The sequence below is a fragment of the Microbulbifer sp. MLAF003 genome, assembly GCF_030012965.1.
In the GTDB taxonomy this organism is placed as follows: Bacteria; Pseudomonadota; Gammaproteobacteria; order Pseudomonadales; family Cellvibrionaceae; genus Microbulbifer; species Microbulbifer variabilis.
Genome location: NZ_CP120232.1, coordinates 1,430,172 through 1,487,842, shown reverse-complemented (window position 1 = coordinate 1,487,842; position 57,671 = coordinate 1,430,172). Strand labels below are relative to the sequence as shown.

53 protein-coding genes and 4 pseudogenes (2 of these 57 cut by a window edge) are annotated in these 57,671 nt (G+C 51.8%); 17 read left to right on the top strand and 40 right to left on the bottom strand.

What is annotated here, in order from left to right:
* The 14 genes from P3339_RS07205 to P3339_RS07140 all read right to left on the bottom strand — a co-directional run.
* Positions 1–182, bottom strand: the start of a protein-coding gene (locus tag P3339_RS07205) for a peptidase domain-containing ABC transporter (protein WP_282952862.1). It extends 1,963 nt beyond the left edge of the window; 182 of the gene's 2,145 nt are visible here — the first part of the coding sequence; the start codon lies at positions 180–182; its stop codon lies off the left edge, out of view.
* Entirely contained in the window at positions 182–1,429 is a 1,248-nt protein-coding gene (locus tag P3339_RS07200; protein WP_282952861.1) for an HlyD family secretion protein, read from the bottom strand. The genes P3339_RS07205 and P3339_RS07200 overlap by 1 nt, the downstream gene beginning before the upstream one ends.
* A gap of 498 nt (positions 1,430–1,927) precedes the next feature.
* The gene (locus tag P3339_RS07195) at positions 1,928–2,866 is read right to left on the bottom strand and encodes a hypothetical protein (RefSeq protein WP_282952860.1); all 939 of its coding nucleotides are present in this window, start codon (positions 2,864–2,866) and stop codon (positions 1,928–1,930) included.
* A gap of 233 nt (positions 2,867–3,099) precedes the next feature.
* Positions 3,100–4,584 carry a lysine--tRNA ligase gene (lysS, locus tag P3339_RS07190; protein WP_282952859.1) on the bottom strand — a complete coding sequence of 495 codons (1,485 nt, stop codon included), beginning with the start codon at positions 4,582–4,584 and terminating at the stop codon, positions 3,100–3,102.
* An 84-nt stretch (positions 4,585–4,668) separates the two neighbouring features.
* Positions 4,669–5,764 (bottom strand): peptide chain release factor 2 gene (gene prfB / locus P3339_RS07185; protein WP_157533496.1). Its coding sequence is split into 2 segments (ribosomal slippage): positions 4,669–5,691 and positions 5,693–5,764, totalling 1,095 coding nucleotides; the frame shifts between segments, so codons are not numbered across the junction.
* A 96-nt stretch (positions 5,765–5,860) separates the two neighbouring features.
* Positions 5,861–6,256, bottom strand: a complete 396-nt coding sequence (locus P3339_RS07180; RefSeq protein WP_026305094.1) for a MerR family transcriptional regulator — start codon at positions 6,254–6,256, stop codon at positions 5,861–5,863.
* Between the two features lie 61 nt (positions 6,257–6,317).
* Positions 6,318–6,551, bottom strand: a complete 234-nt coding sequence (locus P3339_RS07175) for a hypothetical protein (protein WP_282952858.1) — start codon at positions 6,549–6,551, stop codon at positions 6,318–6,320.
* Complete coding sequence (locus P3339_RS07170) at positions 6,548–6,769, bottom strand: hypothetical protein (protein WP_282952857.1); 222 nt, start codon at positions 6,767–6,769, stop codon at positions 6,548–6,550. Before P3339_RS07170 ends, P3339_RS07175 begins: the two co-directional genes overlap by 4 nt.
* Positions 6,770–6,802: 33 nt before the next feature.
* Positions 6,803–7,111 carry a LysE family translocator gene (locus tag P3339_RS07165; protein ID WP_282952856.1) on the bottom strand — a complete coding sequence of 103 codons (309 nt, stop codon included), beginning with the start codon at positions 7,109–7,111 and terminating at the stop codon, positions 6,803–6,805.
* Positions 7,081–7,431 (bottom strand): LysE family translocator, encoded by a 351-nt coding sequence (locus tag P3339_RS07160; protein ID WP_282952855.1) that lies wholly within the window; start codon positions 7,429–7,431, stop codon positions 7,081–7,083. The genes P3339_RS07165 and P3339_RS07160 overlap by 31 nt, the downstream gene beginning before the upstream one ends.
* A gap of 8 nt (positions 7,432–7,439) precedes the next feature.
* Positions 7,440–8,351, bottom strand: coding sequence for a DMT family transporter (locus tag P3339_RS07155; protein ID WP_282952854.1), 912 nt, complete (start codon positions 8,349–8,351; stop codon positions 7,440–7,442).
* A gap of 79 nt (positions 8,352–8,430) precedes the next feature.
* On the bottom strand, positions 8,431–10,158 hold the full coding sequence (gene recJ, locus P3339_RS07150; RefSeq protein WP_282952853.1) for a single-stranded-DNA-specific exonuclease RecJ: 1,728 nt from the start codon (positions 10,156–10,158) through the stop codon (positions 8,431–8,433).
* A 49-nt stretch (positions 10,159–10,207) separates the two neighbouring features.
* Entirely contained in the window at positions 10,208–11,620 is a 1,413-nt protein-coding gene (gene thrC, locus P3339_RS07145; protein ID WP_282952852.1) for a threonine synthase, read from the bottom strand.
* A 92-nt stretch (positions 11,621–11,712) separates the two neighbouring features.
* Positions 11,713–13,035 (bottom strand): homoserine dehydrogenase, encoded by a 1,323-nt coding sequence (locus P3339_RS07140; protein ID WP_026305096.1) that lies wholly within the window; start codon positions 13,033–13,035, stop codon positions 11,713–11,715.
* Positions 13,036–13,420: 385 nt separating this feature from the next.
* On the opposite strand from P3339_RS07140, the gene P3339_RS07135 reads away from it, so the two are divergent.
* The 3 genes and pseudogenes from P3339_RS07135 to aspA all read left to right on the top strand — a co-directional run bounded on the left by P3339_RS07135 (position 13,421) and on the right by aspA (position 16,925).
* On the top strand, positions 13,421–14,431 hold the full coding sequence (locus tag P3339_RS07135; RefSeq protein WP_282952851.1) for a type I asparaginase: 1,011 nt from the start codon (positions 13,421–13,423) through the stop codon (positions 14,429–14,431).
* An 88-nt stretch (positions 14,432–14,519) separates the two neighbouring features.
* Entirely contained in the window at positions 14,520–15,335 is an 816-nt protein-coding gene (locus P3339_RS07130) for a helix-turn-helix domain-containing protein (protein WP_282952850.1), read from the top strand.
* Between the two features lie 125 nt (positions 15,336–15,460).
* A pseudogene (gene aspA / locus P3339_RS07125) lies at positions 15,461–16,925 on the top strand (aspartate ammonia-lyase).
* 49 nt (positions 16,926–16,974) lie between these two features.
* Here aspA and P3339_RS07120 read toward each other — a convergent pair.
* The 6 genes from P3339_RS07120 to ffh all read right to left on the bottom strand — a co-directional run bounded on the left by P3339_RS07120 (position 16,975) and on the right by ffh (position 21,703).
* A complete protein-coding gene (locus P3339_RS07120; RefSeq protein ID WP_020413504.1) occupies positions 16,975–17,727 on the bottom strand; it encodes a DsbC family protein in 753 nt (250 codons plus the stop codon).
* A 390-nt stretch (positions 17,728–18,117) separates the two neighbouring features.
* On the bottom strand, positions 18,118–18,474 hold the full coding sequence (rplS, locus tag P3339_RS07115; RefSeq protein ID WP_282953562.1) for a 50S ribosomal protein L19: 357 nt from the start codon (positions 18,472–18,474) through the stop codon (positions 18,118–18,120).
* Positions 18,475–18,556: 82 nt separating this feature from the next.
* Entirely contained in the window at positions 18,557–19,312 is a 756-nt protein-coding gene (gene trmD, locus P3339_RS07110) for a tRNA (guanosine(37)-N1)-methyltransferase TrmD (RefSeq protein ID WP_282952849.1), read from the bottom strand.
* On the bottom strand, positions 19,309–19,863 hold the full coding sequence (rimM, locus tag P3339_RS07105) for a ribosome maturation factor RimM (protein WP_282952848.1): 555 nt from the start codon (positions 19,861–19,863) through the stop codon (positions 19,309–19,311). Before rimM ends, trmD begins: the two co-directional genes overlap by 4 nt.
* A 22-nt stretch (positions 19,864–19,885) precedes the next feature.
* Positions 19,886–20,125: a 30S ribosomal protein S16 gene (gene rpsP, locus P3339_RS07100; protein WP_026305099.1), complete on the bottom strand. Its 240-nt coding sequence runs from the start codon at positions 20,123–20,125 to the stop codon at positions 19,886–19,888.
* A 156-nt stretch (positions 20,126–20,281) separates the two neighbouring features.
* Positions 20,282–21,703: a signal recognition particle protein gene (gene ffh, locus P3339_RS07095; RefSeq protein WP_282952847.1), complete on the bottom strand. Its 1,422-nt coding sequence runs from the start codon at positions 21,701–21,703 to the stop codon at positions 20,282–20,284.
* A gap of 204 nt (positions 21,704–21,907) precedes the next feature.
* On the opposite strand from ffh, the gene P3339_RS07090 reads away from it, so the two are divergent.
* Both P3339_RS07090 and P3339_RS07085 read left to right on the top strand, forming a co-directional pair.
* The gene (locus tag P3339_RS07090; protein ID WP_020413510.1) at positions 21,908–22,708 is read left to right on the top strand and encodes a cytochrome C assembly family protein; all 801 of its coding nucleotides are present in this window, start codon (positions 21,908–21,910) and stop codon (positions 22,706–22,708) included.
* A 96-nt stretch (positions 22,709–22,804) separates the two neighbouring features.
* The gene (locus tag P3339_RS07085) at positions 22,805–24,067 is read left to right on the top strand and encodes an HlyC/CorC family transporter (RefSeq protein WP_026305100.1); all 1,263 of its coding nucleotides are present in this window, start codon (positions 22,805–22,807) and stop codon (positions 24,065–24,067) included.
* Positions 24,068–24,097: 30 nt separating this feature from the next.
* On the opposite strand, the gene rnhB is transcribed toward P3339_RS07085, so the two are convergent.
* From rnhB to rpsB, 16 genes and pseudogenes are all read right to left on the bottom strand, one after another.
* Positions 24,098–24,715, bottom strand: coding sequence for a ribonuclease HII (rnhB, locus tag P3339_RS07080; protein ID WP_282952846.1), 618 nt, complete (start codon positions 24,713–24,715; stop codon positions 24,098–24,100).
* On the bottom strand, positions 24,712–25,878 hold the full coding sequence (lpxB, locus tag P3339_RS07075) for a lipid-A-disaccharide synthase (protein ID WP_282952845.1): 1,167 nt from the start codon (positions 25,876–25,878) through the stop codon (positions 24,712–24,714). Before lpxB ends, rnhB begins: the two co-directional genes overlap by 4 nt.
* Positions 25,879–25,990: 112 nt before the next feature.
* Entirely contained in the window at positions 25,991–26,770 is a 780-nt protein-coding gene (lpxA, locus tag P3339_RS07070; RefSeq protein WP_020413514.1) for an acyl-ACP--UDP-N-acetylglucosamine O-acyltransferase, read from the bottom strand.
* A gap of 122 nt (positions 26,771–26,892) precedes the next feature.
* Positions 26,893–27,330: a 3-hydroxyacyl-ACP dehydratase FabZ gene (gene fabZ, locus P3339_RS07065; RefSeq protein WP_020413515.1), complete on the bottom strand. Its 438-nt coding sequence runs from the start codon at positions 27,328–27,330 to the stop codon at positions 26,893–26,895.
* An 85-nt stretch (positions 27,331–27,415) separates the two neighbouring features.
* Entirely contained in the window at positions 27,416–28,465 is a 1,050-nt protein-coding gene (lpxD, locus tag P3339_RS07060; RefSeq protein WP_282952844.1) for a UDP-3-O-(3-hydroxymyristoyl)glucosamine N-acyltransferase, read from the bottom strand.
* Between the two features lie 25 nt (positions 28,466–28,490).
* On the bottom strand, positions 28,491–29,006 hold the full coding sequence (locus tag P3339_RS07055; RefSeq protein ID WP_282952843.1) for an OmpH/Skp family outer membrane protein: 516 nt from the start codon (positions 29,004–29,006) through the stop codon (positions 28,491–28,493).
* Positions 29,007–29,076: 70 nt separating this feature from the next.
* Positions 29,077–31,662, bottom strand: a complete 2,586-nt coding sequence (gene bamA / locus P3339_RS07050) for an outer membrane protein assembly factor BamA (RefSeq protein WP_282952842.1) — start codon at positions 31,660–31,662, stop codon at positions 29,077–29,079.
* A gap of 112 nt (positions 31,663–31,774) precedes the next feature.
* Positions 31,775–33,001, bottom strand: a pseudogene (bamA, locus tag P3339_RS07045) (outer membrane protein assembly factor BamA); the annotation flags it as partial.
* Positions 33,002–33,115: 114 nt separating this feature from the next.
* Positions 33,116–34,471, bottom strand: a complete 1,356-nt coding sequence (gene rseP, locus P3339_RS07040) for an RIP metalloprotease RseP (RefSeq protein WP_282952841.1) — start codon at positions 34,469–34,471, stop codon at positions 33,116–33,118.
* A 57-nt stretch (positions 34,472–34,528) separates the two neighbouring features.
* Positions 34,529–35,712 (bottom strand): annotated as a pseudogene (gene ispC / locus P3339_RS07035) (1-deoxy-D-xylulose-5-phosphate reductoisomerase).
* A 122-nt stretch (positions 35,713–35,834) separates the two neighbouring features.
* Positions 35,835–36,680 (bottom strand): phosphatidate cytidylyltransferase, encoded by an 846-nt coding sequence (locus tag P3339_RS07030; protein ID WP_020413522.1) that lies wholly within the window; start codon positions 36,678–36,680, stop codon positions 35,835–35,837.
* A 126-nt stretch (positions 36,681–36,806) separates the two neighbouring features.
* A pseudogene (gene uppS, locus P3339_RS07025) lies at positions 36,807–37,555 on the bottom strand (polyprenyl diphosphate synthase).
* Complete coding sequence (gene frr / locus P3339_RS07020; RefSeq protein ID WP_282952840.1) at positions 37,555–38,112, bottom strand: ribosome recycling factor; 558 nt, start codon at positions 38,110–38,112, stop codon at positions 37,555–37,557. The pseudogene uppS and the gene frr overlap by 1 nt, the downstream one beginning before the upstream one ends.
* Positions 38,109–38,846, bottom strand: coding sequence for a UMP kinase (gene pyrH, locus P3339_RS07015; protein WP_020413525.1), 738 nt, complete (start codon positions 38,844–38,846; stop codon positions 38,109–38,111). Before pyrH ends, frr begins: the two co-directional genes overlap by 4 nt.
* A gap of 161 nt (positions 38,847–39,007) precedes the next feature.
* Positions 39,008–39,871 (bottom strand): translation elongation factor Ts, encoded by an 864-nt coding sequence (gene tsf, locus P3339_RS07010; RefSeq protein WP_020413526.1) that lies wholly within the window; start codon positions 39,869–39,871, stop codon positions 39,008–39,010.
* A gap of 113 nt (positions 39,872–39,984) precedes the next feature.
* Positions 39,985–40,731, bottom strand: coding sequence for a 30S ribosomal protein S2 (gene rpsB / locus P3339_RS07005; RefSeq protein WP_020413527.1), 747 nt, complete (start codon positions 40,729–40,731; stop codon positions 39,985–39,987).
* 305 nt (positions 40,732–41,036) lie between these two features.
* On the opposite strand from rpsB, the gene map reads away from it, so the two are divergent.
* The 8 genes from map (at position 41,037) to P3339_RS06965 (ending at position 51,346) form a co-directional block, all read left to right on the top strand.
* On the top strand, positions 41,037–41,807 hold the full coding sequence (map, locus tag P3339_RS07000) for a type I methionyl aminopeptidase (RefSeq protein ID WP_282952839.1): 771 nt from the start codon (positions 41,037–41,039) through the stop codon (positions 41,805–41,807).
* Between the two features lie 83 nt (positions 41,808–41,890).
* Positions 41,891–44,602, top strand: a complete 2,712-nt coding sequence (locus P3339_RS06995; RefSeq protein WP_020413529.1) for a [protein-PII] uridylyltransferase — start codon at positions 41,891–41,893, stop codon at positions 44,600–44,602.
* 29 nt (positions 44,603–44,631) lie between these two features.
* Positions 44,632–45,804: a succinyldiaminopimelate transaminase gene (dapC, locus tag P3339_RS06990; protein WP_020413530.1), complete on the top strand. Its 1,173-nt coding sequence runs from the start codon at positions 44,632–44,634 to the stop codon at positions 45,802–45,804.
* Between the two features lie 53 nt (positions 45,805–45,857).
* On the top strand, positions 45,858–46,526 hold the full coding sequence (nth, locus tag P3339_RS06985) for an endonuclease III (RefSeq protein WP_282952838.1): 669 nt from the start codon (positions 45,858–45,860) through the stop codon (positions 46,524–46,526).
* A gap of 2 nt (positions 46,527–46,528) precedes the next feature.
* Positions 46,529–46,882: an ArsC family reductase gene (locus tag P3339_RS06980; RefSeq protein WP_282952837.1), complete on the top strand. Its 354-nt coding sequence runs from the start codon at positions 46,529–46,531 to the stop codon at positions 46,880–46,882.
* Positions 46,883–46,891: 9 nt separating this feature from the next.
* On the top strand, positions 46,892–47,923 hold the full coding sequence (gene dapD, locus P3339_RS06975) for a 2,3,4,5-tetrahydropyridine-2,6-dicarboxylate N-succinyltransferase (protein ID WP_282952836.1): 1,032 nt from the start codon (positions 46,892–46,894) through the stop codon (positions 47,921–47,923).
* A 90-nt stretch (positions 47,924–48,013) separates the two neighbouring features.
* Positions 48,014–49,147 (top strand): succinyl-diaminopimelate desuccinylase, encoded by a 1,134-nt coding sequence (gene dapE, locus P3339_RS06970; RefSeq protein ID WP_282952835.1) that lies wholly within the window; start codon positions 48,014–48,016, stop codon positions 49,145–49,147.
* Positions 49,148–49,285: 138 nt separating this feature from the next.
* Positions 49,286–51,346: a S9 family peptidase gene (locus tag P3339_RS06965; protein ID WP_282952834.1), complete on the top strand. Its 2,061-nt coding sequence runs from the start codon at positions 49,286–49,288 to the stop codon at positions 51,344–51,346.
* A gap of 84 nt (positions 51,347–51,430) precedes the next feature.
* Here the strand turns inward: P3339_RS06965 and P3339_RS06960 are convergent, their stop codons facing one another.
* The 4 genes from P3339_RS06960 to P3339_RS06945 all read right to left on the bottom strand — a co-directional run bounded on the left by P3339_RS06960 (position 51,431) and on the right by P3339_RS06945 (position 55,233).
* Entirely contained in the window at positions 51,431–53,227 is a 1,797-nt protein-coding gene (locus P3339_RS06960) for a hypothetical protein (RefSeq protein ID WP_282952833.1), read from the bottom strand.
* Between the two features lie 382 nt (positions 53,228–53,609).
* Entirely contained in the window at positions 53,610–53,987 is a 378-nt protein-coding gene (locus tag P3339_RS06955) for a hypothetical protein (protein ID WP_282952832.1), read from the bottom strand.
* A 6-nt stretch (positions 53,988–53,993) separates the two neighbouring features.
* Positions 53,994–54,545 (bottom strand): flavodoxin, encoded by a 552-nt coding sequence (locus P3339_RS06950; RefSeq protein ID WP_020413538.1) that lies wholly within the window; start codon positions 54,543–54,545, stop codon positions 53,994–53,996.
* 217 nt (positions 54,546–54,762) lie between these two features.
* Entirely contained in the window at positions 54,763–55,233 is a 471-nt protein-coding gene (locus tag P3339_RS06945; RefSeq protein WP_020413540.1) for a Spy/CpxP family protein refolding chaperone, read from the bottom strand.
* Between the two features lie 165 nt (positions 55,234–55,398).
* Between P3339_RS06945 and P3339_RS06940 the strand changes: the two genes are divergently transcribed.
* The 4 genes from P3339_RS06940 to P3339_RS06925 form a co-directional block, all read left to right on the top strand.
* On the top strand, positions 55,399–56,103 hold the full coding sequence (locus P3339_RS06940; RefSeq protein WP_282952831.1) for a response regulator transcription factor: 705 nt from the start codon (positions 55,399–55,401) through the stop codon (positions 56,101–56,103).
* Positions 56,104–56,114: 11 nt separating this feature from the next.
* A complete protein-coding gene (locus tag P3339_RS06935) occupies positions 56,115–56,876 on the top strand; it encodes a HAMP domain-containing protein (protein WP_282952830.1) in 762 nt (253 codons plus the stop codon).
* A gap of 2 nt (positions 56,877–56,878) precedes the next feature.
* Complete coding sequence (locus P3339_RS06930) at positions 56,879–57,490, top strand: sensor histidine kinase (RefSeq protein WP_282952829.1); 612 nt, start codon at positions 56,879–56,881, stop codon at positions 57,488–57,490.
* 87 nt (positions 57,491–57,577) lie between these two features.
* Positions 57,578–57,671, top strand: the 5' end (the start) of a protein-coding gene (locus P3339_RS06925; protein WP_282952828.1) for an SRPBCC family protein. It continues 620 nt past the right edge of the window; 94 of the gene's 714 nt are visible here — the first part of the coding sequence; the start codon lies at positions 57,578–57,580; its stop codon lies beyond the right edge, outside the window.

The following is a 57,671-nucleotide window of genomic DNA, read 5'->3' as shown; positions in this document are numbered from 1 at the left end:
CGGTGGCGCAGACTAACAAGGTCAGTATCATAACCATGAAATCCCGCAATCATCGCCAGACATACCAATCCACACTCCGCAGCCTCCGTCTGCAAAATTACCGGCAATTGGCGATGTACAGAGAAATTCAAATGGGTTTCCGCTCGCCCATTATTTACCGATGACCATGCGCTGGTTTCCATTACAACCGCCCCTTTAAACTATAAATTGGTTCCAGCAACCACTCTAATAAGCTTCTCTCCGACAGATTCACATCGGCAGATAAAGTCATACCTGGCTTGAGTTGAAAGCGTCGCCCGTAGGCATTAACCGAAGGATCAGCCAGCTCTACAATGACCTTAAAAACCGGCTCATCCACAGCTACAGGTACACGATGTAACTCATCAGGCAGAAGAACAGTGTCTGACACTTCCAGTACAGTGCCGGCATAGAGACCAAATTTTTGGTAAGGGAAGGCATCATAGCGAATTTTCACTTGCTGGCCCGGACTGAGAAAGCCCGCTGAGCGTACAGATACCAGCAATTGTGCCGTTAGTATATGCCCCTCCGGCAACAGTGATAAAACTGGAATATGGGTTTGCGTCTGTTGCCCCTCAAACGCCTGCAAATTACTAACCACTCCTGATCGGGATGCTTTAACGATATAAGCTCGCTGACCATGCAATTTAGCTATTTGCTGGGCTAGGTCTGAGAGCCTTGTTCGCAATTGATCACTACTATTAGCGTATTCTTCGGGGAGTAGTAATCGATCTCTTTCAAGCCTCTGAATTTGATTGCGTAAATTAACCCGACTCCGCTCAAGCTCCTGTCGATCAACATATAGCTCCAACTCCTGGGCAATGGTGGCATCCAGTTCTGAAGAGGATACATGACCATCTAGCTTTAGAACACGGTAACGTTCTACCTGCTCAGCCACTAACGCAGAATGTCGGGATTGCAATTCTATCTGTTTTTCAAGTAGTGCCAGATCCTCCCTACTAGCATTAATACGCTCATCTACATCATGGAGTTGTTGACGATAAATCTTATCGCCGCGCTCAAGCTGCTCATTGACTAGCTTTTGTTGACTCTCATATTCAGTCAATAATAAGGCCTCGAGGTTCTTTCCGTCAGCTAATATCCGATCTCCATTTACCACTAGCAGTGGTTGGCCTTTAATCACCCTATCACCTTCGCGCACCAGAACCTGTTTAATAATGCCCGAACGCTCAGCATAAACCCGCACCAATCCAGAGGCTGGCTCCAACCAGCCAGTTACGCTCTCCTTGCGAGCATAACTGCTAATAGCTAACCAGATAAAGACAACTGCTATCCAAATTAGTAGCAGCGCGAGAATAGCGGTATGTGAAAAACGCGGCAGGAGTAAAACCCCACCGTGCAAGCGATCCACTTGCCTTTCTACAACTTGCTGGCGAAACAGTCCTGTCACCACAATTACCTTATTCCAGGTTAATTATTTAACGGTCAGATTTTTATCTTCACACAGCAATGCTGTCAACGAAGTAAAACCAAAAACTTTATAACAACCGTCCCAGTAATGTTTCTGATAAACCGGGGCCCTAATCTATTGATAGGCTTTTTAGCGAGGTTAGATCCGCATATTAACACCAGAATTCAACCTTTAAAAATCTCAAAAATTTAAAGCCATTATCAACCCTGGCTCCATAAGAAAATCGCCTTTAAATTTTTATTTTTTTATTGTTTATCTATCAAGCCAGATATAAATACACCCAAAAAACTCAGGCATCTCATTCGAAGATCTATTCCAGGGGGAACGTTTTATAAAAAGAATATTATTGCCAGGTTCGCGATTAAATCACAAACAGAATAGAAGTGAATATACTTCACCAACAAGCATCATAGGAGTACCAGGAAAACGGAGTCTCCAGTCAGTATTTATATATTATCCAAACCTAATAATCAGGGATCACCAACGCCATGTAGCGGCTATATAGGGCCCATGCTGGTCAATATCATAGGCAAATTTTCCATCTGGAAGTCTACTGGAATAGTCGATACTGTAATACTGGTAACCCAAACGTAAGGATGTTGCTTCCCAAGCACGCCAGTCAAGTCCGACCAGTAGATTCCATTGCAATTCGTCACCGCTGGCACCAAAACCTCCGATTTCAGTGCGCGCCCCCAGAGTAAGACAATCATTCAGCCTGAGCCCCACTCTGGTGCCTATAGCTGGTTCCCACCAGCTCTTGCGGCCTCCCAGCCGGTTTCGCACTTCAGGCATCGGGGCAATATCAATTCCTACCCTGGCTTTCACCTCCTGCCGGAGACGGTTCCAGCGTACACCCGCACCGACATCCCAAAAATAACGGTGCTCACCAGTGGCAAAACTCCCATCTAATAAACGAAATGCACCAAATGCAGCAACCCACCCCTGATGTACATCCACATTTACATCAATATTGATGTCTATATCTAACTGTGGATTTCTGGGAGGGCGTATACTAGCCCCCTCTTTTAAATTCAGGTGTACATAATAAAGATCGGTAACTACGCCAAAGCGTCCCTTCCAGGCCTCAAGCCGGGCAGAAAAAGCCACATTTAGAAGTTCCAGGGTTCTCTTCAGGTTGAGATCAACATCCACTGTGGTTCCAGCCACTGTAGACTCACCCTTGGTACGCAAGGGCAGGAATAAGTATGGCGTGACGGCAAAGCGCCAGCCGTTTTGAGTCGAGACTCTAGGAAGGGAAGGCGTATACGGTACAGGAAGGTTTTGGAACTCAATTGGTACCGAGCTAGCATTTAGTTCCTGTGATAGAGGGTATTGTAACTTCGACTGAGCCAGGGCAGTACAGCAGATAAACAAACTCCCCAGCCCACAAATACATTGCGCCGCCTTAGTTGCCAACACTTTCTCCTTCTTTTATTGCTCACTTTCTACAGCTCTGCAATTTCGTCGATGGATTTATTTAGAGTAGATCGCGGCCGTAACATCAGTTACACAGATGCGACAAACGGGAAAAGGCCAATGAAATTCCTGTACAGGAATGCCCGACTTTAGAAGAGGATATCCGGAGAGGGCCGTCGCGCCGAAATATTGACGCGACGGCAGAGCACACTGCTAGTAGCGCGGTGAGCCGTTTAATCGTTCGTTTCAGGACGCATATGCGGGAACAGCAGTACGTCGCGAATCGATGGAGAGTTGGTAAACAGCATTACCAGACGGTCGATACCGATGCCCTCACCAGCGGTGGGCGGCAGACCGTATTCCAGCGCGCGGATATAATCGGCGTCGTAATGCATGGCTTCGTCGTCACCGGCATCTTTCTCCGCAACCTGGGCCTTGAAGCGTTCGGCTTGATCTTCCGCGTCATTCAACTCGGAGAAACCGTTGGCAATCTCGCGGCCGCCAACGAAGAATTCAAAGCGGTCGGTGACAAACGGGTTGTCATCATTACGGCGAGCCAACGGAGACACTTCGGTTGGATACTCAGTGATAAAGGTCGGCTGGTCGAGACGGTGCTCTACAGTTTTCTCGAAGATCTCGATCTGTACCTTACCCAGGCCCCAGCTGTCTTTCAGTGGGATTTGCAGCTTCTCGGCAACGGCGCGGGCGGATTCAATATTGTCGATATCGGCCGCAGTCAGTTCCGGGTTGTAGTGCAGGATGGAATCGAACACAGACAAACGCGCGAACGGCTTGGAGAAGTCGTAGCTGCTGTCCTGGTATTCCACAGTGGTGGAGCCCAGAACATCTTCACAGATACCGCGCAGCATCTTCTCAGTGAGATCCATCAGGTCGTTGTAGTCCGCATACGCCTGGTAGAACTCAAGCATGGTGAATTCGGGGTTGTGGCGCGTGGACAGGCCCTCGTTACGGAAGTTGCGGTTGATCTCGTAAACCCGCTCAAAACCACCCACGACCAGACGCTTCAGATACAGTTCCGGGGCAATACGCAGGTACATATCGATATCCAGCGCATTGTGGTGAGTAACGAACGGGCGCGCACTGGCACCGCCGGGAATAACTTGCAGCATAGGCGTTTCCACTTCCATAAACTGCTGGGCGTTGAGGAAATCGCGGATGTACTCGATCACTTTGGAGCGCACGCGGAACACTTCGCGGGCTTCCGGCGTGGCGATCAGGTCCACATAGCGCTGGCGATAACGCATTTCCTGATCGGCGATGCCGTGGAATTTTTCCGGCAGCGGGCGCAGTGCTTTGGTCAGCAGGCTGTACTCTTCACAGTTGACGTAGAGATCGCCCTTGCCGGATTTGTGCAGTGTGCCTTTTACGCCGACGATATCGCCGATATCCCAGGCACCGAAGCGCTCTTTAATATCTTTCTGTGCCGCTTTATCGGCGTAGAGCTGGATGCGGTCAGACACATCCTGGATCACCATAAAGGGTCCGCGTTTAGCCAGGATTCGCCCCGCTACGCACGCCCGTTTACCCAGTTCTTCCAGCTCCTCTTTCTGTTTATCGCCGAACTCAGCTTGCAGGTCGGCAGCGAGGTTCTCGCGGCGAAAACTATTGGGGAAAGCATTGCCCTTCTCGCGCAGAGCGGAAAGCTTGGTGCGGCGCTCGGCGATCAGTTTGTTTTCGTCTTGCTGGATATCAGTCATGGTGATCTATCAGTTTTGTGAGTGATATTACCCCTCGTCCCATTAGTGAGAGACGAGGGGCGCGGTGAGAGTGGAGTCTTTAAATCAGAGGCCGGCTTTGAGGCTGGCTTCGATAAATTGGTCCAGGTCTCCGTCCAGTACTGCCTGGCAGTTACTGGTCTGGACACTGGTACGCAGGTCCTTGATACGCTGGTCGTCCAACACGTAGGAGCGGATCTGGCTGCCCCAACCGATGTCGGCCTTGCTGTCTTCCATGGCCTGCTTCTCTGCGTTGCGCTTGAGCATTTCCTGCTCGTACATTTTTGCGCGCAGCATTTTCCAGGCTTTATCGCGGTTCTGGTGCTGGGAGCGCTCGCTCTGGCACTGCACGACGATCCCGGATTCTGTGTGGGTCAAACGCACAGCAGAATCGGTTTTGTTGACGTGCTGACCACCGGCGCCTGACGCGCGGTAGGTGTCTTCACGCACCTGGGATTTGTCGATTTCAATCTCGATATTGTCATCGATTTCCGGTGACACAAATACCGAGCTGAAAGAAGTGTGACGGCGATTGCCGGAATCAAACGGCGATTTGCGCACCAGGCGGTGTACACCGGTTTCTGTGCGCAACCAGCCGAAGGCATGGTCGCCGGCAAAGTGCACGGTGGCACTCTTGATACCGGCCACTTCCCCCGCAGAGACCTCTTCCAGGGTGGTCTTGAAGCCGTGGGCTTCACCCCAGCGCAGGTACATACGCAGGATCATTTCCGCCCAGTCCTGGGCCTCGGTACCACCGGAGCCGGCCTGGATATCCAGGTAGGCATTGTTCTCGTCATTCTCGCCGGAGAACATACGGCGGAATTCCAGAATCCCCAGCTGCTGCTGGAGACCTTCGATCTCAGTGGAGACCTCCCCTACGGAGTCCTCATCATTTTCCTCGACTGCCATTTCCAGCAGTTCGCGGCAATCGGCGATACCGGAGTCGAGGTTTTCGATGGTATTAACCACCGTTTCCAGGGAGGAGCGCTCGCGCCCCAGTTCCTGTGCGCGGTTGGGGTCGTCCCAAACGCTCGGCTCGGCCAGCTCCAGCTCTACTTCGGTAAGGCGTTCTTTCTTGCTGGCGTAGTCAAAGATACCCCCTAAGAACGTCAGTGCGCTCTTCGAGGTCTTTTAATTGATTGAGGAGGGGATTGATTTCCATGAACTTTCGGTGTCCGGACAAAATAAAAAGCGGCGCGCATTCTACCGCAGCGCGCGGGGGTCCTGCCAGTCGACAGCTAATGAGATACCCATTGGATTAGCCTGGAAGCTGACCAGATAACCGGTCCAGGATTGCGCACTCGGGTGAGTCGTTGCCGGCACAACTTTTCTCAAATGCCAACAGGGTTGTACGCATTTCGAGCAGGTCTCGGAGTTGCTCTTCCAGGTGGGATAGTTTTTCACTGACCAGCAGCTTGGTTTCCCGGCTGCGCCTGTCGGGGTTCTCGCGCAACTCCAGCAAAGCCCGAACCTCTCCAGTCGAAAAACCGCTGACACGGGCCCTCTGGATAAAGCGCAGGGTTTCTACATCACTTGCAGTGTACTGGCGGTAGCCATTAGCCCCACGACTGGGAACCAACAGGCCAATTTCCTCGTAGTGACGTAAGGCTTTACTACTTAGGCCCGAGCTGCGGGCTGCCTGAGATATATTCACCGATAGCACCTACGGATTCCAAGGCTCACCAAACACCACAGCAAGCACTATTCAACAATTTCTAGGCGCTGTTATCGCGACATGCCGCAAATTGGTATTGCACCTGCTCGGCGGGATCGAAACCCAACTCCAACGCTGCATCTAAAGCATCCATACCAACGAGATGCAGCAATATATCTCCGGTAGGGGCCCCACACACTGCCGGGTACATCCTGTCAGTTCGCACGCCACAGCGGGACTCCTGTACCGCAATGCCATTCTCTCGTAATTTGGCCAGGCTCTGTTGTAGTGTCATACCTCCACCTTCACACTGCTTGCGACCGCTTTTGCGATAGACCCAAACCAACTCCCCGGCCTCGGCGCGGGAGCGCTTGGCGCTACCTCCGGCTGGGTAGGCCCCGGGGTATTTTCAACTTGATTTTCCATTGCCTGCTCCTCCTTGGCACCGCCGCAGGCAGCCACGGCCACCGCCAGGGTCAATGCAATCAATGCAGATAGTGTTGTTTTTACCATCGAACTTCCTCCATAAAACGACGACAGCCCAACTCAGGACAGTGCCAGCCAGACTCCCACCAGTAACATCAATGTACCGGAGATGCGATTGATCAAGCGCACATTCTCAGCACGTTCCAGCAGACGACTGAGTGCCTGACCACCTCCAGCGTAAATCAGCAGACACAGGGTTTCCAGCAACAGTATTGTGGCAAGCAGCACGGAGAGTTGCGGCACCAAAGGTTTACTTTGATTGATAAAGGGTGGCAATAAGGCAATGAAAAAAGCCCATCCTTTAGGGTTGGCCACAGCAGTAACAAACCCTTGGGCCACTAACGCTTTAGGCGAAGGCCGTACACGCATAGCCCCCGGCCTCCGCCATCAATGGCGGCCAATTGCCCTCGCGAGCGCCACATTTGCACGCCCACCCAAGCAAGATAAGCACCGCCACAGTATTTGAAAACCTGAAATACTGTCGGGTACTGCACCATCAGCACTGCAGCCCCAAGCACTGCAGCCAGAGCCACTAGGGCTACTCCCGCCAGCTCACCAACCATCATCCACAAGGTGTGGCGCACCCCCAGTGTAATTCCCAGGCTGAGCGCCAACATCATGCACAATCCCGGCGTTACCGAGGCAAAAAAACTGGCTGGGACAAAAAGCGCGAGTACAGACAGCTCCATTTTACTTCCTAGTGATGGGTACCATTGTGGTTACCGTAATGACTAACAAGCATTCCTGCCAACATAAGGCCGCAACCGATAAGCTCACGGGCATTCAGCACTTCATTGAGGAATAGCCAGCCCGCCGCCAGAGCAAACACCGCCTCCAGACTCATAATTACCGTGGCGTGGGAAGGCGCAGCATAGCGCTGGGCCAGCAATTGGAAAGTAAAGGCCAGTGCCGTGGAAAAAATCATCATATAGGCGATGGGCCAGGCTGCATCCACAGCCGACTGTATTGTTGCTTCTTCAGTGAAGAGGGACGCCAGGGCTGACAACAAGCCGCATACCAGGAACTGAATACAGGCGAGACGCAATGCATCGTAGCGCTTCACCAGATGATCGGCCGACAACACCTGTATAGCGAATACGAAGGCACTCGCGAACACCATTAAGTCACCGATTAATTGCGACTCTTCAGCAAAGTCCGCCAGCCAATAGAGGCCGAAAAGGGCAAGAGCAATGCCCACCCAAGTCCAGCGATTGGTTTTGTGGCCGAGGGACAAACCGATCACTGGCACCAATAGCAGGTAGAAACCGGTAATAAACCCAGCCCGACCAGCGGTTGTATAGAGCAAGCTCACTTGCTGCAGCGCCGCACCAAGAAACAGCCAGAAACCGAGCACAGCACCGCCGGGCAAACAGGCTTTCCAACGATGATTAACATGCTTGCCGCCCACTTCACCGGGCTGGGAATCCCTGCGAGAAGACAACCAATAAACGATCGGCACCAAAATCAGGCCACCGAGAATAAAGCGCCATGCGTTAAATGCCAGCGGCTCAATATCCGCCATAGCGACCTTTTGTGGCACAAAGGCGACACCCCAGAACAGGGCGGCCAATAACAGCAGGACTTCAGCCTGGACTTGTTTCCGTTTCACTTCTTCTACTTCCAACGACGTTTTTAAGCACAGCCGCGAATACGCTCCCCGCACTTCGCGATTTTTGAAAAGGTGACTCTTATACCGCCTCCAGCAGGTTCACCATTAACTGTAGGGATTCCCGCCCGCGAAATTCATTGACATCCAACTTGTAGGCCAAACGCACTCGTTCGGCAGCCTGCGGCCACTGATCTATGTCCACATTAAAGGCGATGGCATCCAGTGCCAGTTGCGGAGCCTGCGGCGGAGCAACCACCATTTTTAGGTGGCGCTCACCAACGATTCGCTGTTGCAGCAGCAGAAACTCCCCATCGAAGACCGGCTCGGGAAACGCCTGGCCCCAAGGGGCGCAGGCGCGCAACAAGGCTGCAGTTTGCAGGGTGTAATCTGCAATATCCAATTCACCATCAGAGTCGATCACTGCCTGTAATTGATTTTCATCCAGGCGGTTGCGCACTGCCCGCTCAAACTCGGTACGAAAGGCACTGAGGTGCTCCGCCGGCAAGCTCAAACCCGCGGCCATGGCGTGACCGCCGAATTTACTGATCAATTCAGGATTGGCTGCAGCCACATCGCTCAGGGCATCGCGGATATGTAACCCAGGAATGGAGCGCGCAGAGCCTTTCACCAGGCCATTATCCCCTTCTGCAAAGGCAATTACCGGGCGGTGGAATTTCTCCTTGATACGGCTGGCGAGGATACCCACTACCCCCTGGTGCCAATTAGTATCGTAGAGGCAAAGACTCCAGGGAATCTCCCCCTCAAGCTGTAGTTCTTCCAACGCCGCCAGGGCTTCCCGCTGCATACTCTGCTCTATTGCCTTGCGGTCCCGGTTGAGCCTATCCAGCTCCCCCGCCAGCTCTCGGGCCTCATTGGGATCGCGGGTCAGGAGGCAGCGGATGCCGGTACCAATATCATCCAGGCGCCCGGCAGCATTGATCCGCGGCCCCAGGGTAAAACCGATATCTGTAGTGGAAAGCCTTCGCTGATCGCGCCCCGCCACTTCCAACAGCGCGGAAATCCCGGGCCGGCAACGGCCGGAGCGGATACGGGCGATACCCTGGTGCACCAGGATGCGATTGTTATGATCCAGAGGCACCAAATCTGCCACAGTGCCTAATGCCACCAGGTCGAGGTACTCAGCCATATTCGGCGGGGCTATGCCACTCTGTTCAAACCAGCCGCACTCCTGCAGAGCACTGCGCAGGCGGCTCAACAGATAGAAAATCACTCCCACACCGGCGAGATTCTTGCTGGGAAAATCACAGCCCGGTTGATTTGGATTGACGATGGCATCAGCCTCTGGCAACTCACTGCCCGGCAGGTGGTGATCGGTTACGATCACCGTCATCCCCGCCGCCTTGGCCGCTGCAACTCCATCGATGCTGCTGATGCCGTTATCTACTGTGACCAGCATATCCGGGGCATAATCTTTGGCCACCTCAACGATTTCCGGGGTCAACCCATAGCCGAAATCGAAGCGGTTCGGCACGAGGAAGTCAACACCCGACGCTCCCATGGCCCCCAACGCCAGTACGGCGAGCGTGCTGCTGGTAGCACCGTCGGCATCGAAGTCACCGACAATCAAGATCTTCTGTTGCGCTCGCACGGTTTCCACCAGCAGTGTCACCGCTGTATCCAGCCCCCGCATCAACTGAGGTTGCTGCAGCTTGGCGAGACTGTGGTTCAGGGCCTCCTCGCTGACGATACCGCGACCAAGCAGTACTCTCTGCAAAATTTTGGGAGTTTCAGAAGCAAAACGGCCAGTGGAAAAATCCACTGGCCGCCGCTGAATTGTTGTATTCATTCTCTCTCAGCTATTTTTAATCCGGCCGCCAAGTCCCTCGCTGCGCCAGCTAGAGCCCTTCGGACAACATGGTCGCCATATAGTCGTGCACTTGGGACAAGTCGTTGGGCAGCACCTTGAATCGCTCTTCGCGCTGCCAGAGGTCCTGCATATGTGCCGGTAAGGGAATTTTAGTTTGTGGCAGTGCCTGCGCCACAGCATCGGGGAATTTTGCCGGGTGTGCAGTGGATAAGCAAACCATTGGCTGCTCAGCAGAGCGGCGCACCCTTCTTGCGGCCTCGACACCAATAGCGGTATGGGGATCGAGCAGATAGCCGGTCGCCTGGTACTGCTCACGAATCACCTCAATAGTACGCGCATCGTCGACCCTATAGCTGGAAAATGTCTTTTGGGCCTGCGCCAGGGCCGATTCGCTCAAGTGCATAGGTACACTGCGATCTGCCAGCAACTCCGCCACTGCGGCACCATCGCGGCCGTAGAGATCAAACAGCAGGCGCTCAAAATTGCTCGACACCATGATATCCATGCTGGGCGACAGGCTGTGTATCAGCGGCTTAGGGGTATGGTCGTTATCGCTGATGCAGCGGTGCAGGATATCGTTGGCATTAGTGGCGATCACCAGTTGATCGATAGGCAGCCCCATCCGCTTCGCCAGGTAACCGGCAAAAATATCGCCAAAGTTGCCAGTGGGCACGGAGAAATTTACCGTTTTATCTGATGCGCCCAGGCGCAAGGCTGCGTAAAAGTAGTAGACAATCTGCGCCATAATACGCGCCCAATTAATGGAGTTCACCGCCACTAAACGGCGCCCATCGGGTAAAAAGGACTGGTTGGCGAAGCTGGCCTTCACCATATTCTGGCAATCGTCGAAATTACCTTCCATGGCGATATTGAACACATTGTCCGACAACACCGTGGTCATCTGCCGACGCTGCACCTCTGAGACCCGGTTATGGGGATGCAAAATAAAAATATCGATATTGTCGCAGTGGCGGCAGCCTTCAATCGCCGCCGAACCGGTATCCCCGGAAGTAGCTCCCATCACCACCACGCGCTCACCACGCTTTTTCAGCAGGTGGTCGAACAACTGACCGAGAAACTGCAGGGCAAAATCTTTAAAGGCCAGAGTTGGGCCGTGGAAAAGCTCCAGAATCCACTCGTTGGTATCGGTCTGCACCAAAGGCGCTACCGCCCTGTGACGAAACTGACCCTGCCCCAAACCATAGGAGCGCTCGATAATATCGCGTAGCTCCCGCTCATTGAGATCCTCTCCCACAAACGGCCGGATAATTTCAAAAGCCAGCTGCTGGTAATCCAGACCCGCCATAGCCGCAATATCCTCTCGGGAAAATTGCGGCAGTGACTCGGGTACATAGAGGCCGCCATCACTGGCAAGCCCGGTGAGAACAGTATCGGCAAAAGAGAGAGACGGCGCGCGGCCGCGAGTGCTGATAAATTTCACGGTGTTAATTGGCTCTCAAACTTAGCGGGATGTACAGAAAACTGGCAACGCTCCTCCCGGGAACAGCACCAAATAAGCGACAAAGGTCAGGATCAGCCAAGGCTTTCCACGCGAATTCGCACCACATCACCCTCAACCGTATCCAGGGCTTCAATCTGAGCGACTGCTTCACGCAGGCAGGCCTCCCTGGCGCGGCTGGTCAGGATCACCACCGGCACCAACTCCTCACCCTCCGAAGGCTCGTGCTGAATCAAGGCCTCAATACTAATACCCTGATCACTGCAAATAGTGGCCACCTTAGACATAACACCGGGCTTATCATGGGCAGATATGCGCAGATAATAGCTGGTAACCACCTCTTCTTCCGGCAGCACCTGAGTATCTCCCTGCTCGGTAAGTGCCACCCCGGCAGCGGGCACTCGCTGATCTGGCCTGGCATCGAGGGTACGCGCCACATCGACAATATCAGCAATCACAGCTGAAGCTGTGGCCTCCGCACCAGCACCAGCGCCGTAATACAGGGTCGGCCCAACCGCATCACCATTCACAAGCACAGCGTTCATAACCCCATTTACATTGGCAATCAGGCGGCGCTGGGGGATCAGTGTCGGATGTACTCGCAGTTCCACCCCTTGATCTGTACGGCGGGCAATACCCAAATGCTTGATTCTATAGCCGAGTTCATCGGCATAGCGGATGTCTTCACTGGAGATGCGGCTGATGCCCTCGGTATACACCTTGTCGAAAGCGAGCGGCATAGTGAATGCCAGAGAAGCCATAATCACCAGCTTGTGCGCTGCATCAATACCTTCCACATCGAAAGTGGGATCGGCCTCCGCATAGCCGAGCGCTTGCGCCTGGGACAGCGCCTCAGCGAAGCTGCGGCCCTTATCGCGCATTTCGGTGAGAATATAGTTACCCGTGCCGTTTATAATACCCGCGAGCCACTGAATCCGGTTGCCGACCAGCCCCTCGCGCAAGGATTTTATAATCGGAATACCCCCAGCCACGGCAGCCTCATAGGCAATAGTGACTCCTTTGCTGGCAGCTAACTCAAACAGTTCATTGCCATGCTCGGCTATCAGCGCTTTGTTAGCAGTAACAACATGCTTGCCATTCTCTATGGCTGCTAATACCAGCTCACGGGCCACAGTAGTGCCACCGATTAACTCCACCAGAATGTCGACATCGGGATTGTTGGCAACATCGAAAATTTCCCGCGTTACATTCAGTCGGCTGGTGTCACAGTCCGGGTTATCCCGGCGCGCCCCAACCTGCTCAATAGCCACCGGGCGCCCACAGCGTGCGGCCACTTCCTCCGCATTGCGTGCCAGGACATTGATCGTCCCACCACCCACTGTGCCCAGGCCGCACACACCAATTCTCACTGCACGCTGCGTTTTTCCTGCAACCACCTGACCAACTGCCCCCGCAGACTCTTCAATTGTTGCGCTCACAAATTCCCTCCGCGCATTTGCTCCCGGCCCAACGTAAACACACTAAAATATCACTCCGGGGCACAGCGCAATAAATATCAACAAAGTCGACAAAAGATCGACAACCTTACCGAGAGATACGCAATAAATCCAATTAAATTGCGCACCAGCTTTAGGCATCCTCAAATAAGGGCATTTGACACTTCTGTCACCATAAAACACTTCTTGAAACAGATACCATCCTCAGTAGATGCTATATAAGCATCTACTAGCATCAGGTGCCAACAGCCTGCGAAATTGCATATACCGCGCCTTTTCCAGAAAAATGGGCGCCCTGAAAACTGACTCAGATAGCGGTCGAGTAATGAAAAAAACTCTTATCCTGTACACTGGCGGAACCCTGGGCATGCGTCGAAGTGAGTCCGGCTACATCCCGGATGCCGATTTGGAAGGCGCTCTAGAACGCCTTTTACAAGATGCCATTGGCCAGCTCCCAAGCTATGACTTTCAGGCTCTCGACCCACTGCTGGATAGCGCTAATATGCAGCCTCGGGACTGGTATCGTATTGCCACCCTGATACGCGACAACTATAGCCAGTACTCCGGCTTTGTCGTGTTGCACGGTACCGACACCATGGCCTATACCGCATCCGCACTCTCTTTTGCGCTTCAGGGCCTGGCCAAACCAGTACTGGTTACCGGCTCGCAGATTCCCCTGAGGGAGATGCGAAGTGATGCTTACAACAACCTGATTGCCGCCCTTTTGCTCAGTGGTTCCGATGAAATCAAGGAGATCTGTCTCTACTTCAACGGCAAACTGTTGCGAGGTAACCGCGCTGTTAAAGTGAGTTCAGGCTCACTGGATGCCTTTACCAGTCCGAACTATCCATGCCTTGGTGAAGTGGGCATTCAGATCAACATTGATCGCAACGCCCTACTGGAGCCCGGTGATGCTACACAATTCCAAATCCCGGAATCCGCTGATGGCGATGTTGTACTAATAAAGCTTTTCCCCGGCATTTCCTCCCTCTTCCTCAGTAAGGTCATTGAACATCGCCCGCGAGGCCTGGTGATAGAGACCTATGGTACCGGTAATGCACCCACCGATGACTGTGCCTTTACCTCACAACTGGAGAAAGCTACGGAGTTGGGCATTATCTGTGTAGCCGTATCCCAGTGCCTCGAAAATGTAGTAGACCTAGGCAAGTATGCAGCGGGCTCTGCCTTATTACGCGCAGGTGTTATTGGTGGATTGGATATGACCAGCGAAGCTTGTTTTGCCAAGTTAAATCACTTATTAGCTATGGGCTATCCAACCGATAAAATCAAAGAACTGATGGAAACTTCACTGTGTGGAGAGTGTACCCCCAGTTAAATAGAGTGGGAAATCGGCATACCCAGGGAGTGGTTAATAAAATATTGGGAAGGATTTTCCGGGCATTGGAACCAGAAGCAGATAATCGATGAGTAACGACTTCTCACAAAACTTGCGCCTTTTGTGCAGTTTCTACCGCTCAATCGCCGAAGTGTGCAGGCGTATGGAGGTTAATCGGGCGCAATTTAATAAATATCTGAATGGTCATACCCAACCTTCGCAGTACACTCTCAATAAAATCTGCCATTTTTTTGGGGTTGAGCCTCACGAAATTATGATGCCTCATGAACAGTTTGATCAGATTGTTCGTGTACGCAGCGCACCCTCAAGTACAAAAGAAGCAATACGCCCATACAGTCCGGATATCGACATTCTCATGCGTGAATCCCAGGGCCGGGCGGATAAGTACCTGGGCTTCTATTTTGAGTATCACTACTCCATGACCTTTCCGGATCATATTGTTCGCAGCCTGCTACATATAGAGTCCGATGGAGATGGCTATTACTTCCAGCGCTTTGAGCGTATGCGCTATCCAAACAGGGAGGAATGGTACAAATCCCGCTATAAGGGAATGCTCTTTTTTCTTTCTGAGCGCATATTCCTGATTGGTTACGAAGCCCTGACACGAAATGAGATAGCACAAACTATTCTCTACCCAACCTATAAGAGCCGCGTCAGTTATTTATCAGGCCTCAAGCTTGGTGCTTCCGCCAATGACAGGCGGGAACCCGTCTGCACCAAAGTGGTTTTGGAGTCCCTTGGACGAAATATCAGTATTAAAAATGCATTGAAGCTTTGCGGCGTTTTTGGTCCGGACTCAGGTGAAATCAACCCGAATATCCGTGAAAACATCCAGACCTCAACTACTGAAGGCCCGCAGAATTTTTTTGCCACCCCACTTTAAACAACAAGGCCCCTTTTCACTTAAGGGGGCAATTTACCACAACAAAAAGGCGAACCTCAGAGCAAAGTAAACCTTGCTCTCTACGCGCTCGCCCACATGCAGATAAAGAGAAAACAGGAATCAATATGACCAATGATTTCCATACACTAAAACCCATGCCCGTATTCAGCGCCGGCAGCGCAACACGAGTTGAGCGCGACCTGCTGGGGGAGCGTGAAGTGCCTGCAGATGTTTATTTTGGCATCCAGACACTGCGCGCCCTGGAAAATTTCCAGATAACGGGAATTACCGTGAATCACTTCCCCAACCTGGTAAAAGCCCTGGCGATGGTCAAAAAGGCTGCGGCACAGGCCAACCGGGAACTGGGCTATCTTGAAAACAACCTGCAAACAGCCATTGCGGGCGCCTGTGATGAAATTATCGACGGCAAACTGCACGACCAGTTTCTTGTGGACATGATTCAGGGGGGCCGGCACCTCCACCAATATGAATGCCAATGAAGTTATAGCTAATCGCGCACTGGAGCTGTTGGGGCATAGTAAAGGCGAATACCAAAAAGCCCACCCTAACAACCACGTAAACCTGTCACAGTCCACTAACGATGTTTACCCAACCTCCATCAACCTGGCCGTACTGCTTAGCTACAACGATTTGGTACAGTCTATGGAGGTTCTCTGTGTCGAATTCGATAAAAAGGCCGAAGAATTCGCTCAGGTTATAAAAATGGGGCGTACCCAGCTGCAAGATGCTGTCCCCATGACTCTGGGGCAAGAGTTTGCTGCCTTCGCCGCAACCGTTCGTGAAGATGTCGCCAGAGTCAAGGAGCTGGTGACACTGTTTACAGAAATCAATATGGGCGGTACCGCGATTGGCACAGGCATCAATACTGACCCCGAGTACCGCCAGTTAGTTGTTTCAGCCCTTTCTGAAATTTCCGGCATAGATTTTGTCTGCGCAGAAAATCTGGTTGAGGCGACTTCCGATATGGGCGCCTTCGTAATGTTTTCCGGCGTGATGAAACGTATCGCGGTAAAAATCTCAAAAATTTGCAGCGACCTGCGCTTATTATCCAGCGGCCCACGCGCCGGCCTCAATGAAATCAACCTCCCACCAATGCAGCCCGGCTCATCGATTATGCCCGGCAAGGTAAATCCCGTAATTCCAGAAGTGGTTAACCAGGTCGCCTACCAGGTAATCGGCAACGATCTGACCATTACCCTGGCAGCAGAGTCCGGCCAGCTACAGTTAAACGTTATGGAACCTGTAATCGCCTTTAACCTGCTGCAGTCTATGCGACTGATGACTCAAGCTATGGATACCCTGGCACAACGCTGTATCAGTGGCGTCACCGCCAATGAGGAGCACTGCCTGCAGATGGTGGAAAACAGCATTGGCCTGATCACTGCGGTAAATCCATTTATCGGCTACGAAAATGCGACCCGTATAGCCAAACAAGCATTGATTACCGGGGCCAGCGTGAAACAGCTAATTTTAGAAGATGGGCTGCTAAGCGAGGAGGAACTCAATGATATTCTTGCTCCGGAAAATATGACCCAACCCAGGAAAGTATCCTTGAAAAGCCCTGCTTAATAGAGAGACGCCGGCAGCTCAGCTGCCGGCTTATCAGGCTCGGAAAGGATTAAATACCCAGCTCCTTAACTAAAGATGCCGGCGGTAGATAACCCGGTACCACTCGACCATCTTCCATTACGATAGTAGGCGTACCACGGACATCAATCGCCTCATTGCCGAGCTTGTATTGAGCCGCCACTGGATTGTTATCGCAAACCTTAAGGGGCACATTCTCCCGGTTTTTCAGAGCGGTCAATGTTTTATTACTGTCGTCAGCACACCATGCGGTAGCGAGCTTGCGGTACCCCAGAGACTGCAAACCACCTCTCGGGAACGCTAGGTAGCGCACCTCAATACCACGTTTATTCAGCTCAGGCACATCCTGGTGCAGCTTGCGGCAATAACCACAATCCACATCGGTAAATACATAGATGCTCGCCTTGGTCTCCCCCTTCGGAGAGAACACAATCATGTCCTTAACATCCTGATTGCCCATCACCTTGGCCCGATGACCGGCCCTACGCGTCTCAGAGAGGTTAGCGAGGCCACCTCCACTCTTCACCTGAAACAAGTCGCCGTAGATAAAATGACCGCCGTCTTCTGAGACAAATAGGGTAGTGTTGCCACCATCTACATCCACCTCATAGAGTCCTCTAATTGGGCTCTTACGCACATCGCCATAAGTGGCCTTGGGGTTACCAGTCTCCAGGCGAGCCTTTATGGCTTTTGCAACATTTGCGTCGACTTCCGCCAGGGCCGCAGATCCAAGCAGGCCGAGCAGTAAACCAGCGAATGCTAGTGGCTTCTTGATAAGCATCATTACCGATTGCTCCTTAAATTCTCAATGGGCTTCGACTCAAACGTCGGCCTTCAGTTCCAGCCAGTATGGCAGCTAATTACCGTAACCGGTCTCAATGGCGCGTTTTAACATATTCAGGCACAGGGAACTACGCCCTAATGCCAAGGTTGTGAGCTGAACAACCGAAACTTACAAATATTTGTTTTTATGTGAGGATTGGGATTTCCGGGCCTCACCAGCCTTTATCCACCACCGGCTGGCCACTCACTTACCCTGCCAGGTTGGCGGTCACTCCCACAAGAGCTGATTAGAGGGTAAATGACCTAAGGGTCCCATCGCTCAAAATCTATCAGGCACAAAAAAGCCGGGGCCATTTGGCCCCGGCTTTTTCGTGAGCTGCTAGAGAAGTACTTAGTTAAGCTTCTCTTTGATACGCGCCGCTTTACCAGTCAGGTTGCGCAGGTAGTACAACTTAGCCTGACGCACGTCACCACGACGCTTCACCTTAATACTGTCAACCAGCGGGCTGTGAGTTTGGAAAGTACGCTCTACACCAACGCCATGGGAGATTTTACGCACGGTGAAAGAGGAGTTCAGGCCACGGTTACGCTTACCGATAACCACACCTTCAAACGCCTGCAGACGCTCACGGTTACCCTCTTTTACTTTTACCTGAACGATTACAGTGTCGCCCGGTGCGAAAGGAGGTACTTCGCTCTTCAGCTGTTCCCGCTCCAGCTGTTGGATAATTTTGTTAGTCATTTGGATTTGCTCCCAAATAGAGTTTGTGTAGCTTCTCAGCTAGTTCACCGAACTACTCCCGCCTCCCGGCGAATCCGGCATCAATTTTTTAGGACTTCTGCTCCTGCTGAATTTCCTCCAGCAACTGCTTCTGCTCCTTATTCAGCTCCATCCCTTCCAAAAGGTCAGGGCGGCGCTGTTGTGTGCGCACCAGTGCCTGCTTGAGGCGCCAACGGCGTATTCTTTCATGGTTGCCCGAGAGCAACACTTCCGGCACCGCTACGCCCCGGTACTGCTCTGGCCGGGTGTAGTGGGGACAGTCCAGCAGCCCCGAGGAAAAAGAGTCCTCAACTGCAGACTGATCGTGTCCTAAAGCACCGGGAATCAGGCGGGTAATCGCATCCACCATCACCATAGCAGCCAATTCGCCACCGCTAAGGACATAGTCACCAATAGACCACTCTTCGTCGATCATTGATTCGACAATGCGCTCATCTATCCCCTCATAGCGCCCAGCCAGCAGAACCAGATTGCCAGCTTCGGAAAGGTCTTCGACCCCGCGCTGATCCAGTTGCCGCCCTTGGGGAGACAGATAGATACTTCGTACAGCCTTACCATCCTCACCGGCCCAGCTGCGAGCAGCCTGTAAAGCCTGGTAAAGGGGTTCAGCCATCATCACCATTCCGGGACCACCGCCGTAAGGTCGATCATCCACAGTGCGGTGTTTGTCACTGGTGAACTCCCGAGGGTTCCAGCAGCGCACTTCCAACAGGCCATCTTTCACAGCCCGGCCGCTGACGCCATACTCGGTCAATGCGGCAAACATTTCCGGGAAAATGCTTACCAGAGCGATTCTTTTTGTCATCGCCCAAACGCCTCAAAAGCCGGGTCCCAGTCGACGGTAATTACACCGGCTTCCAGGTCAATATCTGCAATAAACTGGTCTGGCAAATAGGGAATCAAGCGCTCGCGCTTATCATCACCTCCGCGCACCACCAACACATCATTGGCGCCAGTTTCCATCATGCGTGCGACAATACCAAAGTCGTGCTCTCCGCCGTTGAAACGGCTGATAACCCGTAAACCTTCGAGCTGGTGCCAGTAGTACTCGCCCTGCCCCAGTTCCGGCATAAGATCACGCGCAACAGCAATATCACGCTGGCAAAGTTGAGCCGCTAAATCGCGGTCATCCACGCCTTTCACATGTACAATCAATCCCTTTCCGTGACGCTTACCAGCGTCGACTTCCAGGGCCTCCCAGCCTTTCGGCCCCCGCAACCACCAATTGGGGAATTGCAGGATGTTGTCCATCGGCTCGGTATAGGAGTGAACCTTGACCCAGCCACGCACACCATAAACGGTAGTCACGCGCCCTACAGTGACCAATTGATCGGAGTTCTCACCGCTATTCGTCACAGGCGCACCACTTACGCGCAAATTAAGCGGATTCTTTCAGCAGCTTGCTGACGCGGTCAGAAACCTGTGCGCCGCGGCCCAGCCAAAAGTCAACGCGCTCACGATCGATACGCAGACGCTCTTCCTGGCCACGAGCAACCGGGTTGAAGAATCCAACACGCTCAATGAAACGACCGTCGCGGGAATTGCGACTGTCGGTTACGGTCAGGTGATAGAACGGACGCTTTTTAGCGCCGCCACGAGCCAAACGAATGGTTACCATGTAACTTTCCTGTAGATTCAAATACTGGATGGCTGTGTTGAGCAGCCACCTATACAACTTCGCCGGCAGCTCACCCAGCGAAAGGCGGCGTATTCTAATGTACCGCAGGGGATTTGTATAGCGATTCATCGGGCCGCAACAGCGGCCCAAAAGGCACTATTTCTTCTTAAAACCAGGAGGCAAACCACCAGGCAGGCCACCCATGCCGCCAACACCTCCGGGCATACCGCCACCCATGCCAGGCAGGCCGCCAAGGCCGCGCATCATTTTGCCCATACCGCCGCCTTTGAGCTTCTTCATCATTTTACCCATCTGCTTGTGCTGCTTGAGCAGACGATTCAAATCCTGTAACTGGGTGCCGGAACCGGCCACAATGCGGCGCTTACGCGAACCGTTAAGCAGCTCAGGGTTACGGCGCTCAGCGGGGGTCATAGAGGAAATAATCGCATCCATTCGCTTGAACTCTTTGCCCATATCAGCCTGCTGGGCTGCCTGGGCAACGCCTCCCATGCCCGGCATTTTTTCAAGCAATGAACCAAAGCCACCCATATTCTGCATTTGCTGTAGCTGATCGCGAAGATCCTCAAGGTCAAAACCTTTACCCTTCTGGACTTTCTTAACCAGCCTTTCTGCCTTCTCCTTATCGATTTTTTGCTCAGCCTCTTCGATCAGAGACAGAATATCGCCCATTCCCAAAATACGGGAGGCAATTCGATCTGGGTGGAAGGTCTCCAGAGCGTCAGTTTTTTCACCGACACCGATAAACTTGATCGGCTTACCAGTCACATGACGCACAGACAACGCCGCACCACCGCGGGCATCACCGTCAGCTTTTGTCAGGATAACCCCGGTCAGCGGCAGGGCTTCATTAAAGGCACTAGCAGTGTTCACCGCGTCCTGACCGATCATCGCATCAATCACAAACAGGGTTTCTGCAGGGTTTAGCTCACTGTGTAGTTCGCGAATCTCGTCCATCAGCTGACTATCAATATGCAGACGACCAGCGGTATCGACGATAAGCACATCAGCAAACTGTTTGCGCGCAGCATCTACAGCACCTTTGGCGATATCCAAAGGCTTCTGCTCAGCCTCCGACGGGTGAAACAATGCACCCACTTCACCCGCCAGAGTCTCCAATTGCTTGATTGCGGCAGGGCGGTACACATCCGCACTCACCACCATTACCTTTTTCTTTTCCCGCTCCTGCAGGTACTTGGCCAGTTTGGCAACACTGGTGGTCTTACCGGCACCCTGCAAACCCGCCATCAGGATTACTGCTGGGGGCTGGACAGCAAGGTTAAGTGGCTCAGCAGCGGCCCCCATCACCTTAACCAGCTCATCCTGAACAATCTTGACGAACTGCTGCCCCGGATTCAGAGCCTTGCTAACCTTCTGCCCCACAGCTGCCGTGCGCACCTGCTGCACGAAAGCCTTAACCACTGGCAAGGCGACATCCGCCTCTAGCAGAGCCTTGCGTACCTCACGCAAGGTGTCGCGGATATTGTCATCGGTCAGGCGCGCCTTGCCGGTGACTTTCTTTAGGGCCGCCGATAAGCGGTCACTCAGGTTATCGAACATAAATTCGTCTCGATGTCTCCGATTGCGGATTGGACCCCAGTGCGGAGGGCCGCGAAATTTGAGGGAGCCTCTTCTAACTCCCACTTTGAGGCGCGGCAGTATAGCCCAGGTACCCTCACAGCAGAAATATCACCAGATCTTCCCTGTTCCAGCGGGCTGTGACACACTCCTCTTCTATTGCAATAAAAGATACGGATCTATTCAATGGCGGCATTCGCCCACTGGACGGCAATCGCTCTCTACATAGCTACAACTGCAGTCGCAGCAGGTGCCCTCGCCCGCGAGCGGCAGCCAAATAATAAACTGCTGCTGGGCCTTCTCGCAGGTGCTTTGATCACACATGCGATATCCCTGGGACACACCCTGTTCTCACCCGCAGGATATCGCTTCGACTTACTGGCGATGCTCTCCCTGATCGCCTGGGTGGTAAATCTGTTACTGCTTATTTTGGCTGCAGGTCGCCCACTAACCCTGCTAATCCTAATCTTTGCTCCCATGGGTGCGCTTACAGAGTTCGCGGCATCGCACACCTGGGGTTCTGTTGAGCCACACCAGCAGCTCTCCGCAGGCATTGCCGTACACGCATTGCTTTCAATTTCGGCCTACTCCCTGCTGACCTTGGCCACCCTACAGGCTATTTACCTATTTTATCTTAACCAGCAGCTGCACAACCACAGGCCTGTGGGCGCCACCCGACTGCTACCGCCGCTTCAGAGCATGGAATCCCTGTTATTTGGCTTGGTCGCGTTCGGGCAGCTGTTACTCACCGCCTCACTAATCACAGGTTTTATATTTGTGGGAAATCTTTTTGAGCAGGGCCCACTTCACAAAACCATACTCTCCATCATCGCCTGGGTACTCTACAGCATCCTCCTATGGGGGCACTGGCAGTGGGGCTGGCGGGGCAACACCGCAGTCCGCTGGACGCTGAGCGCCTTTGCTGCACTGATGCTGGCCTATTTTGGCAGCAAACTGGTAATGGAAGTGATTTTGCAGCGCGGGTAACGTGAATGGATAAAACAACTTAAAAGTGACCGGAAAACTTGCGGAGGTCTGCATTCTGTTCCAATATCTCCGCTCCCAAATAAAAAGAGTTCTCCCTTGAACGAGATGCCCCCGGGCCTGCTATTTAGCCTGCTGGCCCTGCTGATTGTTATATCAGCTTTCTTTTCCAGCTCCGAAACCAGCATGATGGCACTCAACCGCTATCGCCTGCGGCACCAGGCAAAAAGCGGCCACCGCGGAGCCAAGCGGGCTATGGAGCTTCTTGCTCGGCCCGATAAGCTGATCGGCTCAATTCTTATTGGCAATAACCTCGTTAACGTACTTGTCTCCGTTATTGTTGGCTCTGTCTTTGCTCAAGTGTATGGTGAGATACTCACAACGATAGTATTAACTATCACCCTGTTGATCTTTGCGGAAGTCACCCCAAAAACCATTGCCGCACTGCACCCGGAAAAAATTGCCTTTCCCGCCTCATTTATTTTGCGCCCACTGCAGTGGCTACTTACTCCTGTTGTTCTCCTGGTGGGTGGTATTTCCAATGGGCTTGCGCGCTTGCTGGGCGTAGAAACAACCGCCAATAGTGACGCCGAGCACCTAGCTCCAGATGAACTCAGGACTGTGGTATTTGAGTCCGGCGCACTAATTCCCAGCAAGCACAAAGGCATGCTGCTAAATGTGTTGGACCTGGATCAAGCAACAGTTGAAGACATTATGATCCCACGCAATGAAGTGATGGGGGTTGACCTTGAAAACGGCGCCGAAGAGATTCTCCAACAACTGGCTGAAAGCAGCTTCACTCGCTTGCCAGTTTACAGAGGTGATATCAACAAGGTTGTTGGTATATTGCACCTGCGCCGCGCCGCGCAGATCCTTCGCGATGGCCCCGATAACCTGACCGCCGAGCGCCTCAAGTCCTTTACCGATGAGCCTTATTTTGTTCCGGAAGCCACCCCACTCCCCACTCTGTTAATGAACTTTCAAAAAACCAAGCGTCGTATGGGGTTGGTTGTGGATGAATACGGGGAAGTGATGGGTATTGTCACCCTGGAAGACCTGCTAGAGGAAATAGTTGGCGACTTTACCGCTAGCCAGGTACCTAGTGATGACGAGGAGATTATTGCTTCCGGCGACGGCTGGTATGTGATAGAGGGTGGCACCTCTATTCGGGATATCAACCGCACGCTGGGATGGGACTTACCCACCGATGGCCCTAAAACCTTTAATGGTCTGGCCATGGAACACTTGGAGAGCATCCCTGATGGCAATATCAGCCTCTATATTTTCAATTACCTGGTAGAAATTGAAGAGGTTTCTGAAAAAATGATTACTAAAGCCAGGATCAAAAAAATAGACCGGTGACTGGCCTTAGGTCGTCACCAGTCAATTGTATTAGGCGAAGTCCACCAATAGCCGCTTTACTGGGGCAAAGCTCACCCGATGAACAGGGCTCGGCCCCAACTCTTGCAGTGCCTGCAAATGGGCCTTGGTAGGGTAGCCTTTGTGCCCGGCCATTCCATACCCGGGGTACTCCATATCCAGCACCACCATCTCCCTATCTCGGGTTACTTTGGCAAGAATAGAGGCCGCTGCAATCGCCGCGACTCGATTATCCCCCTGAACCACTGTATCGCAGAGATAACCCCAACTTGGCTTCTTATTACCATCCACCAGAACAAATTCCGGCTGCACTGCCAATTGTTCTACCGCCCGATGCATAGCCAGCAAACTAGCCTGCAGGATATTGATTTGATCAATTTCCTGCACTGTGGCGCGAGCTATGGAATAACTCAGGGCACGCTCTTTAATCTCCCCAAAAAGCTGCTCCCGCCTCTTTTCACTTAACTTTTTTGAGTCTGCCAATCCCACTATTGGCTTGGCAGGGTCCAGAATTACTGCCGCAGCAACAACATCTCCCGCCAGAGGACCGCGCCCCACTTCATCGACACCAGCAAGTAAATCTCCCTGGTAAGTACACACATAGGGAGGAAGCTCTTTTTTAGCGCTCATAATTGATTTCCAGTCGAATCCAACAGACTACAAACAGCATCTGCAGCGCGCTCAGAGGCGTTTCGGCGCAACTGCTGATGGAGGTCATCAAACTCTCTGTGTAGCTGATCTCCGAGTAATGGGTCTTCAAAATAACGCATTAAAGCCGCCCCAAGATTCTCTGCAGTAGCATTACTCTGCAGTATTTCTGGAACCAGCTCCCGCTGAGCTAATAGGTTGGGCAGAGAAACCCAAGGAGTGTGTAGCATTCGAGAAACAATTACATAAGAGATTCGACCCAATTTATAGGCAACCACCATGGGCTTCTTTAACAGCATTGTTTCCAATGTCGCGGTTCCCGAAGCGATTAGCACAGAATCTGCAGCGCTCAGCGCTTTATGAGAGTCTCCCTCTAACAATGTTACCGGAAGACCTGGAAAGTCCTTCAGCTGTTCTTGCAACTCAGCCAGGCGCTGCTCATTCGCCGCTGGAAGCACAAACTTCAGGTCGGCATTGCGCTGGTGACACCAGCGGGCAGTCTGTAAAAACAAAGGGCCCAGCAAGCGCACCTCACCACCACGGCTACCCGGCAACAAGGCTATTACCCTATCGCTTTCACTAAATCCCAGCTCTTTACGCGCGGCAATACTACTCACTTGTAAGGGAATATCATCCGCTAAAGGGTGCCCGACAAACGTCACGGGAACCTGATTCTGCCGATAAAAGTCTGCCTCAAATGGTAATAGCGTCAGCATATGGTCTACCGCTCGGGCAATCTTTTTAATTCTGCCACGACGCCAAGCCCAAACCGATGGGCTGACATAATGCATAGTCCGCACTCCCTCTACTTTGAGAGACTCCTCAAGAGATAGATTAAAATCGGGGGAGTCAATACCAATAAAAAGATCTGGCGGATTATCTAAAAAATGCTGACGTAACGATCGGCGGATCTTTAACAACTCAGGTAGCCTTTTTAAAGGCTCAACCAATCCCATTACCGAGAGGCGCTCCATGGGAAAAAGAGATTCCGCACCAAGGGCCAACATTCGTGGACCCGCAATGCCTTCAAACTGAACCTGAGGGAGGCGTTTTTTCAATGCAGCCATCAGACCTGCCCCAAGAATATCTCCCGAAGCCTCACCAACAACAATACCAATACGCACCGGTTTATTATTTTGTGACACGCCTAAAAACCCCTCCTACTTGGGAGCAACCCTTTATATGCATAAATCGCGCAAACTACGCAAAGACTAACTTGGAGAGCCCAATAGATTAAGGCTCCCCAAATAACCGAGGTTAGCGAACGATACCGCGAGAAGAGGATTGCAAAGAATCTATCCATGGCTGAATCACGGGAGACTGCTCGCGCAACTCAGCCAGAGCCTGCAGTGCCTCCTGCAAAGTAAGACCACGCCTATAGACCGTTTTGTAAGCCTTATTGATCAATGAAATATCATCACGAGAGAAGCCCCGGCGCCTCAGCCCCTCAGCATTAATGGTTTTGGCTTCTGCAGGATTCCCAGCGACCATGACATAGGCAGGGACATCTTTACCAATAGCAGCACCCATTCCTAAAAAAGCATGCTCGCCAACGGTGCAGTTCTGGTGGACTAAACTGTAACCACTGAGAATAGCCCAGTCCTTAACAATCACATGACCGGCAAGACCCACATTGTTAACCAATATAGTGTGGTTACCCACGACGCTATCGTGCCCAATGTGAGCGTAAGCCATAATCAGGTTATCATTTCCGATCGTAGTTTCTCCACGATCCTGCACTGTTCCACGGTGGATAGTGACACCTTCCCGAATAACATTGCTATCGCCGATAACGAGGGTGGTTTCCTCACCACGGTATTTCTTATCGGGTGTGTCCTGACCTACAGAAGCAAATTGGTAGATCCGGTTATTTTTCCCCAACTTAGTGGGCCCACTTAAAACAACATGTGATGCGATATCACAGGCATCACCAACCTCGACGCCAGCTCCAATAATGGAATAGGCTCCGATACTCACCCCGGAACCAATAACAGCTGTCGGATCGACAATAGCTGTGGGGTGGATATTTGTCTGCATTCTGGAATCTACTCCTCAGGTAGTGAAATCTAGGCACTACAGCATCAAATAAATAGCGAAACTGGGACTTTGAAGAAAGCTAAGCATCTAGCCGATCAATCAATGCGCAGGGGTTCTGGGTTCTATACCTTCTTTACAGCGCACAGCAATTCCGCTGAAGCTGCCAGCTCACCATCCACACTGGCTTTACAGGCAAACTTCCAGATATTTCGGCGTACAGAAACAGCCTCAGACTCTAGATCCAGTCTATCACCGGGTATTACCTGACGCTTAAAGCGCGCTTTATCGACACCGCCAAACAGATATAAATAACCATCTTCAGGCTTTTTACCAAAAGTCTTAAACCCTAGTATCCCAGATACCTGAGCCATGGCCTCGACGATCATAACACCGGGGAAGATCGGCATCTGTGGAAAGTGACCATTAAAGACCTCTTCGTTCACAGAAATATTTTTATAGCCTTTAATATATTTCCCTTCCTCCAACTCCACGATCCGGTCTACCAACAAAAATGGATAACGATGCGGCAGATACTCGCGAATTTCACATACATCCATCATTCTAAACGCCCCCAGAAACCACTTCGGGGCGTTAAACGCCCCGAAAACAACAAAAACAATATTTGATCAATTCTTACCGGCTGGACTACTCATTCTTGCCGCTTCGACGGGACAATTCATCCAACTTCTTTTCCAAGTCCTTCACTTTGCGGGCCATTTTATCCAGCTGCCCAAAACGCACAGCGTTGCGACGCCAGGATTGGCTATCAGAGAATGGCAAACCACCGGAGTAAATGCCCGGGCTATCAATGGATTTGGTCACAAAAGTATTGGCCGTAACCTGGCAGCCATCAGCTACCGTTACGTGCCCCGCAATACGCGAACTGCCACCCAGAGCGCAATGCTTTCCGATGATTGCACTGCCTGCTATCCCGGTACAGGCGGCTATGGCTGAGTAGTCACCAATTCGCACATTGTGCGCGATTTGAACCAAATTGTCGATCTTGACTCCGCGACCCACTACCGTATCGCCCAAAGCTCCCCGGTCAATACAAGTATTGGCTCCAATTTCAACTTCATCACCAATATCGACTCCACCGAGCTGATAGATCTTGATCCACTCTCCCTTATGGGGTGCAAAGCCAAAACCATCAGCGCCGATCACTACTTGGCTATGGATAATACAATCCCGCCCAACCCTGCAGCCGTGATGCACGATAGCACCAGCGTAGAGGCAGCTCCCCTCCTCAAGAATACTTCCCTCCCCCACAAAGCAGTTGGCTCCCACAGTAACGCGGGGACCTACTGATGCATGAGCTTCCACAACAGAGCCAGCACCCACACTGGCCGAGGGATCAACCGTAGCTTTTGGGTGAATTACCGCTGCTGGATGCACACCGGCTTCAGCTTCTGGTGCCGTATTAAATAAGGCACTTGCACGTGCGAAAGCCAAATAGGGGTTATCCACGCACAGGGTGGAAACCGGGCACTCATCGACAAATTCAGTTGTAACCAATACCGCTCCAGCGCTAGTGGTTTTAAGGAAGCGACGATAACTGGGATTTGCTAGGAAGGTCAGTTGGTCAGACACGGCATCCTGCAGGGTGTTAAGGCTGCTAATTTCCTGGTCTTGACTGACATCTGGTGCCATACGCAACTCAGCGCCCAGCTCTAGTGCGAGCTGGACCAAGGACAAATTGTGTCTCATACAGGGATAATACTTACTTGGCTGCGTTCATGCGCTTTACAACATCCTGAGTTAGATCAACTTCAGGGTTTGCGAAGTAGGCGGTAGAGGCATCAAGAACCAAGTCCAGTTTCTGCTCTTTAATAATTGCTTCCAGTGCAGTTTTGGCTTTAGGGCCAAGGGAGCCCTGGATTTCCTGACCGACCTGAGCCTCCATCGCACGCAACTTTTTGACCGTAGTCTCAAAATCAGAGCGCTTGAAATTCATTTTACGCTGATACTCGGTCTTCTGCTCATCGGACCAAGTGACACTGTTTTTCTGTGCATCTTCAGCCATTTTCTGCAGTTCGGAACGAATAGATTCTGCACTACTTTGCAGTTTGGAATATTCGGAGCTGGTCTTCAAAGAATTGACCTTTGTCTTGGCTACGTCGGTGCTCATGATCGCAGCCTGCAGGTTAAATACAGCTACCTTGGTCTGCGCCAAGGCAGCTCCAGACAAGGTGATACCGGCCAGCAGGATTGCAATAATTTTTACATTCTTAAGCACTTTGGTCTCTCCAATTGATTTTATTTTATATGCGCTTTTAACGCGCCTAATTTAATTTTTCCTAATGAAATTAGAAGCTATTACCCAGAGTAAACTGGAACACTTCCACATCATCATCCTCGTTTTTCTTCAGGGCCTTAGCCAAACTAAACGTCAGGGGACCAAAGCCTGTCACCCAAGTCAAGCCCACACCTGCAGAAACATTCATCTTGCCAAAATCCACATCGTAACAGTTGATCTGGGTTTCATCACAATTGGTATCGAAAACATTACCCGCATCAATAAAGAAGGCAGACTGCAAGGAGCGCTGATCCTTGATAAAAGGTAACGGGAAGATTACTTCAGCACTACCTTCAATCAAAATATTACCTCCGAATGGATCGGCATCATCTATTGGAGTGGTATCCAAGGTACCATCATCATTTATCAAATAGCATGACTGGGTAACCTCTCCATTTTCAGTTGCACAAGGAGCAAAACCGGAGACAAAATTACCTTCCGATACTTCGTAGGTATAAGGTTGATAAGTTGCAGCGGGTGTAGAGCGCGGACCCAAAGTATTACGTTCAAACCCACGTACTGAGCCAAAGCCACCCGCATAAAAATTCTCAAAGAAAGGAAGCTTATCCAGGTCGCCATACCCATCCCCATACCCCAAGCGCGTACGCAGTCGTAGCGTTAAGCTCTTAGTGAGAGGACGGAAATATTGGCCGGTATAAACAAATTTATAGTACTCCAAGTCACTACCTGGAACCGTAAACTCTGCTGAGAAATTTTGTGAGGCTCCCCTAGTAGCCAATATGCCCCTGTTCAAAGTTGAGCGGGCATAAGAAGCAGTCAAAGTAAGGTTATTAAATGCATCTCCATAGCGATCGATAAAACCATCCGCACCAAACAAACCATCAGTAAGTGGCATCGCAAGATCAAGGGTCTGATCAGAGTTTAATGCAGCGACTACCTCATCTGCCTCTTGTTCGGTAATTACTCCGTTAACTCCAGCAACCGGCTGGGGAGTAGAGCTTATTTCCTGAACCGAGCTACTTGAGGCAGAAAGCTCCAAGTGGCTAAAACCAACATTCAACCCCACTCGGGAAATTTCTGAAACAGGATAACCAAAGCTTACCCCGCCACCGTAAGTTGTGGTGTTGTAGTCTGAGAGGTTTACCTCTGAGTAATCATTCTCACGGAAGAAGACATTAAACCCACGGCTAACACCATCCGGCGTAAAGTAAGGGTCTGCATAAGAAAAATTAAGTGCTGTCTGATAGGTAGATACATTCAACCCGATTCCTACCGACTTACCCGTGCCCAGCCAGTTATTTTCTTGAATATTTGCCCCGAGAACGAGGCCACTGCTCTGGGCCCAGCCTAGGGTGCCTCCAATAGAGCCAGAGGGCTGCTCCTCAACAGTATACTCAACATCAATCTGATCCGAGGTACCCGGAACCTCTGTAGTTTCAACCTCTACCCCTTTGAAATAACCAAGACGCTCAAGGCGCACTTTGGATTGCTCGATACGGGCAGAAGAAGCCGAAGCCGATTCCATTTGTCGCAATTCACGACGCAATACCTCGTCAGCGGTACGCGTATTCCCACGGAAGCTAATACGGCGTACATAAGCGCGCTTGCCTGGGTTAATAAAGAAGGTGATTTTTACCGTCTTTTCTTCTTTGTTTGGCTCGGGAATACCATTCACCTCGGCAAAGGTATAGCCTTCGTTGCCAAGCCGCTTGGTAATGTAATCTGAAGTTGTTGTCATTCTCACCTGAGAGAATGTTTGCCCTTCCCGCACCAGAAGTAGGCGCTTGATTTCCTCTTCCCCTACTACCGGATCACCCGCAAGCTCTACATCACTCACCGTGTAAACATCACCTTCAATTACATTGACAGTAATGAAAACGCTCTGCTTGTCAGGGCTCAGAGAAACTTGGGTGGAATCGATCTGAAAATCTAAATAGCCGCGATCCAGGTAGTAAGACTCCAGGCGCTCTAAGTCACCTGTCAGTTTCTCTCGGGAATACTTATCGTCACTGCGCAACCAGGACAGCCAACCGGTTGTTTGCAGCTCAAAAATCTCTGCAAGCTCCTCGTCGGAGAAAGCCTTGTTTCCTACAACATTGATGTGCTTAATCGCAGCGACAGATCCCTCATCAACGATCACTCGGAGCTCAACCTGATTGCGTGGCAGCTCCTTCACTTCTGTTTTGACACTGGCACCATAGCGGCCCTGAGCCACATACTGGCGTTCAAGCTCCTGGGCAAGCCCTTCGAGGGTAGCGCGCTTAAAGATCTGCCCTTCCGACAAACCATTGTCATGCATACCCTTCAACAGATCTTCAGTTGAAATTGCCTTGTTGCCAGTAATCTCTATTTTTGAAATGGCCGGACGCTCCCGGACAGTCACTACCAAGACGCCATTCTCGCGACCTATCTGGATATCCTCGAAATACCCTGTACGAAACAGTGCCCTGGTTGCACTCTGAATCTCAACAGACTCGATTTCATCTCCCACCCTAACTGGCAGTGCAGAGAAAACTGTGCCGGCAGAGACACGTTGTAATCCTTCCACGCGGATATCGTTGACCACGAACGACTGTGCTAAAGCACTCAGTGGCAGCACTAGGCCGAGGGAGGCCGCTTTCAGGAAATCTTTCATCTACTAATTCCAGGTCTTTTTATTCGCAATCCAGAAGTTACGGCACCGATTAGTGCCCCGTTTCCCCCAACAGCTGAGGGTTTTCCTCTAACGTCCATTCGATATCAATCTAGTCTGAGGTTCTAGGTACCTCAACGGTCTTAACTTCTACAACCTTGAGGTAACCAAGGCGTTCGAGACGCGCTTTGGATTGTTCAATACGGGCGGAAGAAGCTAAAGCAGATTCCATCTGGCGCAACTCTCGACGTAACACTTCATCCGCTGTACGAGTATTTCCGCGAAAACTAATACGCCGTACGTAAACGCGCTTACCCGGATTGATAAAGAAGGTAACTTTTACCGTCTTATCTTCTTTATCCGCCTCAGGAATACCATTTACATCCGCAAAAGCGTAACCTTTATTACCCAGTCGCTGTGCAATAAAGTCAGAAGTTGTAGTCATTTTCACCTGGGAGAATGTCTCTCCTTCACGCACTAGCAATAGACGCCTGATTTCCTCCTCAGGTACTACCGGATCGCCAGCGAGTTCCACTTCACCAACTGTATAAATATCGCCTTCAGTCATATTGACTGTAATAAACACGCTCTTCTTGTCCGGGCTCAGGGATACTTGTGTAGAATCAATCTGAAATCCCAAATACCCGCGATCCAAGTAATAAGACTGTAGGCGCTCCAGGTCGCCAGTCAGCTTTTCACGAGAATATTTGTCATCTCTACGCAACCAGGATAGCCAACCGGTAGTCCGCAACTCAAAGATCCCTTTAAGCTCCTCATCTGAAAAAACCCGATTCCCGACGATGTTGATATGCTTAATTGCTGCAACAGAACCTTCATCAACGGTTACGCGAAGTTTCACTTGGTTGCGCGGTAACTCCTTCACCTCCGCCTCCACATTGGCACCATAACGGCCCTGGGCCACATACTGACGCTCAAGCTCCTTAGCCAAGCCTTCGAGAGTTGCACGCTTAAAGATGTGCCCTTCAGCCAGACCATTTTCCTCCATACCTTTCAGCAGGTCTTCTGTGGCAATCGCCTTATTCCCATTTATCTCGATACTGGAGATAGCAGGCCTCTCCCGAACAATAATAACGAGGATATCGTTCTCACGACTTATCTGAATATCCTCAAAATAACCGGTACGAAATAGCGCACGCGTTAAGCCCTGGACTTCCATTGCTTCGAGTTCATCGCCGACGCGCACCGGAAGTTCCGAGAAAACTGTGCCTGCAGAAACGCGTTGTAATCCCTCCACACGGATATCGCTGACCACGAACGACTGTGCCATAGCACTCACTGCCAGCATCAGGCCGAGGGAGACCGCTTTCAGGAAGTAATTCATCTACTATTCCAGACCTTACTAACTGCAATTCAGGAGTTTCAGCATTACAAGAGAGCTCCCTATCCCAAGCACAATTTTTCACATCCAATCGGTGAGTCAGAATTTTTTCTCAAATTACAAGCGCAAAATATCGTTGTATAGCGCAAGCCCCATAATGCAGAGCACGAGAGCCATACCTACCTGCAGCCCGATCATCTGAACCCTCTCAGAAACAGGAGAGCCCTTGATCGCCTCAATACCGTAGTAAAGAAGGTGACCACCATCGAGTACCGGAATAGGTAGCAGATTGAGTACACCGAGACTGATACTGAGCAGGGCCAAAAGTGACAAGAATGACTGCCATCCAGCTTCTGCAGAAGTACCCGCCACTTTAGCAATGGTGATTGGACCACTCAAGTTTTTGGTTGAAAGTTGACCAAATATCAACTTTTTCAAGCTATTCAGGGTGAATACAGTTTTATCCCAGGTCTCCTGTAAACCCTTTGAAAAAGCCCCCAGAACCCCGTAGTGAAAAACCCGCACCCGCTCCTCCGGCCAGCGCTCAGTTATAGGGCTAACTCCTATACGGCCGATTCGCTCACCGCTATCCAGTGCCACTTCTGCTGGAGTTACCGAAAGCGCCAAGCGCTGCCCCTGGCGATCAACCTCTACCTGGAGAGGCACACCGGCGCGGGCACGAACATATTCACTCCACTCTTTCCAACCGGAAAAGGCCCGCCCATCAGTTCCCACTATCTCATCTCCGGGGCGAATCCCCGCGGCACTGGCAGGGCTCCCCTTGGAAACACTGTGAAGTTTCATACTCACGGGCGGCGTCCAGAGCTCCAAACCCACCTCAGACAGCGGGTCAGCTACCTCTTTGCCTGATAGCCAGCGGTTGATATCCGCGACCATTTGGTACTCAAGATTGGAATCTGGATAGCGTACGGAAAACTCGATGCTTCCACTGTCGCCTAGGCGATTCGCTAAGCGCCAATTCAGAGCCTGCCAGGTTGGTGTGCTCTGACCATCGACGGCAATAATTTCCTGACCGGACTCCAGCCCTGCTACCTCGGCGATACTTCCGGGTTTTACCGCGCTAATGATGGGTACTGGGCCGGCACTGCCCCCCATAAACACTACCCAAAAGAGTACTATTGCCAATAGGAAGTTTGCGGCCGGCCCTGCAGCAGCAATTGCCATTCGCGCCCAGACACTCTTGCGATTGAAAGCATGATCCAGTTCATGACTGGCAACATTGCCCTCCCGCTCATCAAGCATCTTGACGTAACCGCCAAGAGGAATAGCCGAAATAGTAAATTCTGTACCGTGGCGGTCATAACGGGAAATGAGGCGGCGGCCAAAGCCCACGGAAAAACGCAGCACCTTGACTCCACAGAGACGTGCTACAAGAAAGTGTCCAAACTCGTGGAAGGATACCAGTACACCGAGAGCCACCAAGGCCCAGATTGCCGTCTGAATTAAATCCATACTCAGTTACAGTCTCTTTTCATGCGCAAACCCCGGCATTATACGCCTACCGACTTATTAGAGCGCCCCAAGGGTTCGCTCAGTCAGCTCCCGCGCATTGAGATCAATGGTTTCGACTGCGTCCAGCCCCGTCAGTTCAACTACCGCAGTGCTATTCATCACTTTTTCTATAGCAGCTGCAATACTAGTAAACGCAATGCGCCCCTGTAAAAACGCCTCAACCGCGATTTCATTTGCTGCATTCAGCACCGTAGGCGCACTTCCTCCCATGTCAATAGCCTCCTGGGCCAGGCGCAGGCAAGGAAAGCGTTGATAGTCAGGGGCTTCAAAATCCAACCGCCCCTGAGTAATTAAGTCGAGAGCAGGCACCCCGGCATCAATCCGCTTAGGAAAGGCTAGAGCATGGGCTATTGGCGTACGCATGTCCGGGTTCCCCATCTGAGCAAGCAGTGATCCATCCCTATACTGGACCATAGAGTGAATAATACTCTGCGGATGCACCACCACCTCAATTTGCTCCGGTCGTGCATTGAACAGGTAGCAGGCCTCAATAAATTCCAACCCTTTGTTCATCATGGTGGCGGAATCCACCGAAATCTTCCGCCCCATGGACCAATTTGGGTGTGCACAAGCTTCGTCTGGTGTCACCTTATATAAATCGCCGGTATCGCGTGTACGGAAAGGCCCCCGGAACCTGTAAGTAAAATTTTCTCCACACCCGCCTCTTCCAAGCTCTCACACGGAGATGGTAAACACTGGAAAATTGCGTTGTGCTCACTGTCCACAGGTAACAACTGGGCGCCGCTGGCATGCAGGGCTCGCAGGAATACAGGGCCAGCCATAACCAGCGCCTCTTTATTGGCGAGCAGCACTTTTTTCCCAGCCTCAACCGCCGCAAGTGTCGGGCGTAAGCCGGCAGCACCGACGATTGCCGCCATCACCACATCAGCCTCATCCTCTGAGGCTACCCGACATAGGGCCTCAGCACCCGATAGAACTTCAGTATCCACTCCCTCTGCTAGCAGCGCCCGTAAGTCTTCAGCCTTTTCAGCACCGTTAACCACGGCATAGCGGGGATTAAATCTGCGGCACTGCTGAGCCAGCTCCGCCACTCTCTCATTGGCGGTCAAGGCAAATATTGAGTACTGCTGCGGATGGCGGGCAAGTACATCCAGCGTACTAACTCCGATTGAGCCTGTGGAGCCTAGTACGGTTACCGCCTGTGGGGAATTACCTTGCATGAGCGCTCGCTAAACCTGGGAAACTGTTGGCGCCATCACTCCACTCGCACCTCGCCAACCTGAGGCAGTGCGAACAAAATGACATAACACCGGAAAAGAGTTCAAAAGGGCAAATGAGCCCATTACAGATACTTGGGTAACTCACTGGCGAGAGCGGCCATAGTAAATACCGGCAGAGCAGCGGAAAGGCTGTCGAGCCTGTCCATAATTCCCCCGTGCCCTGGTAGTATATGGCTGCTGTCCTTGATACCCCGGTGTCGCTTGAACATGCTTTCCAGGAGATCGCCTATTACAGAAGCAAGAGCAGTGACAAGGACACCAAAGGTAAAGAGAAGAGTGTTCTTTAAAGGCAGTGCAAATAAGAATGAGGTCCCAAGTGCAAGGATCAGGCATGCCCCAAGACCACCAAAAAAGCCCTCCCAAGATTTGCCTGGGCTGACTTCGCGCGCCAGTTTGCGTCTACCGTACTTGCGTCCTACGAAATAAGCGCCCACATCTGCCGCCACAACAATAGCGACTACATAGAGCACCAACCAGGCACCGTGATCAAGTCCTCGGAGAATCACAAGAGAGAGCCAGCTGGGCACAAGAACCAACAGTCCCACCATGCCGCGCACCCAGCGATTGCCCCAGAGCATAGCGCTGGCGGGGTAGCTCTGGACCCAAAGGAAAGCAAGAGCCCACCAGCCGCAGGCCACCGCCAATATCTGACGGGCTCGATCTATATCCGGTGAAGCAAACTCCATAGAAAATACATACTGCGCGGTTAGAACAAGAGTACCACCCAGTAAAGCGAGAAAAACGAAACGCAGAGCGCGATTCAGATTAGAAAGATTGGCCCACTCCCAGCCGCCCAGCAATACTACAGCGACAAAAACCAGCGTATACCACTGTATCGGCAGAAAAAATAGCACCCCTGCAAACAGTACCAGCAATACCAGCGCAGTAATTATTCTTTGTTTTAGCACCGAAAACCCCTTTCATCTGGACCCGCATTTCAGATCGCACTCTTCTCGCGACCCGGAATACCCCGGTGTAGTATTCCTAAATTTCACACAGGCAAAAAAATAGCCGCGCCTCCGGCCCAATATCAATCAGGCCTGCGCAGCCGTGTCCCCTTCGCCAGCCCGGCCGCCGAAACGACGATCGCGCTGTTGAAATGCCGCAATTGCCGCATCCAGAGCGGCCTCACCAAAGTCAGGCCACAGTGTATCTGTAAAATAGAGTTCGCTGTAGGCGGCCTGCCATAAAATAAAATTGCTGATACGTTGCTCTCCACTGGATCTTATCAGCAGATCCACCGCAGGCAAATCGGCGAGTTGTATATTGCTACCGACTGCCTCTTCATCGATAGCATCGAGTGAGCGTTCACCTTTCAACACTTGTTCCGCTAATTGGCGTGCTGCCTGAGTAATATCCCAACGCCCGCCATAGTCAGCAGCAATAACCAAGTTACCCTGACTACCCTCTCGAGTAATCTCCTCCGATTCAGCTATTGCACGCTGTAATCGGGGGAGAAACGATCGCGACGCCCAATCACCCGCAAACGAATACCTTCATCGCACATACGACGGGCCTCTTTGCGCAAATATGAGTGAAACAGGCTCATTAAGAGCTCCACCTCTTTGGGCGGGCGCTGCCAGTTCTCACTGGAAAAGGCGAACAATGTCAGAACTTCAACCCCGCGGCTCCTACACGCAGAAAGGAGATCGCGAATACGCTCGACCCCGGCTTTGTGGCCCGCTGAGGGAGCGAGCCCCCTGCGGGCGGCCCAGCGACCATTGCCATCCATGATAATGGCAATATGCCTGGGGCTAGTCAGCTCGGTACCACCGATGCTCATTAAATTTCCATCAGGTCTTTTTCTTTGGCTGCGAGTGATTTATCAACATCCGCAACAAACTGATCTGTAATCTTCTGAATATCATCGCCAGCACGACGTTCGTCGTCCTCAGAGATTTCTTTGTCCTTTACCAGGGACTTCACTTCCGCCAAAGAATCACGACGAATATTGCGGATAGATACACGCGCAGTCTCAGCCTCGCCGCGAGCCTGGCGAATAAAGTTCTTTCGAGTCTCTTCGGTCAGCATCGGCATCGGAATACGAATAACCGCTCCGGCAGTACTGGGGTTCAGACCCAGATCGGACTTCATGATTGCCTTCTCGATATCCGGAACCAGATTCTTCTCCCAGGGAGTTACCGATAAGGTACGCGCATCCTCTACAGTGACGTTGGCAACCTGAGACAGTGGAGTATCGGAGCCGTAGTAGGAAACATGAATACCGTCGAGAATACTCGGGTGCGCGCGGCCGGTGCGAATTTTATTGAAATTATTGGCCAGTGCGTCGAGCGCCTTGCCCATACGAGTCTTAGCGTCTTTTTTGATATCTTCAATCACGATTTCACTTCCTCTTCGATTAGCGTGCCTTCCTCACCGCCCACAACAATATTGAGCAGCGCCCCGGTCTTATCCATGCGGAACACCCGCACAGGCATGTTGTGCTCCCGGCAGAGGCAGATTGCAGTTAAATCCATTACGCCTAGCTTCTTATCCAGAACCTCGTCATAGGTGAGCTGATCATAGCGAGTTGCACTCGGATCCAGGACCGGATCAGCCGAGTAAACACCATCCACCTTTGTGGCTTTCAATACCAGCTCAGCCTCAATTTCAATCCCGCGCAAACAGGCTGCAGAGTCCGTGGTAAAAAACGGATTGCCAGTTCCCGCAGCAAAAATCAGCACCTCGCCACGCTCCAAATAGCGAATTGCTGCGCGGCGGTCATAGTGATCCACAATACCGCTCATCTGGATTGAGGACATAACTCGCGAAGAGATATCGGATCTCTCCAGGGCATCGCGCAGGGCCAGGGCATTCATCACCGTGGCCAACATTCCCATATGATCGCCGGTTACCCGATCAAGGCCCGCAGCACTCAGTGCCGCTCCGCGAAACAGGTTACCCCCGCCCACAACCAAACCAACCTGAACACCAATACCGACGAGCTGGCCAATTTCCAGGGCCATCTTATCCAGCACCTTGGGGCTGATACCAAAGCCCTGGTCGCCCATCAGCTCTTCGCCGCTGAGCTTTAACAGAATTCTTTTATATTTGCGGTCTTTAATACCGGGCATTCGTCGGTCCTCTCAAATGTACCTGTTTAGTGGCCAAGTATTGCCGCCGAACATTACAACACTTTCAGTCAATTACACAGAGGGGTGCCCCGCTGTAGGCATAAGACCCCCAGCGGAAGCACCCCACCGTGAGCGGGTACCGAGGCACCCACATTATTCGATCAGGAAGAGGATTTAACCTGAGCGGCAACTTCCGCTGCAAAATCAACTTCTTCTTTTTCGATACCTTCACCCACTTCGAAGCGAATGAAAGAAGTTACATCAGCACCGGCATCTTTAACCAGCTTGCCAATGCTCACGTCTGGATTCTTAACGAACGGCTGCTCTACCAAGCTGTTCTCTTTCAGGAACTTCTTGATACGACCACCCATCATCTTCTCTACGATTTCAGCCGGCTTGCCTTCCATATCTGGCTGGGCCTTGATGATATCCTTCTCTTTTTCCAGAACGTCGGCAGGCATATCTTCCGGCTTGTTTACCTGAGGGTTAACTGCGGTTACGTGCATGGCGACGTCTTTTGCCAGCTCAACCTCACCAGCGCTCAGAGCGACCAGAGCCGCAATACGATTGTTGGAGTGTACATAGGCACCCACGACCGGGGCTTCAACCAGCTCGATCCGGCGCACACCAATGTTCTCGCCGATCTTTTGAACCAGTGCTTCGCGAGCAGTTTCCAGCTCACCTTCCATCAGGGCAGCGACATCCTGTTGGCGCTCAGTAAATGCCTTATCAACAACCTTGGCAACAAAAGCCTGGAAGTTATCGTCACGGGCAACGAAATCAGTTTCAGAGTTCACCTCGATCAACACACCGAAGCTGCCATCTTCAGCAACTTTAGCGGCAACAACGCCGTCGGCAGCGGTGCGGCCAGCTTTCTTTGCAGCCTTCAGGCCAGAGGCTTTGCGCAGATCTTCGATTGCTTTCTCGATATCGCCATCCGCTGCGGTGAGTGCTTTCTTACACTCCATCATTGGCAGGCCGGTGCGCTCACGCAGTTCTTTTACCATAGACGCGGTAATCGCCATGATTCTTTCCTCGGGGTTCTGTCACTAAAAATTAGAAAAAAGGGGCCGTAATTTGGGCCCCTTTTTGAGTTCGCAATGTAACGCTATTGGGTTACACCACTTCGCCCTGCAAATTACTCTGCAGCAGCTTCGTCATCGCTAGCTTCGACGTACTCGTCTTTATTCACTGCGCTGCCAGCTTCAGCTGCACCGGCGAGAACCGCATCGGCTACAACAGTGGTGTACAGCTTGATCGCGCGAATAGCGTCGTCGTTACCGGGAATTACGTAGTCAACACCAATCGGGTCGCTATTGGTATCAACAACACCAATTACGGGGATGCCCAGCTTGTTGGCTTCCTGGATAGCAATGCGCTCGTGCTCAACATCGATTACGAAGATCGCATCGGGCAGGCCGCCCATATCCTTGATACCACCGATGGAGCGCTCGAGCTTATCCATGGTGCGAGTACGCATCAGGGCTTCTTTCTTGGTCAGCTTCTCGAAAGTACCGTCCTGGGACTGAACTTCCAGGTCGCGGAAACGCTTGATGGAAGCGCGAATGGTTTTATAGTTGGTGAGCATACCACCCAGCCAGCGGTTGCTGACATATGGCTGGCCACAGCGCTCAGCCTGCTCTTTGATAGATTTCTGTGCAGCACGCTTGGTGCCAACAAACATAATCTTTTTCTTTTGAGCAGCCATCCCCTTGATCACCTGCAGGGCTTCATTGAAAGCCGGTACAGTGTGCTCCAGGTTGATGATATGAATTTTGTTGCGGGCACCAAAGATGTATTGACCCATCTTCGGGTTCCAGTAACGAGTCTGGTGACCAAAGTGAACACCAGCCTGCAGCATATCGCGCATGCTTACTTGCGGCATAATAAACCTCTAAATATACGGGTTAGTCCTCCACACATCCCATGCGTCAACCCCTTCTGAGGCACCCAGACACATGTGCCGATGCGTGTGCGGCATTTTCACCCCGGGAGCATCCCGGAGCGGCGCGCTTTATACCACAATCCAGCACCCGAGTGAAGGACAGTCGAGAATTTGGCGCGCAGGGGTTGTGTCCAACGCACGCAGCGCCTCCATGCCTGTGAGCTATGCCCAGCCGCCGGCAATCCGCTACAATATCGCGCCGCGGCGGGTACAGCCCGCCTTCAACTACTGACCTAAGGACACGCATGACTTCAGCCATTAAGACCCCGGAACAGATTGCCAAGATGCGTATCGCAGGCCGCCTCGCAGCAGAGGTCCTGGAGATGATTGGCGAGCATGTCGTTCCCGGTGTCACTACGGAAGAACTGGACCGGCGCTGCCATGAACACATTGTTAACGTGCAAAAGGCCATACCCGCATGCCTCGGCTACCGCGGCTTCCCAAAGTCCATCTGTACATCTGTCAACGAAGTGGTCTGCCATGGCATACCCTCCGAAAGTAAAGTGCTGAAAAAAGGCGACATCATCAATATTGATGTCACCGTGATCAAAGATGGCTGGTTTGGAGATACCAGCAAGATGTTCTTTGTTGGCAAGCCAGCCGCACATGCCGAGCGGCTGGTGCGGGTAACTCAGGAGTGCATGTACAAAGCTATTGAGATTGTGCGCCCAGGCACTACCCTAGGCGATATTGGCCATGTGATTCAGCAACATGCCGAGAAAAACTACTACACAGTAGTGCGCGACTTCTGCGGTCATGGTATCGGCGATGTATTCCATGAGGAGCCTCAAATTCTGCACTACGGCCAGCCTGGAACCGGCGAAGTGCTGCAGGAGGGCATGACCTTTACCATTGAGCCAATGATCAATGCCGGCAAAGCCGCCACCCGCGTTCTCGGCGACGGCTGGACTGCAATCACCAAAGATCGCCGCCTGTCCGCCCAGTGGGAGCACACTATGGCGGTCACCAGCAATGGTGTTGAGGTTTTAACCGCCCGCAGTGAGGAACAGTTTTAGCCCGTGCGCCTAGCTTGCGCCCTCAGTAAAAGATGCAAAGACCCGCCGCCAAGCGGCGGGACACAGTCAAATGGACTCCGCCCATGCAGCCGGCCCACATCCCCCACTTTGAACGGCCTCTATTTTTCTTTGATCAGGCCAGATTTCGCCGAGATTTAGCCGCCGGCGAAAAGCCACCCCTGCAAGTTTTTAAGGATGCCGTCGGCGCTGCCGAGCATCAGATGACAGAGCGGTTTCGCGAGGGCGAAGATGTAAACACTCTGATTCATGAAAGAGCCCTATTCGTGGACTGTTTACTGCACTACGCATGGCATCAGTACGAATGGAAACCCGGCACAGGGCTGCTCGCAGTCGGCGGCTATGGACGTGGTGAGCTACACCCTCACTCAGATATCGACCTGTTAATACTTACTAATGGCCGCTCGGACTCGAAGACAATCGACAATATTGAGCGCTTTGTGGCACTCCTTTGGGACCTGGGCTTGGATATCGGCCACTCGGTACGTGGTGTCGAGGAGTGCCTGGAGCTTGGCGCCCAAGATATAACCGTGATGACCAACCTCACAGAGTCGCGTACGGTGGTTGGCGATGCCGCACCAGGAGAACACCTGGCATCCTCTTTAGAGCGCAACAAACTATGGTCCACTGTAGACTTCTTCCACGCAAAACTCGCTGAGCAGGAAGAGCGCCACAACCGCCAACAAGCGGCGGAATATATTCTCGAGCCCAACATAAAGAACTCCCCCGGGGGATTGCGCGACATCCAGACCATCGCCTGGGTCGCCAAGTACTTCTTTCGAGTGCGCACACTTAAACAGTTGCAAGGCAAGGCTTTTTTTACTGAGGAGGAGTTTGCCATCCTCCAGTCTGGCGAGAGTTTTCTTTGGCGTGTTCGCTATGGACTCCACCTGCTTGCCGGGCGTGCGGAGGAACGCCTGCTGTTTGATTACCAAAGGGAGCTGGCAAATCAGTTTGGTTACAAGGACAGTAATAACCAACTGGCGGTAGAGCAGTTTATGCACAGCTACTACCGCACTGTAATGGCACTGCGCCAACTGAACGATGTACTTCTCCAATATCTCGGCGAAGCAATTCTGGCACCCGGCGGCGAGCAGGATATCACCCCCATTAACGAACGCTTCCAGCTTCGCGGTTGTGCGATTGAAGTTACTCACCCACAGGTTTTCAGCCAGTACCCCTCAGCATTGCTGGAAATTTTTGTACTGATGGCGAGAAATCCGCAGATCACCCGGGTGCGCGCCTCTACTATCCGCCTGATTCGCGAACACCGACATTTGATCGACCGAGACTTCCGCTTAAATACCGCCAACAGCGAACTGTTTATGCAGTTATTACGTTCCCCGCGGGGGCTATCCACGCAGTTATCGCGCATGACTCGTTACGGAATTCTAGGGCGATATCTACCGGAGTTTGGACGTGTTACCGGTCAGATGCAGCACGACCTTTTCCACATTTACACCGTAGACGCCCACACCTTGCAGGTAGTGCGCAATATGCGCAGTTTCCGCAGTCCAGAAGCGAGGGAAAAATTTCCCATCGCTGCGGACATACTAGGTCGCATGCGTCAACCAGAGTTGCTTTATATCGCGGGCCTCTACCACGATATTGCCAAAGGCCGCGGCGGCGACCACTCCAAGCTGGGAGTAGTAGATGCAACTGAATTCTGCCAGCGACACCAACTGCCCGCCCGCGACCGGCGACTGGTCTGCTGGCTGGTAGAAAAACACTTATTGATGAGCCAGGTATCCCAGAAACAGGACATCAGCGACCCCGAAGTAGTACATGCTTTCGCCCGCGAAGTTGGTGACCGCGAGCATCTCGACTACCTATACGCACTCACAGTGGCCGACATCAATGCCACCAATCCGGAGCTGTGGAACAGCTGGCGCGCGAGCCTGATGCGTCAGCTCTACCAAGCTACCCAACATGCCCTGCGCCGCGGCCTGGAAAACCCTATAGATCGGGAAGAAATTATCGAGGAAACCCGCAGCCTTGCTTTAGAAAAGCTACAGGCAATGGGGTTGCCCGAAGCTTCAGTAGTTAATATCTGGGCACAGATGGGCGAAGACTATTTTGTACGCGAGAGTGCAGACAACATTACTTGGCACACTGCCGCTATCCATGAGCTACACAGCAATGCCCCCTTGGAGCAAAGCGACACCTTGGTGTTGACCCGCAATTCCGGCCCCGGTGAGCACGACGGTGCCACCCAAGTATTCGTATACACTCCCGACCGGGCCAATGTTTTTGCTGCCGCTGTGACCGGACTCGATATGCTCAACTTAAGTGTGCACGACGCCCGACTTTATAATTCCGCCTCCGGATACACATTGGACACCTTCTACGTACTGGATGAGTCCGGCCAACCTCTGCTTGACGAACCGCAGCGACTACAGCAAATTCGGCTTACGTTGCAGGAGGAGCTGGCCCTGGTGGAGGACTACTCCAAGGTGATCCAGCGTCGCACCCCCCGCCGCCTAAAAATGTTTGAACTGGAGAGCCAGGCGCACCTATCAGCCGAACCCGGGGACCTGTATAGCACCCTGGAAATAACCAGTGCCGACAGGCCCGGCTTGCTGGCCCGTATTGCGCGTATTTTTATCGCCCATGACCTGCGCCTGCACAACGCTAAAATTTCCACGCTCGGCGAGCGAGTGGAAGACATTTTCCATATTACCGATGCAGAGGGACGAGCTCTCTGTGACAACGAGATCAATCGCTCACTGGAAGAGGCAATCTGCCGGGAACTGGACGACCACACCACACCGCACTAATAACTATTGAGAGAGCGTATGAGACTGCTATGAACCCCAACCTGGAAAAGTTGCAGCCCTACCCATTCACTAAACTGCAAGCGCTGAAAGAGGGCTTGGAGGCAGCAGACAAGCCGCATATTGCCCTCTCTATTGGTGAACCAAAGCATGCCCCACCCGGTTTTGTCCGCGGTAAGCTGGTTCAACACCTGGACAAGCTTTCCTCCTACCCGCTCACAAAGGGACTGGAATCACTGCGTGTGACAATCGCAGAATGGCTGCGCAAACGCTTCCACCTGGACCAGCTATGTGCGGAAACTCAGGTGCTACCAGTAAACGGTACCCGCGAGGCGCTATTCGCTTTTGCCCAAGCCATAGTGACACCGGGCAGTAAAGTGCTTATGCCCAACCCCTTTTACCAGATCTATGAAGGCGCAACACTGCTTGCCGGTGCTCAGCCACATTTTATAAATTGTGTGAAGGCCAACGGCTTCAAACCCGACTTTGCCTCCATCCCCGAGTCAGTTTGGCAACAATGCGAACTGCTGTATATCTGCTCACCGGGAAACCCTACTGGCGCGCTGTTGGAAGTAACAGATTTACAGCAACTGATCCAGCTTGCTGATCGCTACGATTTCACTATCGCCTCAGATGAATGCTACTCAGAAATCTATTTCGATGAAGCATCACCACCCACCGGATTACTGCAGGCATGCAAAGATCTCGGCCGCAACGATTATCGCCGCTGTGTGGTATTTCATAGCCTTTCCAAACGCTCAAACCTGCCCGGCCTCCGCTCGGGGTTTGTAGCCGGCGACGCGCAACTGCTGGATAAATTTCTGCTCTATCGCACTTACCACGGCTGCGCTATGCCTCTGCCAAACCAGTATGCGTCCATCGCAGCCTGGCAGGATGAAGAGCATGTAAGACAAAACCGTACACTCTATCAACAGAAATTTGATGCGGTACTTGATATTCTCGATGGTTGCCTCGAAGTGAGTTTCCCTCAGGCAAGCTTTTACCTCTGGCCGCGCGTCGGTCATGGAGAGAGTTTTGCCCGCGAGCTATTTTGCCAGCAGAACATTACCGTTTTGCCAGGCGCCTTCCTCGCACGCGAAAACGAGCACTTAAACCCGGGAAGTGAATACGTACGCATGGCCCTGGTAGCGACGCTTGAGGAGTGCGTGGAAGCCGCTCGGCGCATCAAAACCTTTTGCAGCTAGCACAAACACTCGGACACAAAAAATACATCCCGGAGCCCCAGGCACAACAAAGAATGGCAGTAAAAAACTTACTAAAACAGGAGCGAGTGGATTTTATTCTACAGCGCCTAGAAGAACTCTACCCGGAAACTCCGGTCCCCCTTGACCACAAAGACCCTTACACATTACTGGTGGCCGTATTACTTTCGGCACAGTGCACCGATGAGCGCGTCAACCAGGTAACGCCCGCACTCTGGTTGCTGGCAGACAACCCGGTAAGCATGGCACAGGTACCGGTGGAAAAAATCCAAGAGGTCATCCGCCCCTGTGGCCTGTCCCCGCAGAAATCCAAGGCCATCAGTAAACTGTCGCAAATTCTGGTCAATGAATACCATAGCGCAGTACCTGAAAATATGGCTGCACTAGAAACCCTGCCCGGTGTCGGCCATAAAACCGCCAGTGTGGTGATGTCGCAAGCATTTGGACATCCGGCATTCCCGGTGGATACCCATATTCACCGACTTGCCCAGCGCTGGGGGCTCACTAGCGGAAAAAATGTTACCCAAACTGAAAAGGACCTGAAGCGGCTGTTTCCCAAGGAAAAGTGGAATAAGTTACATTTGCAGATTATTTTCTACGGCCGGGAATACTGTTCCGCACGAGGCTGTGATGGCACCGTATGCGAAATCTGCACTACCTGTTATCCCAACCGCAAAAATCCCAAGAAAACCAAAAAGGCGTAACTGTGATTACTCTGTACGGAATTAAAAACTGCGACACTGTAAAGAAAGCCCGTAAATGGCTGGAAAAAAATGGGGTTGATTATCAATTTCACGATTTCCGAGAAGATGGAATGGATAATGTACCCCTTAAAGACTGGCTGGAAAATTTCGGCTGGCAGGAAGTACTAAACCGCCGTTCCACCAGCTGGCGCGCACTTACTGACGACCAGAAAAACAGCATGAATAATGACATCGCCGTAGCATTGGTCAGCGAAACCCCAACACTGATCAAACGCCCGGTAACCACCAGCGGTAACAACACCCATTTCGGTTTTAAAGAGACCGAATTCGCCCAACTCGCCAGCAAATCCAACTAGGAGGAAAATATGAGCGATATTTACAGTATTGGGTTTGGCGTAGGCACTTGTAACAATAAGGGGGAATGGCTGGAAGTCTACTACCCCAGGCCTCTGTTTAAGCCCGATACGGGTGTAGCTGCTGTAATCAAGGAAACCCTGAAGATCGGCGAAGGCAACTACAGCCTTTCTCTGGACCCAGCCCAACTGCATCCCCTGGAAAAGAAATTGCGCCAGTTGGGTGCCAACGATCAAGCAGACATCCTGCAACAATTTACTATCACCCAGCGGCCTCTGGCGGCGGTAGTGCTCTCCACTGACCAAGCACCACAATCGCTTCCCGAAGCCTACTTGAAACTGCATCTACTCTCCCATCGTCTGGTAAAACCCCACGAAACTAATCTCGATGGCATCTTCGGTAAATTAGCCAATGTAGCCTGGACCAACCAGGGAGCCATCGATCTGGAGGAACTACCACAGCGACAATTGGAAGCGCGCTTAAAAGGAGAGCACCTGGAAGTTTCCTGCATCGACAAGTTCCCCAAGATGGCCAACTACGTGGTACCTACGGGAGTGCGTATCGCCCACACCGCGCGTGTGCGCCTCGGCGCCTATCTCGGCGAGGGCACCACGATCATGCACGAGGGCTTCGTCAACTTTAACGCGGGCACCGAGGGACCGGGCATGATCGAAGGCCGCATCTCGGCCGGCGTATTTGTCGGCGCGGGCTCCGATCTGGGTGGCAGCAGCTCCACCATGGGTACCCTCTCCGGCGGTGGGAACATAGTGATTTCTGTGGGCGACAACTGCCTGCTGGGTGCCAACGCCGGTATCGGCATCCCCCTGGGAGATCGCTGCACTGTGGAAGCGGGTTTATATATCACCGCCGGGACCAAAGTGGCCCTACTGGACGACAGCGGCAAACTGGTCGAGTACATCAAAGCGCGCGAATTGGCCGGAAAATCCGACCTGCTGTTCCGCAGAAATTCCACCAATGGCGCCGTTGAATGTTTAACGAATAAGAGTGCCATTGAGTTGAATGCAGCACTGCACAGCAATTAAGACCTGACTCGGCGGGGCCCCGACCCCGCCCACTCTTCGCCTGCATAAATTCCGATAATAGCGCACCTCATCGACCAAAAGGATTACTCCGTGACCCCCACACTGCAACTGGCCTTTGACCTTATCCGCCGCCGCTCCGTAACCCCCGAGGACGCAGGCTGTATGGACCTGATGATTGAGCGACTGGAAAAAATTGGGTTCAAAGTGGCAAAGCTGCGCCGTGGCGATACCGATAATTTTTGGGCGGTGCGCAACGGGCAAAGCAAAGGCCCACTGCTCGCCTTCGCCGGACACACCGATGTCGTGCCGAGCGGGCCGGAGGAAAACTGGAGCAGCCCACCCTTCGAACCCGAAATCCGCGATGGCTTTCTGTATGGTCGCGGCGCGGCCGATATGAAGGGTTCACTGGCAGCAATGGTGGTGGCCTGTGAGGAGTTTATCCATCAGCACCCCGATCACAGCGGTCGCATCGCCTTTTTGATCACCAGCGACGAAGAGGGGCCGGCAATCAACGGCACAGTCAAAGTCGTTGAGTGGCTCGAAGAGCAGGGAGAAAAAATAGACTGCTGTATTGTCGGTGAGCCCTCCAGCAGCGAGCGCGTCGGCGATATTATCAAAAATGGAAGACGCGGCTCCCTGGGCCTTGAATTAAAAGTCTTCGGTGTGCAGGGACATGTGGCCTATCCACATCTGGCGGAAAACCCAATTCACAATTTGGCCCCAGCTCTCGCTGAACTGGCCGCAGAAGAGTGGGATCAGGGCAACCAATTTTTCCCAGCCACCAGCTTCCAGGTTTCCAATATCAACGGAGGTACAGGAGCAACCAATGTGATTCCCGGTGAGGTGGATCTGCTCTGTAACTGGCGCTTTTCTACAGAATCCACCGCCGAAGAACTGGAGGCCCGTGCCCGAGCAATCCTGGATAAGCACAACTTAAAATATGAAGCGAACTTTAATTTGTCCGGGCACCCCTTCCTCACTGCCGAGGGTCCACTGGTCCACGCTGTAGAGCAAGCGATTCAAAAAATCACAGGAAAAGAAACAGAATTATCCACGGCAGGGGGCACTTCCGATGGCCGCTTTATCGCTCCAACAGGAGCGCAGGTAGTGGAGCTGGGGCCGGTCAATGCCACTATTCACAAAGTTGATGAGAGAGTCAAAGCCGACGATTTGGATATACTCAAGGAAATCTATCGGGAAGTACTTAGGGAGCTTCTAACCTGAGCTTACTGCCGCAGACGATAATTATTTATTAATTGCACGGACTATCCCACTAAATACACGGATCGGCTTATTCGCCTCCTAACCAACTGCCTCTGCGGTATGCTCCTTCCGATAACAAAATGGAGGAGCCCGCAGATAATGAACAGACTATTGAAAATAGCCGCGGCGATATTAATCGCCAGTCCTGCCCTCGCTGAAGAGCAACCCACTAACTTCAGCTATGAGGATGTATTCAATCTCGAGTATGCCAGCGACCCTCAGTTCAGTAACGACGGAAAGAGTATTTACTACGTCCGCAACTCCATGAACAAAATGGCGGACAACAAGCGGGCAAACCTATGGCGCATCAGTGCCGACGGCAAGGACCACCGCCCACTGACCTCAGGAGATTACGCTGATTATTCGCCGCGCCTATCCCCGGACGGTAAAACAATCGCCTTTATCAGTTCCCGCAGCGGCAGCCCCCAGATACACCTATTGTGGCTCGATAACGGTCAAAACCTGCAGATCTCCCACCTGCCAAAATCCCCTTCAAATATTCAGTGGTCAAGGGACGGCAAACAAATTGCCTTCACCATGTTTGTGCCAGAGAGCAAACCTCTGCCGGTTGAACTGCCCGGAGCGCCCGAGGGCGCCGAGTGGGCAAAATCACCCCAGTTTATCGACCGCAGTATTTATCGTGCGGACGGTATGGGTTATCTCAAGCAGGGGCACACCCAAATATTTGTCATCTCCCGTGAGGGCGGCACGCCGCGTCAGCTTACCAGCGGTGAGTTCGACCACAACAGTAGTCTCGCCTGGAGTAAAAACAACGACGCTATTTACTTTTCTGCAAACCGCCACCCCGATCACGAGATCGAACTGATGAACTCTGAAATTTATAGAGTAAATCTCAAGGATGGCGACATTGAGCAGATCACCGAAAGATTCGGGCCTGATCACCATCCGCAGATCTCCCCCGATGGTAAAAAGCTTGCCTACCTGGGATTTGAGGATCAACGGCTCGGGTACCAACAACACAGCCTGCGCATCATCGATCTCGGCAGCGGCGAGTCTCGCAAAGTCCAAACCGCAAAAGACCGCAGTATCTCCAGCTACCACTGGCTAGGCGACAGTAAACGTATCGCTTACAGCTACGACGATCAGGGCTCCACAAAAATTGCCATTAAAAAAATTGGTGGCAGTGACACTGTTATCGCCAGTGATGCTGGCGGTCTATCGCTGGGGAGACCCTACTCGGGCACTCACTTTGCCACATCCAAGCGCGGAGCTATTGCTTACACGCAAACCAATCCGCAACATCCGGCAGAGCTGGCTTTGGCCCACAATGGCAAAGTAAAAGCGCTGACCAGCCTCAATAACGATGTGATGCCGCTGCGCAATATGGCCCGCGTGGAGGAGATCAATTACAAGTCCAGTTTTGATGGCCGTGATATACAGGGCTGGGTCGCCTACCCGCCCAACTTCGACCCGAAGAAAAAATATCCCTTGCTGTTGGAAATTCATGGCGGGCCCTTCTCTAACTATGGCCCCCGGTTCGCCGCAGAGGTGCAACTTTTTGCTGCCGCAGGCTATGTGGTTCTCTATACAAACCCTCGAGGCTCCACCAGCTATGGGCATGAATTTGCCAATCTGATTCACCACAACTACCCGAGCCAGGATTACGACGATTTGATGGCCGGCGTGGATGCAGTCATCAACCAGGGTTTTATCGATGAGGAGCAACTGTTTGTTACCGGCGGCAGCGGGGGCGGCACCCTAACAGCCTGGATCATCGGCAAAACCGATCGATTCCGAGCTGCGGTCGTTGCCAAACCAGTAATCAACTGGGAAAGCTTCGTCTTGACTGCGGATTATTCCAGGTTCTTTACTAAGTACTGGTTCTCAGGCATGCCCTGGGAAAAACCGGAAGAATATCGCCGCCGTTCACCGCTGACTTATGTGGGCAATGTCACTACGCCAACCATGCTGCTTACCGGAGAGGAGGACTACCGCACACCGATGTCTGAAACAGAGCAGTTTTACCAGGCACTGAAGTTGAACGATGTGGAAGCTGCAATGGTGCGTATCCCAGGCGCCTCTCACAGTATTGCCGCGAGACCCAGCCAGATGATTGCTAAGGTAGCCTCTATCTTGTACTGGTTTGAACAGCACAAGCCATATAGAGAAAATGCAAACGAGAACTTAGCAGGCAATTAGCCAGCACTCTTGAAACTAAAAGTGTGGGCTAAAAGCCCACACATATCCTCGTAATAGACTTGATACAGGACATAAAAAGATAAATCACAGCTTTCTTTCAGCCACCCCTGAGTCTACAATTCGGTTTCCCTCTGCATAAAGGCGGCATTTCCCAAAGACCTTATAACGCTGCCGAGATTTCTCACAAAGATTAAGTGCAGCATCATTTGCAGCTTCCTGATTAATATTCTCTTCAGAAAAACCTATAACAAAGGCCCCCCTAAAATCTAAGGCCAATGCCAAAGCTTTTTCCCCTGGCATATCCTGGTATTTAATAAGGTTTTCTCCCAAACCTTCTTTCACAGGCTTAGCGGATAAACGAGGGCTGCTAACATTTTCAATCTCCCTGCGCATTGAATCCAGACGACCCTCCCTTTCCAAACTGGAAAGCTGTACCATTAGAGGGCCAACAACCTGAGAAAAATATTCTCTATCACGACTAATATAAAGCTCATGAGCATACCACCATGCTATACCTGTGTGCCTTGGTGCACGCAAATAAGCCTGCTCCAGCATTTCAAAATAACTTTCTCGTGGATACCCTAGTACCTGCATTGCAACTGCAAGTTCATACCAATAAACAGGCACATCATCATGGGAATTAATAAGCTTGATATACTCATCTCGTATATCAGCTACTGCGGTTAAATTAATATTCTCAGCTTTTGACAGCTCTTCGACCAAACCAACACGAGCCTTCGCTTCAAGAAACCATTCCTGCTCGTGGTGATCAACAGGGATGGAGCTCAACCATTCTTTGGCTTGAAGGATATTTCCAGCATGAAGCTCAGCAAGTGCCATTGTAACAATTAGCTCATAGCTGCTATTCCCCTCCTTTTTAGCATACTCAATAAAATCTTTTAATTTAATGACATCCTGCCCCGAAAACGACATAAAACGTGCAATCTCTAGTATCGCTTTATCTTTCCGGAGAGACTTTACCAATGGATTAACTTTAATCCCATTCTCTAGATCTAAAGGTCTATCAACATAACCAAAGCTACCCAACTTAGCCAATTGCAGATACTGAGATTCTAACTCTTCAAATGTCATACCCAACTCTTCCCACAGCGATCGAGCCGAATCTGGGTCTCTATCATACTCAACCAGATATTTATTAAGAGCTTTCCGTCTTTCCACATCAAAAAACAGCCAATGCGTCAACATCCAACCACTGGCATAGAGCTCTGTTCTATCTTTGAGGTTTAAAGACCCTTTTTTCGCATCAAGCAATTTATCTAGAGGCAATAAATTTGAAGCATTGAGGCCGACCACACGACTAGCAGGCATCCTTCCAAGCCTAAATTCCCCATCACTAAAACTAACTGTAGAAAATATTTCTGCAACACCCTCACTATACCAATATGGAAGATTGAAAGAATCACGCCCATAAGACAAAAAGTGAATGTATTCATGAAACAAAGTTTGGCGCGCTGGGTTGTCCGGGTAAAACCTATTACCTGCCAAATTTACAATGGCAAAGCTACCGTAGAATGTATTTTGAAAAGCCCCAATAACACGCCGAGAATCATCCCCACTAAACAACCCTCTAAAACTAAGACTGTCATCAAGTGCGTAGATAGTTAACTTTTGTTGATCCGGCACAAACTTAAGATATTCCCTAGCGACAGGCCTAAGCATCTCAAGATCAATAGCCAATTCCTTTGCTTTCGTGGCATCATCATTCGTTACAATACGAAAATGCTCTGTCTCCACCTCATACCAATCTGAGTTAACCAACTTTTGAGACGAAGTGCATCCCCCGAGAAAAAAAGCAACAAAAAAAAGCACTGTATAAAAAAGTTTAAATAATAAAGAACTGCTATATGTCTTGGCACTCATTTATACCTCCTAAAGACCTTATTCGAGTTAGGCGAAGCCTGAAAGTTACACAATAGACGACTGATAAAGTAGCAACCTCAAGAGATAAGCGCCTCCAATAAGATTGCAGAAACACCCCCACTTTAAACTTGGTACTTTTTGAGAGGAATGAAAAACTGATAAAAGTCTTATTTTTGCCAATGAAGCATATGGATTTTATAGCGAGAAAAATAAGATGGGGCCTTATACTGAACTACTAACCTTTATTGACAAGAATGTCGGTGTCGATTCAATGGAAAACAGCCTGCGGTGAAACAGCAATAAGTTAATAAAGGGCTAATCTTTTTAGTGTCATCTGACTTACCAACTAGTACCCTTAATTCACAACCGAATTACCCACCTTTTAATGGAGGTTTCCTGAAGTATGGGAAGACTCTTCGACTGGACTGACTTCCTCGTCAAAGCCATGTGACAATACAAAATAAAAAATTACCTGCATCTGCCCTTGAAATTCGGTAACCAAATCAAAATTGAATTCCCCTCGTTCACCAGGGTTCACTCGAACAGTGGATACATGCGCAGGTTCGATAAAGAATTCTGCTACGGGGCGCTTTCCTCGGATAACCTGAACGAGCAAGGTGCGGGCATCCTCCTCAGCAAAGCGCCAATAGTAGTCATCATCATCGTAAACTACTGAGTCTGTACTCCCGGCACGAAGGATACAGTTGGGATGTTCGGCCAACCAAGCCCAGAATTCTTTAAAGGGTATTGCCTGATCCATGCAATTTTAATCATCCAACTCAATGATGCTGTCAGCACCACCATCAAGATTGAATTCATCAGCAATTTGTTTGCACCACAGGTTAAGGCGCTGAGCAGTCAACTCTTCCTGTTGATCCTCATCGATAGCGAGGCCCATAAATTTGCCCTCACCTTCGACCTCCGCCTTGGAAGCTTCAAACTCATAGCCTTCAGTAGACCACAAACCGACAATGGTCGCTCCTCGCCCGACAATCACATCGTGCAACATGCCCATAGCGTCGAGGAAGTAATCGCCGTATCCGAACTGGTCGCCCAAACCGTAAAGGGCCACGGTCTTACCGCTAAAGTCGATTTCCTGCACATCTTCCCAGAACTCCTCCCAATCGGACTGAATCTGGCCGAAATCCCAGGTGGGAATACCAAAAATCAGCTGCTCGTAGTTGGCGATATCCAGCTGAGTGACATCGGCAATATCAAACAGATCTACCCTATCCTCACCCAGGCGGGCGCGGATACGCAGGGCTATAGATTCAGTGTTGCCTTCGTCGCTGCCATAAAACAAGCCGATTTTGCTCACAGTCACTCCTCTCTGCCCTAACCGGGCCACACTAGACACCTATTTGCGGGGCGGCGTATTCTCCCAGCAATAGCGGAATGCAGCAAGCTGACTCTGAAAAGCAAAAGCAGGGGAAACAAAAAGGCCCCCTTGAACGGGGGCAAAGGGTTATGAACCTACCGGGCCTCTGGGGAAGGGCGCGCCCGGTGGATCGCACAAGGAGTCTATAGAAGGGTAATCAGGAGTCTGAAGAGCGGCGCTCAAGGCGGCCTTCGCGCCATTTCATTCGGCGCTCTTTGCGCTCAGCTTTTAGCTCTTCAAACTTGGCTTTCTGCTCATCGGTGAGAATCGCCTCAAATTGCTGGCGCATCTGGTAGTGACTCTGCATTTGCTGTACCTTCAGCCGACCCAGTTCGGCACCCAGCTGATCCACTGTAGCCTGGTCAGCACCGGACTCTATCGCAGCATGGATTTGCTTTCGCAGAGCATTCAGCTGTTCACGCTGGGCATTTCTCGCCTCACGGGTACCATCGCGGTTGGCTTTTAGCTGTGCCTTTTGTCCCTCGGTCAGCTGCAACTCACGGGCCATGTGCTCAAAGCCGCGCTTGTGGTGATCCCCACCCCCGCCAGACGCCATCGTCGCTGCGGGGAAAGCTAAAACACCCGCCAGGGCCAAACTGCTTACCGCCAGTTTCCAGTTCTTCATCATTCTGTCCTCTCGTTTGCATTCAGTGATTTCATAGTAAGTGTGGCCTGTGTAAACAGGGGCAAACCGGGGTAAACAATTGTTAAGAACGGTAAAAAGCCCACAGGGCTGCGATAACTAGCGCCAGTGCTTTGCATATAATGGCACCACAGCAACAGAGAGAACGCCATGAGCCGAATCCTCCTGATCGATGACGACACAGAATTGACCGACCTGCTGAGGGAGTTCCTCACCGGCGAAGGCTTTGAAGTAACAGCGGCCAATGATGGCGGCCGGGGGCTTGAGCTGGCACAGAGCCAAAACTTTGACGCCCTGGTACTGGATGTAATGCTTCCAGTACACAACGGTTTTGACGTGCTGCGTAAACTCCGCGAAGAGGCCTCCCCAACGAGTAGATCCCTGCCTGTCATCATGCTCACAGCCAAAGGCGATACCGTGGATCGCATTGTGGGCCTGGAAATGGGGGCCGATGACTACCTGCCCAAACCTTGTAATCCACGTGAGCTGGCCGCGCGCCTGCGCGCTATATTGCGCCGTGGGCGGGTTGAAATAGAAGAAAATGACGACAGCCTTAGCAGCGGTCAGTTGCGACTTTTACCAGCTGAACACCAGGCCTATTGGAGCGAACAGACCCTATCCCTCACTGGTGCTGAATTCTCAGTACTCAAAGTGCTGGTGCAGCACGCCGGGGATGTGGTTGGTAAAGAGGTTCTGACCGAAAGTGCACTGGGGCGCAAGCTTATGCCCTACGATCGCTCAATCGACGTACATGTGAGCAATATCCGTAAGAAGCTCGCCGACAAAGGCGCCAGCCGCGATCTGATTATCAATATTCGCGGCGCTGGCTATATGCTCACCCAGGCCAAGCAGTAGGTAGTATCAAAATGCGCAGCCTCTTCTGGAAAATGTTTTTTGGCGCATGGATCACCGCCATGGTGATGGTGGTTGCCGCCATTTACATTACCCATTTTGGCGAGTTTGGCGACCCACGCCAGGAGGAGCGCTGGGAGGGGCCCGCACTATTTCGAGAAGTCATGCGCAATATGCGTATAGCCCGCCGCCATGGTCCTGAGCAGTTCCAGCACTGGCTGGAGCGAGCGCCTAAGAAAGTCCAACGCCGCGTCTACGCGGTGGACCACCTGGGCAACGATCTGCTTGGGCGCCAGGTTCCTACCGATATGAAGCCTCTGATCAACAGCCTGGATTACCGCAATCGCGAAGCGCACATGTTAGTGGACAATAAACCCACCGTGGGCTTCTTCCTGCCACTACGCACAGGGGACCCTCTACGCATCGCCCTGGTTGCCGGCGATAGCAAGGAAGGCCTTTTGCTGCGCTTCCTATGGCGCAATTTCTGGCCCATGCTGCTGCTTTCAATGATCGCTTCCGGAGTTGCCTGCTACTGGCTGGCCAGCTACTTGAGCCGCCCCCTTGAACAGCTCCGAACCGCCACCAGACGAGTCGCTGCCGGTGAGCTGGACTACAGGGTTGCTCCGAGTTTGCGCACCCGCAACGATGAACTGACTGACCTTGCCCTCGATTTTGACTCAATGACCGCACAACTGCAGGAGTCCATGTCCGAACAGCGCCGCCTGATCAAGGATGTTTCTCATGAGTTGCGCTCCCCCTGGCTCGGCTCCAGGTAGCTTTGGCTATCGCCCGCCAAAAGCAGGTGGCAGGGCTTGACACCGAGCTGGACAAAATCGGCAAGGCTGCGGATTACCTGGAGGATATCATTGCCGATGTATTGTCCCTGCCAGTCAGTAGCCAGGAGCAGCGTCCACTGGATGATGTGGTCGAGTTGAACAGCCTGCTTTCGGCATTGATTGATGATCTGCACATAGAAGCTGAGGAAAAAAGCCTGAGCTTTGATGTGAGCACCACTGGCGAAGAGCTTTTAATCGCTACTCGCGGCAGCTCACTGACCGCAGCACTGGAGAATATTCTGCGTAATGCCATCAAATACAGCCCCTCAGGCGGCCTCGTACGAGTACTGGTAGAGGAGTCCGGAGAATCCTGTAGCATCTCTGTAATCGACTCTGGCTCAGGGGTTGAGGAGGATGAACTGGAGGCTATTTTCCGCCCCTTCTATCGAACGGACAGCGCACGCACCCGGGAGAGTGGTGGCTTTGGCCTGGGTCTGGCTATTGCCCAACGCACTCTGCTGCACCATGGAGGCAGTATCACTGCGCGCAATAGCATTGGTGCCGGCCTGTGTGTCGAGATTCAGCTGCCACTTCTGCATATCACCGACGATTGAACGGCGCAAAAACTGCTATAAACAATCTATCGCCAGCATGGGCTGGCGATCATGACTATTTGACCGCCAATAGCAAAGGACCCTGCTATGCGCTGGATCATCTATATCCTCATATTCCTGGTATTGTTACTGCTCGCCGGATATCTGTTCCCTCGAGAGGTAAGCCTTGAGCGGAGCGTCT

Bases quoted from the DNA above. Each gene is read 5' to 3' on its own strand.
- lysS (WP_282952859.1), bottom strand. From the start codon at position 4,584: ATGACTGATATCCAGCAAGACGAAAACAAACTGATCGCCGAGCGCCGC.
- P3339_RS07175 (WP_282952858.1), bottom strand. From the start codon at position 6,551: ATGACACTACAACAGAGCCTGGCCAAATTACGAGAGAATGGCATTGCG.
- P3339_RS07170 (WP_282952857.1), bottom strand. From the start codon at position 6,769: ATGGTAAAAACAACACTATCTGCATTGATTGCATTGACCCTGGCGGTG.
- P3339_RS07165 (WP_282952856.1), bottom strand. From the start codon at position 7,111: ATGCGTGTACGGCCTTCGCCTAAAGCGTTAGTGGCCCAAGGGTTTGTT.
- P3339_RS07160 (WP_282952855.1), bottom strand. From the start codon at position 7,431: ATGGAGCTGTCTGTACTCGCGCTTTTTGTCCCAGCCAGTTTTTTTGCC.
- recJ (WP_282952853.1), bottom strand. From the start codon at position 10,158: ATGAATACAACAATTCAGCGGCGGCCAGTGGATTTTTCCACTGGCCGT.
- P3339_RS07135 (WP_282952851.1), top strand. From the start codon at position 13,421: ATGAAAAAAACTCTTATCCTGTACACTGGCGGAACCCTGGGCATGCGT.
- P3339_RS07130 (WP_282952850.1), top strand. From the start codon at position 14,520: ATGAGTAACGACTTCTCACAAAACTTGCGCCTTTTGTGCAGTTTCTAC.
- P3339_RS07120 (WP_020413504.1), bottom strand. From the start codon at position 17,727: ATGATGCTTATCAAGAAGCCACTAGCATTCGCTGGTTTACTGCTCGGC.
- trmD (WP_282952849.1), bottom strand. From the start codon at position 19,312: ATGACAAAAAGAATCGCTCTGGTAAGCATTTTCCCGGAAATGTTTGCC.
- rpsP (WP_026305099.1), bottom strand. From the start codon at position 20,125: ATGGTAACCATTCGTTTGGCTCGTGGCGGCGCTAAAAAGCGTCCGTTC.
- ffh (WP_282952847.1), bottom strand. From the start codon at position 21,703: ATGTTCGATAACCTGAGTGACCGCTTATCGGCGGCCCTAAAGAAAGTC.
- P3339_RS07090 (WP_020413510.1), top strand. From the start codon at position 21,908: ATGGCGGCATTCGCCCACTGGACGGCAATCGCTCTCTACATAGCTACA.
- rnhB (WP_282952846.1), bottom strand. From the start codon at position 24,715: ATGAGCGCTAAAAAAGAGCTTCCTCCCTATGTGTGTACTTACCAGGGA.
- lpxA (WP_020413514.1), bottom strand. From the start codon at position 26,770: ATGCAGACAAATATCCACCCCACAGCTATTGTCGATCCGACAGCTGTT.
- fabZ (WP_020413515.1), bottom strand. From the start codon at position 27,330: ATGATGGATGTATGTGAAATTCGCGAGTATCTGCCGCATCGTTATCCA.
- bamA (WP_282952842.1), bottom strand. From the start codon at position 31,662: ATGAAAGATTTCCTGAAAGCGGCCTCCCTCGGCCTAGTGCTGCCACTG.
- rseP (WP_282952841.1), bottom strand. From the start codon at position 34,471: ATGGATTTAATTCAGACGGCAATCTGGGCCTTGGTGGCTCTCGGTGTA.
- pyrH (WP_020413525.1), bottom strand. From the start codon at position 38,846: ATGCCCGGTATTAAAGACCGCAAATATAAAAGAATTCTGTTAAAGCTC.
- tsf (WP_020413526.1), bottom strand. From the start codon at position 39,871: ATGGCGATTACCGCGTCTATGGTAAAAGAACTGCGTGAGCGCACCGGC.
- rpsB (WP_020413527.1), bottom strand. From the start codon at position 40,731: ATGCCGCAAGTAAGCATGCGCGATATGCTGCAGGCTGGTGTTCACTTT.
- map (WP_282952839.1), top strand. From the start codon at position 41,037: ATGACTTCAGCCATTAAGACCCCGGAACAGATTGCCAAGATGCGTATC.
- P3339_RS06995 (WP_020413529.1), top strand. From the start codon at position 41,891: ATGCAGCCGGCCCACATCCCCCACTTTGAACGGCCTCTATTTTTCTTT.
- dapC (WP_020413530.1), top strand. From the start codon at position 44,632: ATGAACCCCAACCTGGAAAAGTTGCAGCCCTACCCATTCACTAAACTG.
- nth (WP_282952838.1), top strand. From the start codon at position 45,858: ATGGCAGTAAAAAACTTACTAAAACAGGAGCGAGTGGATTTTATTCTA.
- dapD (WP_282952836.1), top strand. From the start codon at position 46,892: ATGAGCGATATTTACAGTATTGGGTTTGGCGTAGGCACTTGTAACAAT.
- P3339_RS06965 (WP_282952834.1), top strand. From the start codon at position 49,286: ATGAACAGACTATTGAAAATAGCCGCGGCGATATTAATCGCCAGTCCT.
- P3339_RS06960 (WP_282952833.1), bottom strand. From the start codon at position 53,227: ATGAGTGCCAAGACATATAGCAGTTCTTTATTATTTAAACTTTTTTAT.
- P3339_RS06955 (WP_282952832.1), bottom strand. From the start codon at position 53,987: ATGGATCAGGCAATACCCTTTAAAGAATTCTGGGCTTGGTTGGCCGAA.
- P3339_RS06945 (WP_020413540.1), bottom strand. From the start codon at position 55,233: ATGATGAAGAACTGGAAACTGGCGGTAAGCAGTTTGGCCCTGGCGGGT.
- P3339_RS06940 (WP_282952831.1), top strand. From the start codon at position 55,399: ATGAGCCGAATCCTCCTGATCGATGACGACACAGAATTGACCGACCTG.
- P3339_RS06935 (WP_282952830.1), top strand. From the start codon at position 56,115: ATGCGCAGCCTCTTCTGGAAAATGTTTTTTGGCGCATGGATCACCGCC.